This is a genomic window from Roseivirga sp., assembly GCF_965216855.1.
Classification (GTDB): Bacteria; Bacteroidota; Bacteroidia; order Cytophagales; family Cyclobacteriaceae; genus Roseivirga.
In genome coordinates this window covers 4,081,888-4,139,558 of the sequence record NZ_OZ244204.1, presented here as the reverse complement: position 1 = coordinate 4,139,558, position 57,671 = coordinate 4,081,888, and the positions used below count along the sequence as shown (strand labels likewise).

General features: G+C 41.7%; 44 protein-coding genes, 3 tRNA genes and 1 other RNA gene (2 of these 48 only partly in view). 27 read left to right on the top strand and 21 right to left on the bottom strand.

Going from position 1 to position 57,671, the window contains the following annotated elements:
* From ACOOEY_RS18210 to ACOOEY_RS18195, 4 genes are all read left to right on the top strand, one after another.
* Nucleotides 1-586, top strand: partial view of an S-adenosylmethionine:tRNA ribosyltransferase-isomerase gene (locus ACOOEY_RS18210; protein WP_420386155.1) — the 3' end only. The gene continues 620 nt to the left of window position 1, outside the view; 586 of the gene's 1,206 nt are visible here — the last part of the coding sequence; the start codon falls outside the window, past its left edge; it ends in the stop codon at nt 584-586.
* A 26-nt stretch (nt 587-612) separates the two neighbouring features.
* The gene (locus tag ACOOEY_RS18205) at nt 613-1,782 is read left to right on the top strand and encodes a mechanosensitive ion channel family protein (RefSeq protein ID WP_420386154.1); all 1,170 of its coding nucleotides are present in this window, start codon (nt 613-615) and stop codon (nt 1,780-1,782) included.
* An 81-nt stretch (nt 1,783-1,863) separates the two neighbouring features.
* Nucleotides 1,864-3,204, top strand: coding sequence for a Trk system potassium transporter TrkA (trkA, locus tag ACOOEY_RS18200; RefSeq protein WP_420386153.1), 1,341 nt, complete (start codon nt 1,864-1,866; stop codon nt 3,202-3,204).
* Nucleotides 3,205-3,219: 15 nt separating this feature from the next.
* Complete coding sequence (locus ACOOEY_RS18195; RefSeq protein ID WP_420386152.1) at nt 3,220-4,671, top strand: TrkH family potassium uptake protein; 1,452 nt, start codon at nt 3,220-3,222, stop codon at nt 4,669-4,671.
* Between the two features lie 6 nt (nt 4,672-4,677).
* Here ACOOEY_RS18195 and ACOOEY_RS18190 read toward each other — a convergent pair whose 3' ends face one another.
* Nucleotides 4,678-4,905 (bottom strand): heavy-metal-associated domain-containing protein, encoded by a 228-nt coding sequence (locus ACOOEY_RS18190; RefSeq protein WP_420386151.1) that lies wholly within the window; start codon nt 4,903-4,905, stop codon nt 4,678-4,680.
* A gap of 34 nt (nt 4,906-4,939) precedes the next feature.
* On the opposite strand from ACOOEY_RS18190, the gene ACOOEY_RS18185 reads away from it, so the two are divergent.
* Complete coding sequence (locus ACOOEY_RS18185) at nt 4,940-6,211, top strand: DEAD/DEAH box helicase (RefSeq protein WP_420386150.1); 1,272 nt, start codon at nt 4,940-4,942, stop codon at nt 6,209-6,211.
* A gap of 63 nt (nt 6,212-6,274) precedes the next feature.
* Here ACOOEY_RS18185 and ACOOEY_RS18180 read toward each other — a convergent pair whose 3' ends face one another.
* Nucleotides 6,275-8,734: an ABC transporter permease gene (locus ACOOEY_RS18180; RefSeq protein WP_420386149.1), complete on the bottom strand. Its 2,460-nt coding sequence runs from the start codon at nt 8,732-8,734 to the stop codon at nt 6,275-6,277.
* A 194-nt stretch (nt 8,735-8,928) separates the two neighbouring features.
* Here ACOOEY_RS18180 and ACOOEY_RS18175 point away from each other — a divergent pair, with 194 nt between their 5' ends.
* Together ACOOEY_RS18175 and ACOOEY_RS18170 are read left to right on the top strand one after the other, a co-directional pair.
* Entirely contained in the window at nt 8,929-11,394 is a 2,466-nt protein-coding gene (locus tag ACOOEY_RS18175; RefSeq protein WP_420386148.1) for an ABC transporter permease, read from the top strand.
* A gap of 99 nt (nt 11,395-11,493) precedes the next feature.
* Nucleotides 11,494-13,974 (top strand): ABC transporter permease, encoded by a 2,481-nt coding sequence (locus ACOOEY_RS18170; protein WP_420386147.1) that lies wholly within the window; start codon nt 11,494-11,496, stop codon nt 13,972-13,974.
* A gap of 132 nt (nt 13,975-14,106) precedes the next feature.
* Here the strand turns inward: ACOOEY_RS18170 and ACOOEY_RS18165 are convergent.
* Nucleotides 14,107-14,195 (bottom strand) — tRNA-Ser (locus ACOOEY_RS18165).
* 410 nt (nt 14,196-14,605) lie between these two features.
* Here ACOOEY_RS18165 and ACOOEY_RS18160 point away from each other — a divergent pair.
* Nucleotides 14,606-16,087, top strand: a complete 1,482-nt coding sequence (locus ACOOEY_RS18160; protein WP_420386146.1) for a DNA/RNA helicase domain-containing protein — start codon at nt 14,606-14,608, stop codon at nt 16,085-16,087.
* Nucleotides 16,088-16,328: 241 nt separating this feature from the next.
* On the opposite strand, the gene ACOOEY_RS18155 is transcribed toward ACOOEY_RS18160, so the two are convergent.
* The 6 genes from ACOOEY_RS18155 to ACOOEY_RS18130 form a co-directional block, all read right to left on the bottom strand.
* Nucleotides 16,329-16,403, bottom strand: a tRNA-Pro gene (locus tag ACOOEY_RS18155).
* A 127-nt stretch (nt 16,404-16,530) separates the two neighbouring features.
* On the bottom strand, nt 16,531-16,944 hold the full coding sequence (locus tag ACOOEY_RS18150; RefSeq protein WP_420386145.1) for a DUF1573 domain-containing protein: 414 nt from the start codon (nt 16,942-16,944) through the stop codon (nt 16,531-16,533).
* Nucleotides 16,945-16,996: 52 nt separating this feature from the next.
* Entirely contained in the window at nt 16,997-17,650 is a 654-nt protein-coding gene (locus ACOOEY_RS18145) for a DUF2461 domain-containing protein (RefSeq protein WP_420386144.1), read from the bottom strand.
* A 32-nt stretch (nt 17,651-17,682) separates the two neighbouring features.
* The gene (locus ACOOEY_RS18140; protein WP_420386143.1) at nt 17,683-18,375 is read right to left on the bottom strand and encodes a DUF2461 domain-containing protein; all 693 of its coding nucleotides are present in this window, start codon (nt 18,373-18,375) and stop codon (nt 17,683-17,685) included.
* Between the two features lie 220 nt (nt 18,376-18,595).
* On the bottom strand, nt 18,596-19,492 hold the full coding sequence (locus ACOOEY_RS18135) for an aldo/keto reductase (protein ID WP_420386142.1): 897 nt from the start codon (nt 19,490-19,492) through the stop codon (nt 18,596-18,598).
* A complete protein-coding gene (locus ACOOEY_RS18130; protein ID WP_420386141.1) occupies nt 19,470-20,561 on the bottom strand; it encodes an AI-2E family transporter in 1,092 nt (363 codons plus the stop codon). The genes ACOOEY_RS18135 and ACOOEY_RS18130 overlap by 23 nt, the downstream gene beginning before the upstream one ends.
* Before the next feature lie 187 nt (nt 20,562-20,748).
* Here ACOOEY_RS18130 and ACOOEY_RS18125 point away from each other — a divergent pair.
* A tRNA-Arg gene (locus ACOOEY_RS18125) sits at nt 20,749-20,822 on the top strand.
* 164 nt (nt 20,823-20,986) lie between these two features.
* On the opposite strand, the gene ACOOEY_RS18120 is transcribed toward ACOOEY_RS18125, so the two are convergent.
* The 3 genes from ACOOEY_RS18120 to ACOOEY_RS18110 all read right to left on the bottom strand — a co-directional run bounded on the left by ACOOEY_RS18120 (nt 20,987) and on the right by ACOOEY_RS18110 (nt 24,333).
* On the bottom strand, nt 20,987-21,229 hold the full coding sequence (locus tag ACOOEY_RS18120) for a hypothetical protein (protein WP_420386140.1): 243 nt from the start codon (nt 21,227-21,229) through the stop codon (nt 20,987-20,989).
* 94 nt (nt 21,230-21,323) lie between these two features.
* Nucleotides 21,324-21,980, bottom strand: coding sequence for a response regulator (locus ACOOEY_RS18115; RefSeq protein ID WP_420386139.1), 657 nt, complete (start codon nt 21,978-21,980; stop codon nt 21,324-21,326).
* Nucleotides 21,973-24,333: a PAS domain-containing protein gene (locus ACOOEY_RS18110; protein ID WP_420386138.1), complete on the bottom strand. Its 2,361-nt coding sequence runs from the start codon at nt 24,331-24,333 to the stop codon at nt 21,973-21,975. The genes ACOOEY_RS18115 and ACOOEY_RS18110 overlap by 8 nt, the downstream gene beginning before the upstream one ends.
* 367 nt (nt 24,334-24,700) lie before the next feature.
* Here ACOOEY_RS18110 and ACOOEY_RS18105 point away from each other — a divergent pair, with 367 nt between their 5' ends.
* Both ACOOEY_RS18105 and ACOOEY_RS18100 read left to right on the top strand, forming a co-directional pair.
* The gene (locus ACOOEY_RS18105; RefSeq protein ID WP_420386137.1) at nt 24,701-26,581 is read left to right on the top strand and encodes a PAS domain S-box protein; all 1,881 of its coding nucleotides are present in this window, start codon (nt 24,701-24,703) and stop codon (nt 26,579-26,581) included.
* Entirely contained in the window at nt 26,550-26,978 is a 429-nt protein-coding gene (locus tag ACOOEY_RS18100; protein ID WP_420386136.1) for a response regulator, read from the top strand. The genes ACOOEY_RS18105 and ACOOEY_RS18100 overlap by 32 nt, the downstream gene beginning before the upstream one ends.
* A gap of 23 nt (nt 26,979-27,001) precedes the next feature.
* Here ACOOEY_RS18100 and ACOOEY_RS18095 read toward each other — a convergent pair whose 3' ends face one another.
* The 4 genes from ACOOEY_RS18095 to ACOOEY_RS18080 all read right to left on the bottom strand — a co-directional run bounded on the left by ACOOEY_RS18095 (nt 27,002) and on the right by ACOOEY_RS18080 (nt 36,328).
* On the bottom strand, nt 27,002-27,658 hold the full coding sequence (locus ACOOEY_RS18095) for a response regulator (RefSeq protein WP_420386135.1): 657 nt from the start codon (nt 27,656-27,658) through the stop codon (nt 27,002-27,004).
* Between the two features lie 11 nt (nt 27,659-27,669).
* Entirely contained in the window at nt 27,670-34,179 is a 6,510-nt protein-coding gene (locus ACOOEY_RS18090; protein ID WP_420386134.1) for a PAS domain S-box protein, read from the bottom strand.
* Between the two features lie 52 nt (nt 34,180-34,231).
* The gene (locus tag ACOOEY_RS18085; RefSeq protein WP_420386133.1) at nt 34,232-35,680 is read right to left on the bottom strand and encodes a sensor histidine kinase; all 1,449 of its coding nucleotides are present in this window, start codon (nt 35,678-35,680) and stop codon (nt 34,232-34,234) included.
* A 138-nt stretch (nt 35,681-35,818) separates the two neighbouring features.
* On the bottom strand, nt 35,819-36,328 hold the full coding sequence (locus ACOOEY_RS18080) for a hypothetical protein (RefSeq protein WP_420386132.1): 510 nt from the start codon (nt 36,326-36,328) through the stop codon (nt 35,819-35,821).
* 198 nt (nt 36,329-36,526) lie between these two features.
* Here ACOOEY_RS18080 and ACOOEY_RS18075 point away from each other — a divergent pair, with 198 nt between their 5' ends.
* The 8 genes from ACOOEY_RS18075 to ACOOEY_RS18040 all read left to right on the top strand — a co-directional run bounded on the left by ACOOEY_RS18075 (nt 36,527) and on the right by ACOOEY_RS18040 (nt 44,208).
* Nucleotides 36,527-37,495 (top strand): vWA domain-containing protein, encoded by a 969-nt coding sequence (locus ACOOEY_RS18075; protein WP_420386131.1) that lies wholly within the window; start codon nt 36,527-36,529, stop codon nt 37,493-37,495.
* The gene (locus tag ACOOEY_RS18070) at nt 37,492-38,445 is read left to right on the top strand and encodes a hypothetical protein (RefSeq protein ID WP_420386130.1); all 954 of its coding nucleotides are present in this window, start codon (nt 37,492-37,494) and stop codon (nt 38,443-38,445) included. Before ACOOEY_RS18075 ends, ACOOEY_RS18070 begins: the two co-directional genes overlap by 4 nt.
* 140 nt (nt 38,446-38,585) lie before the next feature.
* Nucleotides 38,586-39,764 (top strand): acetyl-CoA C-acyltransferase, encoded by a 1,179-nt coding sequence (locus ACOOEY_RS18065; RefSeq protein WP_420386129.1) that lies wholly within the window; start codon nt 38,586-38,588, stop codon nt 39,762-39,764.
* 53 nt (nt 39,765-39,817) lie between these two features.
* Entirely contained in the window at nt 39,818-41,137 is a 1,320-nt protein-coding gene (locus ACOOEY_RS18060; RefSeq protein WP_420386128.1) for a toxin-antitoxin system YwqK family antitoxin, read from the top strand.
* A 42-nt stretch (nt 41,138-41,179) separates the two neighbouring features.
* Nucleotides 41,180-42,124, top strand: coding sequence for a phosphoribosylaminoimidazolesuccinocarboxamide synthase (locus tag ACOOEY_RS18055; protein ID WP_420386127.1), 945 nt, complete (start codon nt 41,180-41,182; stop codon nt 42,122-42,124).
* 2 nt (nt 42,125-42,126) lie between these two features.
* Complete coding sequence (locus ACOOEY_RS18050; RefSeq protein WP_420386126.1) at nt 42,127-42,492, top strand: STAS domain-containing protein; 366 nt, start codon at nt 42,127-42,129, stop codon at nt 42,490-42,492.
* Nucleotides 42,493-42,497: 5 nt separating this feature from the next.
* Complete coding sequence (locus ACOOEY_RS18045; RefSeq protein ID WP_420386125.1) at nt 42,498-43,415, top strand: ribonuclease Z; 918 nt, start codon at nt 42,498-42,500, stop codon at nt 43,413-43,415.
* A 4-nt stretch (nt 43,416-43,419) separates the two neighbouring features.
* A complete protein-coding gene (locus ACOOEY_RS18040) occupies nt 43,420-44,208 on the top strand; it encodes a queuosine precursor transporter (protein ID WP_420386124.1) in 789 nt (262 codons plus the stop codon).
* Here ACOOEY_RS18040 and ACOOEY_RS18035 read toward each other — a convergent pair.
* Nucleotides 44,205-44,942, bottom strand: coding sequence for an RNA methyltransferase (locus ACOOEY_RS18035; RefSeq protein ID WP_420386123.1), 738 nt, complete (start codon nt 44,940-44,942; stop codon nt 44,205-44,207). The two genes, ACOOEY_RS18040 and ACOOEY_RS18035, sit on opposite strands and share 4 nt — an antisense overlap.
* A 14-nt stretch (nt 44,943-44,956) precedes the next feature.
* Between ACOOEY_RS18035 and ACOOEY_RS18030 the strand changes: the two genes are divergently transcribed.
* Nucleotides 44,957-47,410, top strand: coding sequence for a POTRA domain-containing protein (locus ACOOEY_RS18030; RefSeq protein ID WP_420386122.1), 2,454 nt, complete (start codon nt 44,957-44,959; stop codon nt 47,408-47,410).
* Here the strand turns inward: ACOOEY_RS18030 and ACOOEY_RS18025 are convergent.
* The gene (locus ACOOEY_RS18025) at nt 47,407-49,509 is read right to left on the bottom strand and encodes an alpha-ketoacid dehydrogenase subunit alpha/beta (RefSeq protein ID WP_420386121.1); all 2,103 of its coding nucleotides are present in this window, start codon (nt 49,507-49,509) and stop codon (nt 47,407-47,409) included. The genes ACOOEY_RS18030 and ACOOEY_RS18025 overlap by 4 nt on opposite strands.
* Before the next feature lie 164 nt (nt 49,510-49,673).
* Here ACOOEY_RS18025 and hemF point away from each other — a divergent pair, with 164 nt between their 5' ends.
* From hemF to ACOOEY_RS18005, 4 genes are all read left to right on the top strand, one after another.
* Entirely contained in the window at nt 49,674-50,576 is a 903-nt protein-coding gene (gene hemF / locus ACOOEY_RS18020) for an oxygen-dependent coproporphyrinogen oxidase (RefSeq protein WP_420386120.1), read from the top strand.
* Nucleotides 50,573-51,130: a phosphatase PAP2 family protein gene (locus tag ACOOEY_RS18015; RefSeq protein ID WP_420386119.1), complete on the top strand. Its 558-nt coding sequence runs from the start codon at nt 50,573-50,575 to the stop codon at nt 51,128-51,130. Before hemF ends, ACOOEY_RS18015 begins: the two co-directional genes overlap by 4 nt.
* Nucleotides 51,130-51,387 (top strand): hypothetical protein, encoded by a 258-nt coding sequence (locus ACOOEY_RS18010; protein ID WP_420386118.1) that lies wholly within the window; start codon nt 51,130-51,132, stop codon nt 51,385-51,387. The genes ACOOEY_RS18015 and ACOOEY_RS18010 overlap by 1 nt, the downstream gene beginning before the upstream one ends.
* Nucleotides 51,388-52,059: 672 nt before the next feature.
* Nucleotides 52,060-52,467, top strand: a complete 408-nt coding sequence (locus tag ACOOEY_RS18005; RefSeq protein WP_420386117.1) for a GIY-YIG nuclease family protein — start codon at nt 52,060-52,062, stop codon at nt 52,465-52,467.
* 1,131 nt (nt 52,468-53,598) lie between these two features.
* Here the strand turns inward: ACOOEY_RS18005 and ACOOEY_RS18000 are convergent.
* From ACOOEY_RS18000 to ACOOEY_RS17990, 3 genes are all read right to left on the bottom strand, one after another.
* The gene (locus ACOOEY_RS18000) at nt 53,599-54,228 is read right to left on the bottom strand and encodes a response regulator (protein ID WP_420386116.1); all 630 of its coding nucleotides are present in this window, start codon (nt 54,226-54,228) and stop codon (nt 53,599-53,601) included.
* On the bottom strand, nt 54,221-55,801 hold the full coding sequence (locus ACOOEY_RS17995; RefSeq protein WP_420386115.1) for an ATP-binding protein: 1,581 nt from the start codon (nt 55,799-55,801) through the stop codon (nt 54,221-54,223). The genes ACOOEY_RS18000 and ACOOEY_RS17995 overlap by 8 nt, the downstream gene beginning before the upstream one ends.
* Nucleotides 55,802-55,977: 176 nt before the next feature.
* Nucleotides 55,978-56,166, bottom strand: a complete 189-nt coding sequence (locus ACOOEY_RS17990) for a hypothetical protein (protein WP_420386114.1) — start codon at nt 56,164-56,166, stop codon at nt 55,978-55,980.
* Between the two features lie 205 nt (nt 56,167-56,371).
* Between ACOOEY_RS17990 and ffs the strand changes: the two genes are divergently transcribed.
* From ffs to ACOOEY_RS17975, 3 genes are all read left to right on the top strand, one after another.
* An RNA gene (gene ffs / locus ACOOEY_RS17985) (signal recognition particle sRNA small type) lies at nt 56,372-56,469 on the top strand.
* 42 nt (nt 56,470-56,511) lie between these two features.
* On the top strand, nt 56,512-57,303 hold the full coding sequence (locus ACOOEY_RS17980; protein ID WP_420386113.1) for an MIP/aquaporin family protein: 792 nt from the start codon (nt 56,512-56,514) through the stop codon (nt 57,301-57,303).
* Between the two features lie 6 nt (nt 57,304-57,309).
* A protein-coding gene (locus tag ACOOEY_RS17975; protein WP_420386112.1) for a mandelate racemase/muconate lactonizing enzyme family protein crosses the window boundary here: on the top strand, nt 57,310-57,671 show its 5' portion. It continues 745 nt past the right edge of the window; the window shows 362 of its 1,107 coding nt (coding positions 1-362); its start codon is at nt 57,310-57,312; its stop codon lies beyond the right edge, outside the window.

The following is a 57,671-nucleotide window of genomic DNA, read 5'->3' as shown; positions in this document are numbered from 1 at the left end:
CTTTACCGATGAGGTGTTGTCAGAACTAAGTCAAAAAGGGGTTAACCTGAATTACCTGACATTGCACGTCAGTGCCGGCACTTTTCAGCCCATAAAAGCCACTGACGCCCGCGAGCACAATATGCACTCCGAACAGGTTGAAATTAACAGAGCAACAATTGAAGCCCTGGCTCAAACCGAAAGAGTAGTAGCAGTGGGCACTACTTCTATGAGGACACTTGAAAGTCTATACTGGTATGGCATCAGACTCATGAAGGATAATGAGGACTTCTCAATACAAAAGCTGGAACCTTATGAAAGCGATGAAATACTACCTTCAAGACAAGAAGTCTTTCAGTTTATGCAAGAGTGGATGGCAAAGAAAGGCGTAGAGATTCTGACCGGTAAAACAGAAATTTTCATCATGCCTGGCTACCAGTTCAGGGTATGTGAGGGACTAATCACCAACTTTCATCAACCCGGAAGTACATTAATGTTATTGGTTTGGGCATTCATTGGCGAAGACTGGAAAAAAGTGTATGAACATGCGCTTAATAACAGCTACCGCTTTTTAAGTTATGGTGACTCTTCAATATTGTTGCCCTAACCAATGAAAAGTACCTATATTAAAGCATGATTCAGGATACTTCTATTGAGGAGCCGATTTCCGGACTGGAGAGGCTCATCAATTTTATCAACGAACATATACCAGTGATTAATGATCAGTTCACCCTGCTGGGAGAAGAGATCACCGCAACGCACTTAATCATTCCGATTGTCTTTCTCATTTTGCTGAATTTATTCGGCAATCTGGTTCGATCCATTCTTATTAATAAGATTCTAAACCATAGAATTGAAGATAGAAAAACGGTTTTATCTATAGGTAACACGGCCAAGTACACCATCCTGATCATTGGGGTGACTGTTCTATTAGCCAGTATTGGGGTAGACAGTAATTCAAACCTCAATCAGCCACTCTTTGGGGAGGAAGGTAAAAAAGTGAAGGTCTTTGATTTACTAAGGCTCTCTTTCCTCTTCTTTCTGCTCGTTTACTTCACCCGAAAGCTAAAGCCTGTTTTTGTTAATCAGGTGCTCTCCAAATACAGTACAGATATTGGTGTAAGCCAGTCCATTGGTACCATAGTTCAGTACCTGGTGATTATTATCGGTGGCTTCTTCATTATACAAACCAGTGGTATCTCTCTGGGATCGCTGAATGTGCTAGCCGGTGCCCTGGGTGTGGGTATTGGTTTTGGCTTACAAAACATTGCGAACAACTTCATTTCCGGACTTATCATTCTCTTCGAGCGACCGATTAAAGTGGGTGACCGAATTGAGGTAGGCAATATTCAAGGCGATGTAACAAAGGTTTCGGCCAGAGCAACTACAGTCAACACCAATGATAATATTAGCATTATTGTACCTAACTCCGAGTTCATTAGCCAAAGGGTAATTAACTGGAGCCATAATGACAGAAGTATTCGTTTCCATGTTCCGGTAGGCGTTTCTTATAATGAAGACCCGGCAACCATCAAGAAAATTTTGTTGGATATTGCGAATAAACATCCTGATGTTTTGAAACGACCTGCACCAGATGTTCTCTTTGTAGAATATGGTGACAGCTCCCTGAATTTCGACTTATTGATCTGGACGAGTACCTATATTAATCGCCCTATCATACTGAAAAGTCAGCTTTACTACGAGATTTTCGAGAAATTCAAGGAACATAATATAGAAATCCCTTTTCCTCAGCGAGATTTGCATCTCAGGTCAGGCTGGCCAGCTGAAAGTAAAGGAAAGTAATCGTTTTCTGTGCAAACAACTTTTAATTGTATACGTCATTCATGATTTTGTTTAAATTGGCAGCCTCCAAAGTGTGAAAAGATGCGGGTAATTATAGCGGGAGTTGGTAATGTGGGTTTTCATTTGGCGAAATTGCTGAGTCAGGAAGGTCAGGACATTGTGCTGATCGATCAGGCTGCCGACAAACTTAAAATGGCTGCTAATCAGGTAGATGCAGCGACAATCAAAGGAACAGCAACCTCCTACTCTGTTTTGGAAGAAGCAGGGGTTAGCGAATCGGACCTCCTCATTGCTGTTACCTCCTCTGAAGAAATTAATATTACCACGGCTATCATTGCCAAGCATCTTGGTGCCAAAAGAACCATCGCCAGAATTTCTAATACCGAGTTCCTCTATAAGAAGGATAAGCTCAACCTGAAGCACCTGGGTATAGATGATATCATCTCACCAGAATCACTGGCAGCACGAGAAATCAAAAGGCTGCTGAAAGAGGTGGCTATTACCGATAGCTTCGATTTTGAGAAGGGTCTTCTTCAACTCATAGGCGTGAATATTGAGGCCAAAAGCCCCCTTATTGGTAAGTCCATGATTGAGGTAGCCAAAATCAACCCTGATCAGGCTTTTATGACCGTAGCCATACTCAGGGAGAATGAAACCATTATTCCTTATGGTGACACTAAGTTCCAGGAGGGTGATCACGTTTACTTCGTGACACAGCCTGAGTGCGTAGAAAAACTGCTTTTCCTTTCTGGAAAGAAGAAAGAAGGTGTAAAGAGCCTGATGATACTGGGTGGTTCCCGAGTTGGATTCCATGCAGCTAAAATTCTCAGCAGCAAATACAACGTCAAGCTCATTGAGAAAGACTCTCAGAAATGCTTTGAACTGGCAGATCAGTTGCCTGATGCCATGGTCATTAATGGTGATGGCCGAAATGTGGAGTTACTGGAAGAAGAGAGTATCAATGAAATGGATGCTTTCATTGCTGTGACCGGAGACTCTGAGACCAATATCATTTCCTGTCTGGTGGCCAAGAAGATGGGAGTGAAGAAAACCATCGCCATGGTAGAAAACATGGATTACATACACCTTTCGCAAAGTATCGGTGTTGACACCATGATCAATAAGAAACTCATTGCAGCTAACTTTATCTTCCGTCATGTAAGACAGGGAGAAATTGTATCTATTACCAGTATACATGGTGTAGATGCTGAAATCCTGGAATTCGAAGTGCAGGAAAACTCCAAGATTACGGAGCATCAGTTAAGAAATCTTCAATTCCCCAAATCTGCTATCATTGGTGGTGTTATCCGCGATGGCAGAGGACTTACCACACCTGGTAATTTCAGGTTCCAGGCCAAAGACCGTGTTGTAGTACTTTCAAAACCGGAATGTATCAAGAAGGTAGAATCATACTTCAGTTGATAACTTGTAGCATCAATGTTTAACTACAAGGTCATCGGTAATATACTCGGCATTTTGCTCCTCATCAATGGAGGATTTATGCTACTCTGCCTGCCTGTCTCTCTGTACTACTGGGAAACAGACTGGGTGTCTATCGCTATTTCCAGTGGAATAACTATTTCAGCAGGTTTTGGTCTGCGCATGCTTACCCGTAAAAACCGAAGTAAAGACCTTAAAAAGAAGGATGGTTACCTTATTGTAACTTCCGGCTGGATAGTAATGTCGTTTTTCGGAGCACTCCCCTATCTCATCAGTGGCGCGATTCCTTCGCTTACCGATGCTTTCTTCGAAACGGTCTCCGGCTACACGACTACCGGAGCATCCATATTGACCGATATAGAATCTGTTTCGAAAGGAATACTCTTTTGGCGAAGTCTTACTCAATGGATTGGTGGTATGGGAATCATTGTATTGGCCCTGGCCATTCTTCCTTTCCTGGGTATTGGAGGTATGCAGCTCTTTGTTGCAGAAGCTCCAGGCATTACCCCTGACAAGCTTCAGCCAAGAATTCAGGAAACAGCCAAACGACTTTGGTTCATTTACTTCGGACTCACCGTTACGGAAGCCATTCTCCTGTACCTGGCGGGTATGGGGCCCTACGATGCTATCAATCATAGTTTAACCACCATGGCCACGGGTGGATTTTCCACCATGAATGCCAGTTTAGCCGGACAATCTCCGGCCATTCAGTACATCGTTATTGTGTTCATGTTCCTGGCAGGTACTAGCTTTACGCTCACCTACTTTGCCCTGAAAAGGAACTTCACGAAAATCGTTAGAAATGAAGAGTTTGTTGTCTATACGCTGTTCACCATAGCCATTACGCTCATTGTAACGGTAACCTTACTGGTGGTCAATGACAATAGCTTCGAACGCTCCTTCCGCGATGGCCTGTTCCAGGTAGTATCCATTATTACCACTACGGGTTTTGTTTCTGCTGACTATACAAGCTGGGCACCATTCCTATCGGTTCTCTTCTTTATCCTGCTTTTTGTGGGAGGTTCAGCAGGTTCCACAGCGGGTGGTGTAAAGGTGATTCGCCATGTGGTGCTGTTTAAAAACTCCTTTCTTGAGCTGAAAAGACAGCTACACCCTTCTGCGGTAATCCCGGTAAGAATTAGTGGTAAGGCCATTGAACAGAACATTGTATTCAATGTACTGGCCTTTATTATGATCTATATATTGGTCTTTCTGGTGGGTGTGACTTTACTAGCTTCTATGAATGTGAGCTTCGACACAGCCTTTGGGGCTGTAGCTACCTCTCTGGGTAATGTGGGTCCCGGAATTGGTGAAGTAGGCCCGGTAGATAATTTTTCCGGAATGCCCATGGCTGGTAAATGGCTCTTAGGGATTCTAATGCTTTTAGGCAGACTGGAACTGTTTACAGTATTGATGTTGCTTTCCCCTCACTTCTGGAAAAAGCGCTAATGCTAATCAGAAACCGAAAAGTCCTTTCTTTTCCTGAATTTCAAAACCTGCATCTTTTACCAATTTGATCACCTCTTCTTTATCCAGCTGGTCGCCTTTAACCGTGAGCTTCTTGTCTTTGGAGTTCGTGTCTACCTCCCAGTCTGAAATGGTATTGGCCTTTTCCAAGAAAGGAGTCACCGTAGCGATACATCCTCCACAGTTGATATTGGTTTTAAAAACAGCCTTCTTCATTTTTATATGGTTCTATTGATTAGCTTTGTGTACTTTGTATATTACGCTTAACACTAAGCAATACAAGACTTCCACGAATATAGTTCATGCTTTGACCTTTTCAGAACTCAATTTACATCCAGACGTATTAGCCGGCTTAGAGGCCATAGGCTTTGAGAATCCAACCCCCATTCAGGAACAGGCTATCCCTCCTATTATTGAGGGAAAAGACATGATTGGCTGTGCCCAGACAGGCACAGGAAAAACAGCAGCCTTCTTATTGCCATTGATGCATAAAATCTGTTCAGAAGGCATTGAAGATGATCATGTTAACTCCCTGATCATTTGTCCTACACGAGAGCTGGCCATACAGATTGATCAGCAGCTTCAGGGACTTAGTTATTTCACCGGGGTGACTTCAATTCCTATTTACGGAGGTGGTGATGGTGATGCCTTTACCCAGGAAAAGAAAGCGCTTACCCATGGAACCCATATTGTAGTTGGTACTCCCGGTAAGTTGATTTCTCACCTCAATCTTGGCTATGTCAATGTAAAGCAACTCAAGAACCTGGTGCTGGATGAAGCGGACAGAATGCTGGACATGGGCTTTATGGACGATATCAAGAGAATTATCTCCTTCCTGCCGAAAGAAAGACAGAATCTCCTCTTTTCAGCGACAATGCCTCCGAAAATCAGGACGTTGGCTAAAGAGATTCTGAAAGATCCGGTAGAAGTCAACATTTCCATTTCCAAACCTGCAGAGAGAGTAACCCAGGTAGCCGTATTAGCTCATGACCATCAGAAGATTGAGACAATCAAGCACCTCTTGCGCTACAATGACGTTCCAAGCCTGATCATCTTCGCCTCTACGAAGTTGAAGGTGAGAGAAATCACCAGAGCACTTCAGAAAGAAGGAATGAACGCCAAGGAAATTTCCAGTGATCTGGAACAGAAAGAGCGTGAAGCGATTCTTAGAGAGTTCAAAAACAGAAAACTGCAGATGCTGGTAGCCACCGATGTAATCTCAAGAGGTATCGACATCGATAACATCGACATGGTCATTAATTACGATGCGCCAAACGATCCTGAAGACTACATTCATCGCATTGGTCGTACTGCCAGGGCATCATCCGAAGGCGAGGCTGTTACATTTATCAATGAAGATGACATGTACAAGTTCTCTCGTATCGAGCAGATGATGGAGCAGGAAGTAAGGAAAATTCAACCTCCCGGAGATTTAGGCCCCGGACCGGAATACAATCCTAAATCAAGAGGAAGCAACCCACGAGGTGGCCGCAAGCCTTTCAGAAAAGGGAAAAGAAGGTAGTCTTAAACCTTCTTTTCACATAGTTCTTTCTGTTGAACAGTATCCCGCAATTCTTGCCTCTGCTTATTCGTACCTCAACGAATCTACAGGATTAAGCTTTGACGATTTGATCATTTGAAAGCTTACGGTAATCATAGCAATGACTAATACCATTACCGTAGCCAGCGCATAGACTAAAAAGTTAGTCTCTATTCTATACTCAAAGCCTTGCAGCCATTGATTCATCACCAGATAGATAATGGGCCAGGCAATAAGATTAGAGATCAGTATAAGCACCACAAACTCTTTGCTGAGTATATAGAATAAACCGGGCATAGTGGCACCCAGCACCTTTCTGATACCAATCTCTTTGGTTCGCTTCATGGCGGTGAAAGCCGAAAGACCGAACAATCCCAAACAGCCAATGACAATGGCCAGCACTGAGAATACCGTAAACAGCGACTGAAATTGTTCTTCTGACCTATACTGCCTGTCAAAGAATTCATCGAGGAAGAAGTAGTCGAAGGGGTTACCGGGGAAGCTTACTCCCCACTGATTTTCTACTGCTGCCAATGCCTGCGATACATTCTTTTGCTGCACTTTGATGAGGAAATACTCTGCCCAGTAAGGCTGTAAAATAAATACAGACGGAATAGTCTTGATATGCAGTGACTCATGGTTATAGTCTTCCACCACACCAATCACTAAGACGGTGGCACCGAAATTCTCTGCTGTGATGGGTTGATTGATAATATCTTCAGGACTTTCGAAACCCAATTGCCTGACTGCAGAACGGGTAACCAAAGCCGCAGTATCAGGATCGCTTGGATAGTCTCTGGAAAAATCACGACCTGCTATGATTTCCATACCGAGCGTTTCCAGCAGCTCATAATCACCTCCTACAAAATTCAGTGGGTAAGTCTCTCCTACCGGAGCTGAATAAGACCGAACGTCTGCCTTAAACCTGATCTTCTTACCCGGAACCACTCCACTACTGGCAACAGAGAGTATGTTCGAGTTCTTCTTCAGTTCTTCAGTAAAGGTGGTGATCTGATTATTTCTGTTTTGCCTGTCTGTAATAGCTGCTCTTTCCACTACAATCACCTGCTCGGTATCGAAACCCAGGTCAGCAGTTTTCAGATAGTTCATTTGCTGATAAACCGTAAAGGTGCCAATGATTAAAGCCGCTGAAGCTGCAAATTGAAAAACGACTAAAAGCTTCCTCAATACGACTCCTTTGCCTGAGGTTCTGAATTGTCCCTTTAATGTCTGAGAAGGTTTGAATGAAGACAGAACGAGTGCGGGGTAGAAACCGGAAAGCAATGAGCCCACAAAAAAGACTCCCGCAAGTGTGAACCAGATGATCTCATTCTGCCAGATCTTAACTGTTTCAGGTACTCCACTCACTGCGTGAAAGGATGGCAAAACAGCCATTATGATCACTGACATCAAGATAATGGCCAGAAAATTCACAGCAAATGACTCCATCAGGAACTGACCAATCAGCTGGCCCTTCAGAGAGCCAAGTACTTTTCTGATACCAACTTCTCTTGCCCTGTCCAGTGACCTTGAAGTCGCCAGGTTCACATAGTTCACCCAGGCAATCACCACGATAAATACGGCAATAATGGACAGATACAATAGTGCGTCCCCATTTCCATTCAGTTCGGCCTCATCGTTCAAAGCCGACTCGAGGTGTATTTTTCTTAAAGGTTGAAGGTGCATCACATTCTCTCCACCATTCTGCTTTAGCCCTGGCATATACTGATCGACCATGGCCGGCAACTTTGCTTCCAGCGCTTTAATGTCTGTTCCCTTGGCTACTTTGATATAGCTGTAGAAGTCCTTTCTTAACCAACCCGTATTGTAGCGCTCATTAGCCCCATCAAAGCGGTTGTATAGTGTTGGGGTGGAAATGAGCACATCATATTTCAGATGAGTATTTTCAGGCACGTCTTCAAATACTCCCGTTACCAGACAGTTTTCATCGTTGAAGTCATCGTCCTTTAATCTTAACCTCTTTCCAATAGGATTCTCGTTACCAAAATAATTCCGGGCCATGGATTCAGAGATGGCTATGGTGAAAGGCTCAGCCAAAGCAGTTTCAGCATCTCCATCAATCATCCGAGCACCGAACATCTTCAGAAAGGTGGGGCTGGCATATAGAAATCTCTTCTGTTTAATCTTAATGGGCTCTCCGGGAGCTGCCTCATTAGTAATGACCACATTGTTTTTGGAGCCCATATTATATAGGTGCGACCAACCAATGACTTCCGGGAAGTCTTTGACCATGGTGGGCCCAACCGGAGGATAATTTTCGGCACTATGGAATACAAATTCACCATTCTGAAAGATCTCCAGACTCACCCGGTAGACATCATCAGCATCAGGCTGAAAGTTATCATAGCTTGATTCGAATGATACATAGTGCAAGATGAGCATGGCACCAGCCAGACCAATGGCGAGACCAAAGACGTTGATAAAAGAATAGACTTTGTTTTTGAGTAAAGTCCTGAGCGTGATTTTGAGCAGGTTCTTGAACATAGTTGTGATTGAGTTTCCTTACGGACTGATAAAAACGTAATTGGTTACAGTTATATTTCGGGGATTCTTGCTAAATACCTAACGTTCAGCATAATCGATATACCGATCAGGTACACGATATTTCGCTCTTCATTATTCAGGCTAGAGTGTGGTTTTAAGTTGTGACTTTTGATTGTCAATAACTCTCAACTATTATGAACAATTTCGTCATTGCCACACGAGTTCTGCTTAAGAATAAATTTTACTCTCTGCTGAACATTATGGGGTTGGCTGTAGGTCTGACAGTCGCTATCATCATCTTTCTTTACGTTCAAAACGATCTTAGCTATGATAAGCAGCATGGAGATTATAAGAACATCTATAGAATAGAGTCTAATTTTGTTATCTCAGGTGAAGATGACAGCTACGCATTGGCTTCGCAGTTCTTACCCTTTGCCCTACAAAACGAATATCCGGAGGTCAAAAATTACGTCCGCTTTCGAGGGGCGGGAAAGGTCCTTTTCAGATTAGGAGATAACCAGTTCTATGAGAATGACATTTACTATGCTGACTCATCGACCTTTACTGTTTTCGACTATGAAATGATTCAGGGAGATCCCAAAACTGCACTGGATGCTCCCAATAGCATAGTACTGACCGAATCTCTTGCCAAAAAGCATTTTGGCAATGAAGACGCCATGGGACAGGTACTGAAAACACCAACCAACCAGTTTCAGGTCACCGGTATAATGAAGGATTTGCCATCTAATGTTCACATGCGTTTTGACGGACTTATGTCTTATGAGACGCTTGAGACAGATAAGACATTATTAGAGCAGCAAAAACAACAAGGTGGTCTCTGGGCTCCATCAGACTTCTCTTATTTGCAGTTTGCGGATGGCTATGATACCAAAGCACTCCTTTCCAAATTCCCGGAGTTCTACGATAAATACATGGCACCCTTTGCCCGTCTGGCAGGCTTCGATGGCTCATTCTCTATGAACCTGACCAATATTGCTGATACACACTTCAATTCTAATCCTCCACAATTCGACTTTGCCACAGGAAACCGAAATTATATATATGCATTCTCAGCGATAGGTATCTTCATCCTGATACTGGCTTCGATCAATTACATGAACCTTGCTTCAGCCAGATCGGTCAGCAGGTCAAAAGAGGTTGGAATCAGAAAAGTGATGGGCTCAACAAAAGGAGCCCTTGTAACTCAATTTCTGAGTGAATCAGTCATTATCTCTTTCATTTCCTTACTACTGGCCTATGGTTTTGTCGCACTGTTGATTAATGGGGTGAACATGGGCAATCTGCTTGGTAAGCAATTGGAATTCAATTTATTAGCAAACCCTATCCTCCTGGTCAGTTCAGTATTGATAACCCTTTTCATAGGAATTGTATCAGGATTATATCCTGCCTTTTACCTCTCTTCTATTTCAACAATCAGAGCACTTAAGGGTGCTGCCAAAAGCGGGAAAGGCAGTTTGAATATGAGAAGAACCCTGGTTTCATTTCAGTTCTTCATTTCAATCGGTATTATCATTTCAACCTTATTGATGAAGGATCAGATTGACTTCCTGAATGACAAGGATCTTGGATTCAATAAAGACAATGTGGTGATAGTAAATATGCAGGATACTACCATCAGCAATCGTGTTGAGTTTATCAAGTCAGAGCTCATGCAAAGCCCCGATGTGGTTAGTGTTTCAGATGCTATTATGGTTGGTGGTGATACCAACCTGGGTAACAACCTCCTTGGAGCTTCCAAGTCTTTAATCAGAGCGGAAGGAAGTGACTCAGTGAATGTGGATAAAACATATCCTGTATTGTTTGTAGGAGATGATTATGTGAAGACCATGCAACTGGAGTTGGTTGCTGGCCGCGATTTCGATAAAAATCAACCTTCGGACCGCACCACGGGTGTACTGGTAAATGAGGCCATGGTAAAAGCCATGGGCTGGGATGAAGCCATTGGTAAAAGGGTCGGACTCCCCTTCCCTGGTGAGTTACCTAAAGTGATTGGTGTGGTAAAAGACTTCAATGCTTTTTCATTGCACAATGAAGTCGAACCGACTGTCATCTTCCATTATCGTTTCAACCCCTTCCTGCTGGCTCAGGGAGCATTTCCATCATTCCTTATCCATGTGAATGGCAATAACCTCAGAAGCACGATGGATTTCCTGGAGACCAAATTTGTAGACCTAGACCCAAGCCATCCATTTGAATACCGATTCCTGGATACCAGAGCGGAAGAGTTGTACAGGGAAGATCAACGCCAAAGCGAGCTAACAGGTCTCTTGTCATACATTTGTATCTTTATTTCCTGCCTGGGTCTACTGGGATTGGCTTCCTTTACTACATCTCAGCGCATTAAAGAAATTGGGGTAAGAAAGGTACTAGGTGCTTCAATTCCTCAGCTTGTCTTTATGATTTTTAAGGACGTTCTGATGCTTATTCTTATAGGATTCGCAGTATCAATCCCTGTATCATATTACCTGATTCAGAACTGGCTACAAGAGTTTGCCTATCAGATGCCATTGGCTCAAACCCTGGCCTTTGCCACCATTATTTCTGGGCTTCTGGCCATACTTGTGGCCTTCCTGACCGTTAGCTATCATTCGTTGAGAGCAGCCTCTCAGAATCCGGTAAAAGCACTTAGGTATGAATAAAGCAATATCCAACAGTGCTCCCCCATATGGATTAAATCGTAAAAATGTAACATACTCTGTATTTAAACCGACTAATTAGTAAGCTATATATCCGCAGCCATGAAAAACCTCATTTACGCCTTCCGCGTCCTCCTCAAAAACAAATTTTATGCTTTCCTGAACATCTTCGGATTAGCATTAGGTTTAGCAGTCAGTATTATCATCCTGCTTTATGTGCAGAGTGATCTGACTTTCGACAAGCACCACGAAAAGTGGGATCAGGTCTATAGAGTGGAATCTAAGTTTTACATTCCACCGAAAAATGATGAATTCGCTCTGACCTCACCGGCTTTACCGGAAACCATGCAAATGGAATATCCGGAAATTCAGGCATTCACCAGAGTTCAAAATGCAGGTCAGATTCTCTTTAGAATTGACGATAACAACTTCTATGTGGATGACATGTATTTTGCAGATTCTGCCATGTTCAGAATCTTTACCCATGAATTTATTCAGGGAGACCCGGAAACAGCCCTTGTAGAGCCACGTAGTCTCGTTTTAACTGAAAGCACAGCTAAGAGGCTCTTCGGTAACAAGAACCCACTGAATGAACTGGTCAAGACCGATCAGAATACATTCACGGTCAAAGGGGTCATTAAGGACCTACCAGACAACGTTCACCTGACTTTCAATGGTCTTATCTCATATACCACTATCACATCAGGACAGCCCCCTCTCAATGCTCAGGCCAGAATGAGCCAGCTATGGAATATTGGAACCTATTCTTATGTATTGCTGCCAAAGAACTACGATGTCAACAACATCTACAACAGGTTCCACGAAGTCTTCGACCAGTATATGGCTCCTATCAGACAGTTTGCTCCTTCTTTGAGGGAGGCCAACTTTGAGCCCAGACTCGTACCATTGAATGAAGTCCACTTTAATTCTAAAGTACAATACGATCTTGCCACAGGTAACAAAGCCTATACTCAGGCATTTATGGCTATCGGTATTTTTGTATTGGTACTGGCCAGCATCAACTACATGAACCTGGCAACGGCCAGGGCCACCAAAAGATCGAAAGAGGTGGGGATCAAAAAGGTCCTTGGTTCTACCAAAGGCAAATTGATTTCTCAATTCCTGAGCGAGTCTATCCTGATCACCTTCTGTTCATTAATCTTAGCGGTTGGTCTGGTTTATCTATTGCTCTATGGATTAAACATTAATGACATTCTGGGTAAAGAGCTTTCACTCGACTGGGCGAATAACCCTCTTCTCCTTTTTGGTTCAATTGGCATTACTACCCTGTTGGGTGTCCTCTCCGGATTATACCCAGCCTTCTACCTGTCTGCCATTTCGGTAATCAGTGCTATGAAGGGTTCTGTTAAAACCGGACCGGGTAGCACTTTCATGAGAAAAGGTCTGGTGGCTTTCCAGTTCTTTATTTCCATTGGTGTTGTGATCGCTACGTTGCTCATGAGTAATCAGATCAACTATATGCGCAATAAAGACCTTGGTTTCAATAAGGATAATGTCATCATCATTCCTACCAGAGATACGCTGGTAAGCCGCAGACTGGAAGTCATTCAGAATGAATTAAGAGAGAACCCGAACATCATTGATGTGACGACAACGACCGGTTTGAGCGCCAGTAACTCCAGTGCTGTTGGAAACAGACTGATTGGTGGCGGACGTCAGGTCATGATGGTGGAAGAGGCCGACACCATGATGAAGACAGACACCTATAACGTCATGTTCATTGGTGAAAACTTTATCAATGCCATGGAAATGGAATTAATTGCAGGAAGAGATTTCGATGAGTCCATTCCAACAGACCTAACTCAGGGAGTAATAGTCAACGAAAGCATGATTGAATATCAAGGATGGCCTGATGCCGAGAGTGCTATTGGCAAACGCGTTCAAAATGCCGGACAGCAGGGTAATCCAAGTCGCGTGATTGGTGTAGTGAAAGACTTCAATGCCTTCTCCCTACATGTGAAGGTAGAACCTACCATTATCCTTCGATATGAAAGATTCAATGGTATTACTCCGGTAAACCCCTCGGTTGTCGTTCATGCCAAGGCTGGTACACTTTCTCAAACGCTGAGCTATCTTGAGGCGAAATACGATGAGTTGGATCCCAGCCATCCATTTGAGTATGGTTTACTGGACACACAGGCCGATAACCTATATCGCTCCGACAAACGCCAAAGTCAGCTGACAGCTGCTCTCTCCTACATTTGTATACTCATTAGCTGCCTTGGGCTATTAGGCCTGTCAAGCTATACCACAGCTACACGAATCAAAGAAATCGGGGTAAGGAAAGTATTGGGTGCCACAGTACCTCAGTTGGTATTTCTGATCTTCAGAGACATTATGATTCTGGTGATTGTGGGCTTTGTCATCGCCACTCCGGCAGCCTATTTACTCATAGAAGATTGGTTGGAAGTATTCCAGTACACCATGGATTTGCCAACTATGATGATTAGTGCAGCGGCCATTGCGGGCATATTGGCTCTATTGATCGCCTTCCTGACCGTCAGCTTCCACTCACTGAAAGCTGCACAGCAAAACCCTGTGAAAGCTTTGAGGTATGAATAAGATCAGATATTAGACACCAGATGTCAGATATAAGAAAGGCTTCCTTACGGAGGCCTTTTTTTATTCTACCGATTCCAGCCTATAAAGAGCTACAACAAAAAAAGCCCTGCAGTCAGACTACAAGGCTTTCAGCGGAGGGAGGGGGATTCGAACCCCCGGTACCAGTTTCCCAGTACGACAGTTTAGCAAACTGCTGGTTTCAGCCACTCACCCACCCCTCCAGGTGTTTGATTTGCTAAAGGTTTGCAAATATAAACGATCAACTGATAATTCAATAGATTGCAAACAATAATTAAGCTGTGTTTTTACACAAAAAAACCAACCTCATTTGGTTGGCTTTTGTCGGGGTGGCAGGATTCGAACCTAATATTCTATTTTTGATACACTGATAGTCAAATACTTACAAAAAAACATGTGTCGGAAAATGCTCAAAAACGGCAAAATCGACACATATCTTCGACACATGGATTTTATAATCCTACGAGACCCAACCCTTATACTGATTTTGATTACATCATTCAAGCTGAAACATACTAATAAAGTATAGAAATGAGTATTTCAATTCCTAAACATTGGCATTTAAATTAAGACAGTATAATTTGTAGATAACAACACACATTCTCTTAATTACATGCAACCCGTAAATCTAAATTCTTTCGCAAATCTACATGACGGTCTTCAAAAGAATGATTTCGAACTCTATTTAAAGGCAAAGTCAATTTCAATAAAACAAGAGGAAATTCTTGATCTGAAGTCTTTCATATATCTGTTAAAGTCGGCTTCTCAAGAATCTGTAGTATTTGAAAACTTTCACATTTGCTTCCAAATACCTCAAATCGGAAAAGAGTTTGATTTGTTGAGAATTGACGAATCTCTAATAATTAATATTGAGCTTAAAAGTGAATTTGATGAAGAGAGAATAATTACTCAACACAAAAGAAATGAATATTATCTGAGATTTTTAAAGAGAAAAATCTTTTCATATACATTCATTTCCAACAAAAAAGAAATACTTGGAATAAACCCTGATGGCCAACTTTACAAAACTGGTATATCTGAAATTATTGACTTGTTAAAACAACAAGATCATAAATACAAAGTAGACACCCAGAACATATTTAACCCATCAGATTATTTAGTCTCTCCATTTAATTCAACACTCCGCTTTCTCAGAAATGAATATTTTCTTACTAACCATCAAGAGGATATTAAGAAAATTGTTCTTAACAGCCTTCAGCAAAATAAAACCTTTTATATAGGTATCGAGGGAAAAGCGGGAACTGGAAAATCACTCTTGGTTTATTCAATAGCTCAGGAAACTCAATCCCGATTCAAGACATTAATTGCTCACGTAGGCATGCTCAATGAAGGACATAACACACTGATATGGGACTATGGATGGGAAATAGTTTACCCTAAACAGCTAAATGAAAGGATATTAAGAGACTATGAATTCATCATTATTGATGAAGCTCAAAGATTAAAACCCTCACAGCTAGAATTACTAATAAACTCAGGCAGGTCATGTCTCTTTGCTTTCGATGGGGTACAGACATTAAGCAAAAAAGAAATTGCTAATAGCATACCATCAAAAATCGAGGAAGTTCTTACAACCCCATTATTTAAGCTAAAAACAAAAATCAGAACTAACCCCGAAATATCAGATTTTATAAATGCTCTATTTCAAAAAAACAGAGCTCCTAAAAAACAGTTTTACCCTAATGTACAGGTGCTGTATTTTATTAAAAGGCATGAAGGCAAAGAGTATATCAAGTTTCTCCTAGACGAGGACTGTAAAGTCATAAATTACACACCACAACTATATGGCAAGTCAAAGTATGAATACTTGAATACAGAAGATATAACTGAAAATGCTCATAGTGTAATTGGTCAAGAATTTGAATGCGTAGTTGGTGTTCTAGACGGTCATTTTTACTACAAGCCGAATGGCACTTTATCTACCCAAGGATACCCAGAAACCCCAATTTATCACCCGACAAAAATGCTCTACCAAATATTATCTAGAACAAAATCCAAACTCAAGCTAATAATTATCGATAATCCTGAAGTTATGAGCAGATGTCTAGAAATATTAACCGCAAACCAGGTTTGATAATTTTTATCATAAAAGATGTAGTCAAGATCTTATCTTCGACACATACTTCCGACACAAGTATTTTGATTGTTGATTCTTATTAATATTCAAATGAAGTCAGATATACAAACCGCTAGAGTAATTAGACTACCGAAATAATATGACTAATACGCAAAATAAAATGCAGCAAAAAGGACTTTTCGACACATGAAAACGACACAAAAAAAGCCTAACTAATTGATAGTCAGGCTTTTAATTGTCGGGGTGGCAGGATTCGAACCTGCGACCTCCTGCTCCCAAAGCAGGCGCGATGACCGGGCTACGCTACACCCCGTTTCCCTTATGGGAGTGCAAATATAGAGGGAAATTTCTTTTTGCAATAAAACACCAGCTTAAAATTTAAGGTGATTTGCATAAAAAAAGCCGCAGTTCATGCGGCTCTTGGTTTAACTTTTTGATTATCAATCTTCTCCGTCTTCAGTCCGTGCCACCACAACTCCTCTGATTGTCAGAATAATTGGCTTTTTATCTATAGAGTTAGTCATCAGCGTAACCGTTTTGTTCTGGTTATTCATTTTGCCTGCGCTATTGAATTTCACGACTACCTCTCCTTTCTCTCCTGGCTGAATCTCATCCTTCGAATACTTCGGCACCGTACAGCCACATGATCCTCTGGCGGATAATATCCTTAATGGCTCGGTTCCTACATTCTTAAAGACAAAAGTATGTAACACTGTGTCGCCTTGAGTAATTGTACCAAAGTTGTACAGCTTCTCCTCGAACTCCATTATCGGCCCGGTCTTCACAGTCTCTTCCTGTGCCTTGGCTACCTGCCAACTGAAAAACGCAAATAATATGATGGCTACCTTTTTCATAAGCTTCATTTTATCTAATAAAACTAAGGGATTTCAATAAGAAACAAAGGCTTTAAGCTTCCTGAATGGCCGTATTGGCAAAATCGAGCAAAGGAACAACGGCCTTGTAAGACTCAACTACCATATCGCTGAAAGCCTCTGAGTAGAAATCTTCTCTGGTAATGGGACGATAAGCCGCCAGACTCTTCATCCGAAGTAAGTAGATATGGTCGTGATCGGAAGAATAGCCCTTAGGCGTTCCTTTCAGCATATCTTCTTCGTAAATGATGAAATGGTCAGCAAACTCAGGTCGTTTGAGAAGAGTATCCAATCGCTCTCCTTCATAGTCTATCTCCTGCCTTAGCAATTTGAGTTTTTCTGAAGACGGATGCCATAGACCGCCCGCAATCAACTGCTCAGACACACCCAGATGGACATAAAAGTCTGCCAAACCCTTTCCATAGCCAAAGGCCAGGCCCATATGATCTTTGTAAGTTGGTCGGTCCGGATGGAACATCAGGTTGTTATTGATTCGACTGAGGCATTTTCTGGCTGTGGGCTGAACAATTCTGGGATCGAACTCCTTTAGCCTTTCCAGGATGGGGTCAAATTCTTCAACCAATATCGACTTAACCTCCTCATACCTGGAGCGGTTCTTATCCATCCACTCCTTTGAGTTATTCCGACTCAGATCTTCTAAAAACTGAAATACTTTCCGCTTAGACATGGTAAAACAACATAGACCAGAATGAATAGTTCTTAGTCGATTAAAGAAAGTCCGTTAAGATCAGTGGTCAGGTATTCCGTCATGACATCGAAAAACGGTCGGATAGCCAAAAAGACATTCATCACCTCTTCTAAGAATTGCTTACTATGTACTTCATCATCAGTAAAGGATTTGAAGGTGTACATGGATTTATATCGAAGCAGATCAATAGAAGGATGGTCTTTCTCAAAGCCCTTGGGAGCTGTCTTCAACTGCTCTCCCATCAGCTCTCCAAAGACCGATTTGAACCGTTGATTTTCCAGCACATCACGGAGCGGCTGATCGTCCTGAGCAATGTGTTCGCGGATCAGTTTCAGGTCATCTGCATTGGGTTGATAAAAGCCTCCGCCAACGACAGTATCTCCCGGTTTAAAACGGAAGAAATAGCCTCCTCTTAACTGTGGTTTTATCCGCGCAAAACTACCGGCAAATCGTGGATCGTACGGACGCTTGTCTTTAGAAAATCTGACGTCTCTGTAAATTCTCATGAGACTCTTTTTACCGGATACTGTAGTGATCTGATCTACCTCTTTCATGCGGTTCAAAAGCTCATCGGCAAAGGCAATGACATGCTCATGTTCGCGCTGATAATTCTTCTTATTTTCATTGAACCAGTCACGATTATTGTTCTCTTCTAACTGGCGTAAAAAATCAAAAACAGATTGAGGAATAGAGGTAGTTTTCATAGTGATTCAATTTAAAAAGGCCTGCTGACATTAAGACGGTTTGATTCAAAAATATGGGACAAAAATGTCAAGCCACCTACCTCCCCAATCAAAACATCAACAATTACATTATTGAACTATTTAAAGCAGATAAGCCATATCTACGATTAGCCATTTCGCCCGACTGAAGAGCGGAGATAAAACAACTGTTCAAATGTTCAGACTTAATGCTCCTCTGCAATTATCGATGAGAGGTGTAGAAATTAGGAGGAAGGACCGCAGCCAATTCATCTACCATTGACTGGTCCAATTCAGGACTCTTATAGATTCCGAGAACATCTCTTAATTGCTCCCTGGTTCTTATGCCAACAGCCACAGTGGTGATCGCATGATTGGCTAAAACCCACTTAATGGACAGTTGTGAATTCGTTATTTTCTCAATTGAGAATGACTCTAACTTATCTCTCAGTAATTCAAGCTCTTTTATACTATAATTTAAGTAATCACTTAAATCTTTTTCGGCCAATAAACCCTTAGCCAAAGCTCCTCTCACCACAACTCCAACTTCATTATCGTCAAGGAGTGGCAATAGTTCTTTCTCCGGCCTTCTGTCGAGCAAACTGTATTGCAGCATATCCGAAACGATGTTATGCTTCACCATTTCACGAACCACATTGGGCCTGATTGAGGAGATGCCATAGTGCAAAATCTTACCTTCCTGCTTAAGGATTTCAAAAGCTTCTATTACCTCTTCCCTATTATCATCGATTGTTCCACCGTGTAGTTGGTACAGGTCAATGTAGTCAGTTTGCAGTCTTGATAAACTTCTGTCAACTGCTTTAAGAATATAACTTTTCGAAGGATTCCAGGACCAGCCGGTTCCATCGGCCTTAGGCTCATTACCTACTTTTGTAGCCAGGTAAATTTGTTTCCTAAAGGGACGAATCGCTCTGCCTACTGTCTCTTCATTAAAACCATTCTGGTAAATATCAGCCGTATCGAAGTAGTTGATTCCTCCCTCGAAAGCAGACCGAATCAGTTGTTCATTAGAGGTATGATCCTGCCCCAAAGACATGCATCCAAAACTGATTTCTGAAAGCCGGATATTGGCTCTTTTAAGTAATCGGTATTTCATCATTGATATGATCTAAATCGCTAAGGTTACCGTTCTCACTGAGCAAAACTGCCAGGCCTCTGGTCGAGGGAAATTGTGCTGAAATAATCACCAGAATTGAGATGAGTGGGACAGACAAAATCATTCCTAAAATGCCCCAGATACTACCCCAGAAAGAAAGGGCAATGAGCACTACCAGAGGGCTTAGGTTTAGCGTCCTTCCCATGAGTTTTGGCTCCACATAATTTCCAATGAATATCTGCACCACCTCGATGGTTAACAGGACGTAGATAAAGGGCCAGAAAGAAGCGAATTGAAAAATGGAAAAGATAGCTGGCAAAAGCGTTGCCACCAATGATCCCACATACGGAATATAGTTAAGCACAAAAATAATGAAGGCCCAAAGCACAGGGAAGTCGACCCCCAGTATTAGTAATAGCACATAGCTGATAACTCCTGTGATCAAACTGACTTCTGTCTTTACAGTAAAGTATTTATTGATGGAGCGACTGATTCTGTCAAAAATATCGGCCACATTCCTTCTACTTCCCTCCTTCTGAAACATATTCCTGAGCTTCTTGTCCAGGTAGTTCTCTTCAATGAGAAAGAAGATGACGTAAACGATCACCAGGGTGAAATTGCCCAAGGCCACACTGAGGGAACTGAATGTGGTACTCAGTATAGACTGATAGTCTATCTTTTCAATCGCCTCCTCTACATTGGGCAGAAAATCATACTTCTGTGTAAACTCATGCATTTGCTGCAGGAACATCTGCAGGTTTTGGTCATAACTCTCGGAATTGGAGGCTATCAAAGAAATATTGACTGATATAATCTGATAGATGCCATAGATACATGACAGTGTGAGTATAAATGCTATAATGCGTTGCAACCAGTGGGGCAAGGCCTTCCCCCGAATGGAAATCTTAGCAATATACTTTCTGGTAGTTCTGATGAGGTACCAGACAAGAAGAGCTAATACAATGGGTTCAAGAAAAGACCTGAAGTAAATCAGTCCAAAGACAGAGCCGACCAAAATGATCATCCAATAGGCCGCTTTCTTTAAGTTTTCGCTGGTTAAATCTGTATTCATGAATAATGTTGGAACCATGAATATAGCTTATTAAGCGTTACTTTATTGCCTGAAGAGAGGAATAGCTCAGTCATTAATTGCAGCAGTTAATTCTGACCGCAGAACTTTTTTGACATTTTTTCTGATTCCGGTTGACAAACAAAAATCGATTTCCATATATTTGCACTCGCTTTTGCAAAAGCACGTTGGTCTGCTAGCTCAACTGGATAGAGCAACTGCCTTCTAAGCAGTAGGTTTCAGGTTCGAGTCCTGAGCGGATCACAGATCAAAAAAAGCCTCAGCATATTGCTGAGGCTTTTTTATTTTGGTTCATTCAAACCAATGCATAAAAAAAGACCACCCTTTCGGGTGGCCTTCAGGCACTCTTAAAAACTCTACTTCAAAAACCAACTTCACAATACATCACACTATCTATCAACCAAACCCTAGAGTGCCTTGATAGCTCTTTTCATTACAGTTAAATAATCTGCCATTCGATACGCATCATCAACCATGACATCTAACAAGTTCTGGCGTCTTCTGATATTCAATGATGCATGAACAGATTCATTTGACTGCTCTTCCAAGTGCCCCCAGGTGAAAAGGAGTTGCTCTGTCAAACGTGTAATTTCAGGGAGCACAGCTGCGGATTTAGTCTGATCATTAGTCTGATTTAGTTGTGCCTCCATGCCCCCTTCAATTACTGGACAAAACTAGATCAGCCTACAGACCTGTATATTGGAGAAAAACGTATTGAAAAAAATTAAGTGTTTCGCCTAGGTATTAATCGAAATCGGGGAAGATTTCATTGTCTATGGCAAAGATGACCAAACCTGCTACATTCTTGCTATCGGTCTTAGACAACATGTTTCGTTTATGAGCCTCAACCGTCCTGGGACTTATAAAAAGCTCATCTGCAATCTCTTGATTGGTACGTTGCTTTAGAATGAGAAATAATATTTCCTTTTCACGCTCAGTCAGGTCGGTTGCATAATCGAAAGTTTTCTGCGTTACCCCTCGTAACTTATTCATCATCACCTTGGTCACCTCAGGTGAATAATACTGACCACCCTCATATACAGCCGAAATAGCCGTTCCTAATTCATGTTTACCGATATCCTTGAGTACATAGCCTTCTACTCCAAGATGCAGCATCCTTTTGATGTAAGCTGCATCTCCGAACATAGTAAGGACAATGATCTTTAGTTCCGACCTGTTTTCTCTCAGCTTCTCGGTCAATTCAATACCGTTCATTCTCGGCATTTGAATATCGACCAGAATAACATCAACCTCCAGATTTTTAAGCTTCTCCAAAGCATCGAGGCCATTAATGGCCGTACCCACCACTTTGAAAGCATCTAAGTCTTTAAGAAAGGAAATTAAACCATCCATTATCATTGGATGATCATCTACAATAAAGATTTTGATTGGATTACTCATGGCTCTTTTTTCTTTTGGGCAACCAAACCACAATACATGTCCCTCTGCCTGGTCTGGTATCAATTGAAAGCTGACCTGAAAGGCCGGCAATTCTACTTTTCATTCCGGTTAGTCCAAAGCCTTGTTTATAAAGATCAATTTTATTCTTATCAAAGCCAACCCCATCGTCTTCAATGAGCATCTGAATTTCATCGTCCGAAGCCATTAGCTGCACACTGATCTTCTGAGCTTTGGCATACTTTCTAATGTTGTTTAAAGACTCCTGAACTACACGATACAGCCCTAATTCTATTTCGGGAGCCGGCCTTTCAGTGAGGTTGTAATAGTATTTTATTTCCACTCCCATACTGTTCTCAAACTCCACCAACAGATTTTCAATGGCCTTACACAATCCCATTTGATCGATTTCTCCCGGCATCAGGCGATGAGCTATATTTCTGCTTTCTTTTATACCCTTATCCAGAAACTCCAGGCTTTTTAAATAGCGGCCCTGGGCATCACTACTCATTTGACTTACTTCCTTTTCAAGGCTCTTTAGATTGATGGAACTTACACCCAACACCTGCTGCACACCATCGTGTAAGTCGGCAGCAATTCTTCTTCGCTCCTTATTCTCAGTAACATAAATGGCATGATTGATTCTCTCCTGATTTCTAATGATCGGGGTAATGTCAAAAATACACCCTTCAAGTCCTATCACATCTCCCTCCTTATCAAAGACTCCCACACCTTGCTCCCATATCCATTTGCGCTTTCCCGCCCTGTCTCGAATCCTGTAGGTTGTGCGGAAGGCTGTTTTCCTTGAGATAGACTCCTGAACATGTTCCCATACTTCATCCCTATCTTCAGGCATAATAAGGTCAGCATAGTTAATATCACTCGGAACTCCATAGAATTCTTCCGGTTTGTAACCTGTAATTTCCTCACAGGCAGGACTGATGAAGTCCATAGTCCATCGCTTATCATTTCTACAGTGATAAACGATGCCCGGCATATTGTTGATTAAATTATTGATTTGCCTGTAGCTTTCCTCTAAACGGGCTTCAGCCCTTCTCTTCTCACTCACATCATTGACAATAGCCATGACCTGTGTTTCCCCATTAAAGCTAACCGGGCTTAACTGAACTTCGACAGAGAACATAGCCCCGTTTTTCTTTCTCGCTTTGATCTCAATGCCTTGTCCCATTTTATATACATGGGGATTTTGGAAAAAGAAGCTTAACTCTTTAAAGTGGTCCTCCCGCTTATCCTGAGGAAGCAGGGCAGTAACTTTCATACTCTTAAATTCCTCAGCTGAGTAGCCAAAGACCTCTTCAGCCTTTACACTCTGTAGCACTATTCTACCACTCTGATTAACCAGAAATAAAGGATTAGGGTCGTTTAGGATAACCATCTTGAAACGCTCTTCCTGTTGTGCCAAAAGCTCATTATAAACCTTTCTGGCATGAATATCTTCATGACAGCCAACAACCCGTATAGCCTGCCCTTCTTTATTCCAAACCGCCTTACAGGTAGATTTAAACCAATGATAGCTACCATTCTTCCTCCTCAACCTGAATTCCATCTTATATGGTACCTGATGCTCCAGATAATTATCCATACGCCTTCTGGCCTCTTCCTTATCGTCTGGGTGAACCAGGTCATAAAATCCTTCGATCAGGTCTGTCAGGTCCTCTCTCTGGTAGCCAAGGTTCTTATACATATTGTCTGACCAGAAAATTTTATGTTCAAGCGGTTCCCAATCCCAAATACCATTTTGAGTACCTTCAATGGCTAATTGAAACCTGAGTTTATTGTCCTTTAACTCCTCCGTTCTGGCCTCAACCAACTCTTCGAGGTTATTTTCAAGTTGCTCTCTTTCAATAGCCGCTCCGATAGAATTAGCCAGCGACATAAGCAACGAATTCTCAGAGACAGACCAGGGCCTCTCCTTTTCCATATCAGACAGTCCCAGAATACCCCATAGTTCTCCCTGAACTTGAATAGGGAAGAGTGTTACCGACTTGGTACCATCTATTTTCATATGGTCGTGCAAAGAGCCCTCGCTTTGAGAATAGACAACTTGAAATGATTCACCTCCACTCAGAACTTCGATCAGATCACCAAACCTTGAAAGATCAAGGTTCTGATTATGTTCAAAACGTTCAGGATTGTTTTCCCTGGAAGAAAGGTATTTCAGAGATCCATAGATTTTGCCATTTTCGATACGGTTTACATAAACCATGGCGGAAGTCACGCTGAGATTTTTGCATAAGGTCTCCAGCGCCAAATGAATTCCATCTTCCAGACTTCTGGAAATAAGCGCATTGGTTGCCTCGGCAATACCGAGCAAGAAATCATCAATTGCTTTCACACCTACAAAACGACAGCGTTGAGAGAATTAATTTAAGAAATTTATGGACAAAACCATTTGTATAAGCGAAAGAAGTGCAATAAAAAGGCCTCTCCGTTCGAGAGGCTCTCTTTAACCTAAACACACACGAGATAGTGTGAACTACTTATATCTTGAGATTGAGATTTCTACTACCTCAATTGAATTACGCTGTAATTGATGCCTTAAAAGTAAGAGAACACCAAAGCTTTTTTCTAGGTAAAACCTTGATATTCAGTAAATAGGTGAATCACCTAGAATACAATCTCAAATCAAAAAAGCTTTTTAAAGCTCAAGAAGTGTATTAAAAAATTAACATTTATGTGTAACTTCCTTTTGACTTAACCTCATGGACCAAAGCATATTTAGACAACTCTTTCTGGAGGCTGCTACCGGAATCGCTATCGTTTCATTCGATGGTAAGCCTGTTGAAGTAAACCATCGCTTTGCCTCACTCATTGGGTATACCCCAGAGGAGTTTAAGGCTATGGTCTTTACTCAATTCACTCATCCAGAAGATGTTACAAAAGATTGGGATTTATTCGAAGAACTAAGAAAGGGAGAGCGAAACCACTACTCCATTGAGAAAAGGTACATCAGAAAGAATGGAGAAATATTTTGGGTTGAACTAACGGTAGAGCGATTACACAAAGGGGACTCGAGTAACTATGTAGTTGCCTACATCAATGATATTACCGAAAGGAAGAAACTGGCTCAGTCACTGGAACAGACCGAACTCCTCTTTGAAGACTTATTCAATAACATGTTTCAGTTCATGGGCTATATCTCAACGGAAGGTGTTTTACTGAAAGCCAATAAAAGTGCCCTGGATTATGGTGGCTTTAAACTGGAAGATGCGGTAGGACTGAAATTCTACGATGTTCCATGGTGGACCTGGAATGAGGAGGTCCGAGAACAATTGATCAGTTCAATCAAGAAGGCCTCTAAAGGGGAGTTCATTCGCTACTTTGTTGAGGTAATGGGTAAAAATGGTCTGAGAACCATAGATTTTTCGCTAAGACCAGTCTGGGATGAAAAAGAGAACAAAGTCATATACCTAATTCCAGAGGGCCGACTTGTTCCTGAAGAAGAAGAACTTGAAAAAGAGCTACTCTCTAAAAAGAGAATACTGGAAAACACTGAAAAATTAGCCAAGACAGGAGGTTGGTCCTGGTTAATTGAGAATAACTCACTGGAACTAACTTCAAATGCCCTTGTCCTGATGGGCTTCAATCAGTCATCTGGCCAACTCAATTTCGAGTCATTTACAGATCAAATTCACCCGGAAGATGTAGAACCCTTCCAAAAGGTCATTACTACAAGTATTGAAAGTAAAAGATCATTCAAACACCAGTTTCGGGTAAAAACTTCTTCCAAAGGCTGGAAAAACCTCAGATCCTTTGGGGAGCCAAGGTTTGACAGTGAAGGCAATGTGGAATTGCTTTGTGGCTCATTAATGGACGTAACAGAAGACGTTCTCATTAAGGAGTATCTGGCCGACATTAATATTGAGCTTACCAACACTGTTGAACAGCTCAAGCAGTTCGCTTATATCACTGCGCATGATTTAAAAGAGCCTCTTAGAACCATTAACAGTTTTATTCAACTACTCAGGCAAGAACTGGAGCAGGTTGATTTATCTGAAACCACTCAGAGTTATCTGAACTTCGTTGAGTCTGGTGCCAACAGATTACAAGACCTGATTCAAGGCCTTTTAGACTATACAAGGCTCGATGATGGCCAGATTTCCTACAAAGAGATTTCCGTTAACAAGCTCATTTCAGAGGTTTTGAAGGACATTTCGTTTCAGATTGATGAATCTGATGCTAAAATAGAGCTGGGCGAATACCCTAATATCATTGCCAATGAACACCGCATAAAAATCTTATTCCAAAACCTGATCAGCAATGCCATTAAGTTCAGAAAGCCCGGCTCATCAGTAAGCATCCATATCACCTACGAGTCTAAACCAGAATTCCATGAGTTCAGTGTTATGGATGACGGGATTGGTATAGCTGATGACAACCAGGAACTGATTTTCAAAATATTCAAAAGACTTCACACCAGAAGTAAATACGAGGGGACAGGTATAGGCCTTTCGATTTGTAAAAAGATCGTAAGCCAGCATGGAGGAAATATATCTGTCGACTCAGTAGAAGGCCATGGAGCCCGATTCACTTTCACCCTAAAAAAAGACTATGATAGAAAGAGTAAAGACTTTAATTGTTGAGGACAATGCAGCAGACATAGAACTCTTAAAAATCGCATTCGCCAAGAATGAAATAGATACTGAAATCATTGTGAAAACGGACGGTGAAGCAGCAATAGACTACCTATTGAAGCTTAAAAAGAGGTGCACCCCTATAGCTTTTCCCAAGCTTGTCATACTTGATCTCAACCTGCCTAAAAGATCTGGAAAAGAAGTATTGGAGGTGATCAAAAGGGATTGTGTATTAAAAAGACTTCCGGTGATTATTATGTCAACCTCAGATGTTTCGGAAGAGATTGAAAGTTGCTATGAGCTCCACAGCAATGCCTATCTGGTAAAACCTAACGATTTCAACCATTTTCTATCACTAGTTCAATCAATCAAGGATTTCTGGTATGAGAGAAACAAGCAGTTTTGAGCTGTTTCTCTCATACAAATACACTATACATCGTTGAATAGCCTTTGTTCTACCGCCCAAATGGCTAAACCTGCCATATTCTTATGTCCGGTTTTTTCAAGAAGATTTCTTTTGTGAGCTTCAACCGTTCTCACCGAAATAAAGAGTTTTTCGGCAATTTCCTTGTTGGAGTATTCCTTCACTATCAGGTGCAGCACTTCCTTTTCCCTCTTGGTTAACGGAACTTCCATCGATACCTTAGAGCTTGATCTATCGCCTCTCAGGTGGTCCATAATGGCATTAGTTACCTGTGCACTGTAGTAAGTTTCACCCAAATTTACTTTCTGAATCGCCTGAATAATTTCAGCCTGACTTGCCGTTTTCAGTACATAGCCATTCACACCATAGTTGAGCATTTTCTTGATATGCTGAATCTCACTCATCATGGTAAGCACTATTACCTTGAAGTTATAATTCTCCTGCTTCAAGCGTTTCACCAATTCAATACCATCCATCTGGGGCATGACCATATCTGTAAGAAGTACTTCAAAATCTGGATTTTCCCGAATCTTCTGCAATGCTTCCTCTCCATGATTAGCTTGATTGATCACCTCAAAATCTTCACTATCAGCCAGGTATGTTTCCAGGGCATCTCGTATCATTTTATGATCGTCTACCAGAAATAATCTAATCTTGCTCATTTTGGTCAAAGTTATATGTACAATAAATCTTTAGTATAAGGAAAATCTATAATAATAGTGGTGCCATGCCCGGGATATGAGTCAATCAATACGTCTGCATTTAATGAAGAAACCCTGTTTCTCATATTGGCTAATCCAAATCCATTCTGGGCAGCTCTGATTTCTGAAATATCAAAGCCGGTACCATCATCTTCAATACTGAGTTGAAGCTTGTCTCCTACCCTCATGTATTGAATAGTGACATTCTGCGCCTGTGCATGCTTCAAAACGTTATTGGTGGCCTCTTGAACTATCTTGTACAAGTTTGTATCAACAGGAACTTTAAATCTCACCTGATCCATATTGGTAATAAACTCAAAATGGCAATCACCGGCTTTGTTCAAGTCATTTACCATGGCCTGAACTACCGACACAAACCCGAAGTCTTCGATGGCTTTTGGCATGAGACTGTGAGCTATGGCCCTGGTGTCATTGAGTGATCGCTTCAGATAATCATAAGCCATATCGAAACGCTCCTGGACTTTGTGGCTTAACTTATCACGCTCCTGCTCAATAAACTCGAGATTTAAAGAGGCAATTGTGAGGGTTTGCTGAAGACTGTCGTGTATCTCTTTGGAGATTCTAGACCTCTCTTTATCTGAGGCTTCCATGAAAGCGTTTCTTACCCTTTCTTCTGACTTAACTCTGTCAGTTACATCATGAATGTATCCTTCAATTGTGAATTCCTGTTTTTCCTTATTCTTTTCTACAATGGTCCCGGTATTACTGAACCATTTTACACCATTGTGTTTGGTTTTCATTCTAAACAAGAGCGATAAGCTCTTCCTCTGACGTAGCGAAACTCCAATCTCATCAATGACGGACTCTAAATCATCAGGGTGAACTAATAATTCACCAAAGTTGCCGGGGTAATTGACCAGGTCTTCCCGTGTATAACCAATTACTTTTTCCGTAAAGCTGGACAAGAATTCGATTTCCATCTTAGGAAACTTAATCCTGTAAACGATACCCGGCAGTGATGAAACAATGTTTTCGAACTGCTTCGACTTTTCTTCCACCATTTTATGAGCCAATCTCAAATCAGTTACATCCTGAACAATACCGACTTCTACCTGAGGAACACCATCAGCATCATACCTTACTTCACTTTTGGCATAGAGATGTCTTATACGGCCATCTGACAGCACAATCCTATACTCATGGTCCATTCCACCCGTTTTGATTCCTAGCTCATATGCCCTCCTATGAGCATTTCTATCCTCAGGATGAGTAAATTCAAGCCAGCCTTCTTGGGGTACCTGTGCTTTTTTAGGGTCCAGTTCATAGTGATTATAGAGCTCATCGGACCACCAGGCTTCATTGGTTTTCAGGTCTACCTTCCAGGAGCCAATACGGCCTACTTCCTGCGATTTGGCCAGGGTTTCAAGTGTATTCAAATGCTCCAACTCCAACTCCTTCCTTTGAAGCAATGAATGAAAGAGGTGTGCATAGTTACCTAGTAGCTCAACATCAAGGTCATTATAGGTATGCTCCTTATTCGAAACCCCTACCAAAGCCACAACTTTGGTATTTTGTAGTATTGGTATTTGTAATTCTTGTTTTATGGGTAACGCACATTCTTTATTGATGCAATGAAAGCGTTGACCGTTTTTGTAGTTCCTGATCACATGGCCTCTGGAGCTGATACATTTTTTCCAATGTTTAATATCTTGTACCAACTTGTTATCTGAACAGCCCTTGTTTTGATTTGAAGCCTGACAAACATTCTTAAAAACACCTGTCTCCAACAAACTCAGGCTTTTGCCGTCTTCATTTACAGTTAAGTAGTATGAGCATTTGGAATCAGATATGGCCTGGAAGCTTTCCATGGCTACTTTAATGAGTGCCGATTTGCCTTTATTGTAAGCCTCATACAATTGAACCGAATAATTAAGAAAGCTTGTAAAACGATATTGCTCAGACACATCGCTAAAGGTTGCTTCAATCAATGTTGAACTCCCTTCGCGTTTTACTTTTTGAGCGTTGATATTCAGCCTTAACTTCTTGCCCAATGAGTTCTTAACAGAAATCTCCTTTCTCAGATTATGACCATTCAACTTCTCAAAATAGGACATCAACTCCTCACCAAAGAGCACCTCTTTTAGATTAGTCCCTAAAGCACTCGACTGATTAATACCTAAAATTTTCGCTCCGGACGGGTTAAGATTGTGTATTCTTCCATCAATATCAACCAGAACATAACCCTCATTGATGTTTTCGAAGATAGCTCTGTACTTCTGCTCGCTCTCAATAAGGGCGCGCTGAGCCTTATTCTCTTCAGTCATATCGCGTACAAAGGCTACTATGGCATTACCATCTCTGAAATCCATTGTGGTCAACTGAATATCACAGATCACCAATTGACCATTCTTATGCAGGTGGTGCCAGGTGAAATTCACCTGATCTTCATACTCAAGCCTCTCTATGAGCTCCATACCAAAGGCCTTCGAAGTCTGCCCATTGGGTTGCTTTTTAGGAGAAATATCCCAAGGGTTACGACCAATAACTTCCTCTTCAGTGTAGCCCAACATCTTAAGGAACCTGTTATTAACTCCGGAGAAGTGGCTCTTGGTTAAGATAATTACTCCTATTGTGGCATCTTCTAAAAGCTTCCTGAATCGGTCTTCACTTTCCTCTATTAACCTAACTTGCTCACTCTGCCCAAGAATAAGCCCCAAATTGTCGGCAACAGAGTTCAATAGATTGTACTCCTGATCAGAAATGGTAATGGGCTCTCCAGACTCTGTCTTTTTAGCAACACAAACTGCTATTTCCCCCCTTGTCTGTCCATGATATTTTATTTGTTGAAAGAGCCTGTTGGCATATTTGAGACGGTCTGTTTGCTCTTTATGATCATCCCATGTAATCCTCACCTCTGTTAGCCCCGGCTTCCAGAAAGCCTTTTGAACTACCCTTACAGACTCTTTGAGTATATCTGGTATAGAATCGAGATGCTGTTCTGACAAATGAGAGATTCTATACAAACAATTGACTTCCTTAACTCTTTGCTTCAGGTGTTTAACCAACCTATCATTGAGTTTTTTAGCCTCAAATTCGGAATTTACATTAGTACTCACACCGATCCACGAAACAATATTACCCTGAGCGTCCAGTAAAGGATTCGCCTTAACGTTCAACCAGTAATATTTACCGTCATCGCATAAATGTCTTTCCAGGCATGTATAAGATGATTTATTAGCCAGACTCTCCTCCCATTTGGCAACAGACTCATGTCTGTCTTCCGGGTGAATCAGGTTCCAGCTTCCCTTTTTCAAATCTTCTACACCATCACCATAGAAACTTCTTCCTACCTCATTCAGATAGTTAACAACACCTTCTGCATCGGTAGTCCAAACAATATGAGGCAGAAACTCTGATTGATATCTAAACCTTTCTTCACTTTCAGCCAGTGCGATTTCATTCTGTTTCTGAAGGCTGATATCTCTTATTAAGAGCGTATATCCCGTGATAACTTTGTTTTCGTACAAGGGAGAGACTCTGGTATCGTACCAACTATCTCCTTTTTTATCCTCAGTTTTATGAATGAATGTTTGGGTCTTACCACTTTTATCAACCTTACTGAATGATTTTGCCAGCAAATCGGCTAACTCCGGGCTTACCACCTCCTGATACTTCTTACCCAATATCTGTTCTGCTCCTGACAATGTTGTTTCACCCGATCGACTGGCGAAAAACTCCCTGTAATAACCTTCCTTATCCACCACAATAACATGGTCATCCAGTGAAGTGATAATACTCGTCAGTTTCTGCGTAGCCCTCTCCTGCTCCAATAAGGCTATCTTTCGCAGAGTAACATTTCGGATGACAACGGTTGTACCTATCACCTGCTGTTGACTATCATGAAGAGACGAGAGTTTGGCACTAAACCATCTTTGCTGATCATCTATTACCAGTCCATACTCCATTTCCTGAGTACTATTGGTCTGATTGAGATTAGATATGCACTGATGCAGCTGCTTGTTTACGTGGTTTGGAAGGAACCTTGTTATCCTTTTACCCTGTAAGTACTCAGGTGGTAGTAAAAGATCCGAGGCATCTCCTCCAGGGAAGAATTCCATTACCTTCAGGTCATTGTCAATAATGACCACAATATCATCGAATGATTCCAGAATGGAAGCCAATTTCTCCTTAGTCTCATAGAGCCTAAGTTCGGCCTTTTTTCGATTAGTAATATCGTGATATACACCCAGTACGGTAGTAGGTTTACCATCAGGACCAAAATTGGTCTCCCATGAATCTTCAAGATATTTTATCTCACCCGATGCCAGCTTAACCTTAAACTCCAGATGCGTTTTATCGAAAGTCCTTCTGGCTTCAGAAATAATTTCCAGAACCCTGCTTCGATCATCAGGATGCACCATTTGCATAAAAAGTTCTCTGCTCGGTACTTTGCCTTTTTTTAGCTCAAAAATCTCATAAGCAGCATCTGACCACTGATACTCGTCTGTTCTATAGTCATAGGTCCAGTGTCCAAAGCTGGCAATCTTCTGGGCTGCTCTCAATTGCGCCTCATTAGTTCTGATCTTCTGCTCCTTCTCAAGAATCTCAGTGATATCACTGAAAATTGTGCATGTGGTAAGGCTACCAGATTGAGAACTGACAATAGGCAGGGAGTCAATCTTTAACCATCGGTAAGCTTTCAAGGTAGGATTGTAGATCCCTACAATATCTTCATGAACCGGCCTCTTTGTTTTTAGCACTTTATTGGAAGGCATGTCTTCAGGGCCTAATGGGTTGCCATCTAAATCTATAAACTTCCAATCATCATCGTCAACTGTTTTTTGTTCCAGCTCTGGATGATCAACTCCAAGAATCTGAGCAGCCATTAAATTGACATCAAGAATTTTGCCCTCATCATCCTGATAGACAATACCAACAGTCGCGTTTTCAAAAATGGTCTTGAACTTCGTTTCGCTGGCCTCTACTAATTCTCTTGCTTTCTGGTCTTCTGTGACATCCTGAATCAAAGCTAAAACCCCAATGAATTTGCCTTTTAAAGACTTCTTGGGACTAGATTTTAGTTTGATCCATTTCAATTCGTTCTTTACCCAAATCCTAATAACATGTGAAACAGATTTCCCCTTAATCATCTGATCCATGTGTTGCGAGAGTATTCTCCGATCATCGTCATGCACCATGGACAGGATTAATTCCCTGGTTATTACCTGATCTTTCGACCAGCCCATAATGGCTAAACTCTCGGGAGAGATATAGGTGAAAGCGCGACTGGATTTATCAAAATACCAACTCCCAATTTTACCAATGGCCTGAGTGGCTTCTAATTGCTTGGTTTCAAATTCTAATTGGATTTCCTGCTCTTTGAGTTTGGATACATCTACTACGACACCGCTCCATTTAATTGCCTCATGGTTTTCATCTCTTTCAACTATGATTCCCGAATCATACACCCACAGATATGAGCCATCCTTTTTTCTCAGGCGATAGAAAGCCTCATATGAGTCCTTTTCGCCATTTAAATGCTCATTAATACACTGCTGCACCAACTCAGAATCATCTGGATGAATTAGCTTTCTGTTGCCAGAAAAGGTATCATCCAACTCGTCAAAAGTGTAACCCAGAAGCTGAGCGTAGATATCGTTTAAAAGAATTTTATCTGCTTTTACTTCCCACTCCCAGGTACCTAATCTGGCTGCTTCTACTGTAAAGTTCAGTCTATCCTTTACAGCCTTCGCCTCTGTAATATCTTCCTTAATGGCTACAAAGTTGGTCAGCTCTCCCTTGTCGTTGTAGACCGGTGAAATGGTAGCATCTTCCCAATAGAGAGTACCATCCTTTTTTTTGTTCTTGAAAGTTCCCTTCCAGGTTTTTCCACTCCTGATTGTAGCCCAAAGATCCTGGTAGAATGACGGTCCGTGATAATCAGATTTTAGGGTAGAAGCTTTTAATCCAATAATCTCTTCTTTGGAGTAACCTGTTACTTCTTCAAATCTTTTGTTAACATACTGTATTCTGCCATTCAAGTCCGTAATATCAATCATATTGGCAGACTGTTCTACAGCGATTTCAAGTCTGGTTAGTTTGAGTGACTGGGCTGATAGTTTCTTTTTAAGCCTTAACCGCTCCAAGGAAAAGAAGATAGATTTTTCAAGAAGACCTGGGTTCAGGTCATTTTTAAGAATAAAATCCTGAGCTCCGAGTGCAATGGACTCCTTAGCCAGTTCAAGACTTCGGTTTCCACTGAGAACTATCATACAGCATTTTGGGTGAACATTGAGTATTTCCTTCACCCCATCTAGTCCTTCAGTGCCAGGCAAACCCAGGTCGAGCAACACCACATCAAAATTGGAAACACTCAGGCTGTTTAAGCCATCGGCTAAAGTCTCAACGTGAGTAACATCTATTTCCGCATCGCTGTCAAAACGAGACACGTGGATTTTGAGCAATGCCGCATCGGCATCGTTATCCTCGATGTATAAAAGCTGAATAGACTGGTGGCTCATGTCGTTGTAATTCTAACAACACTAGTTTTGGTCTTTCAAAATAGGCCAATTGCTAATCTACATTTTTAGGTGTTTCACCTACTTTGGGTATTGTAAAGTAAAAAATGGTTCCTCCATCTTCATTGGGTACTATCCATATTTTACCATTAAAGCGTTCTACTATCCTCTTTGAAATGGCCAAACCAATGCCGGAACCAGGTTTACTTTGATCTAATCTTTTGAAGATACTAAATACCAGTTCATAGTACTCTGGACTTATTCCCGGACCATTATCTTTTACAAAGAATTGAAATTCCTGTGTCAATTCCTCACAGCCTACCTCAATAATGGGCGAAGACTTGTCATTGTACTTGATTGCATTCTCAATCAGGTTATTGAAAATGCTTTCGAGTAAACTGGAGTTGTAATGAACAACAGGCAGGTCATGGATATGAAAGCTGGCATTGGCGAGGTCGCTCTTTTCTTTTAATTGAGATAATACATTTTCAAGCGTTTCCGCAGAATTTACATCATGAAGAGAAAATGACTTGGTGTTGACGCGGGAAAACCTGAGCAAATCCGAAATCATCTTTTGAATCCGGTTAGCGGAGCTTTTGATGTAATTAAAATATTCTTGATTCTTCGCCTCGAGTTTTCCCTCCAAATTCTTAGTAAGAATCTCAGTAAAGGAAGCTATATGCCTTACCGGTTCCTGTAAATCATGAGAAGCGACATAGGCAAAACTTACCAGGTCCTGATTCGACCTGTTTAGATCTTCATTGAGTCTGGTAAGCTCCTCTCTGTGGTTTACATATGTGGTTATATCGATCAAAGCACCCGCTACTTTGGTAACTTTTCCGTTAACCAAAACCGGCTCTCCATAGGTTCTTACTTTCTTTAAATTGCCCTTTGCGGTAATAATATCCAGTTCAAGGTCATATGGTATTGCATCTTCTATACAAGCTGTGAAATGCCGTTCAATTCTTTTTTTACTTTCTGGGGTATAGAACTTAATAGCCTCGGTTACATTGATGGTGTCGGACTCATGTTCATGAATCTTAAAAAGCTCTTCTGACCAGAATAATTGCTGTGTATCGAGTTCTAATTCAAACCCACCAACCTGAACCAACGAACCCGCACGCTCCATAATGATTAGTTTTTGTTCATCCATTCTCTCCTTCTGCTTTCGAGGAGTAATGTCATTCATTAACAAATGGATTTCCTCATCCTCGAGAACACTGGTATGAACTATCAACCATTTATGTAAAGAAGGTTCAAAAACCTCAAACCGGTTGGTCTTACTGAGCTCCTGTTTCGAAAAGGACAATATTTTCTTGAAAACCTCTGACTGAGTAAGCCTTTCAATCATTAGTTCCTCATCTTCTATCTCGAATAGAGAACAACAACTATCGTTACATGATACCTTTTGTATTTCCTGAGGAAACCCACGAAGATGTAAATATGGGTAATCAAAAAGATTGAAACGGTTCTTAGGGCTTTCAGATGACAGGCTATTGGCCATAAATAATCACATTAACATCATTTTTCTAATAAGTTAATGTTTAGGTGCTCTGAAAAATGTGATAAAAATCACATAAATAAAAAAAGCTCTCGAAAAAAGAGAGCTCATGTGAACCACATTTCTGTATATGTGTAGTTATCAATTCAGAATAAATCGAGCGGCAAGTCTGGATTTTTTTGATGTATGACCTGCTGTAAATTCGAGGCTTCCCTTTTCAACCTTAATATAATTATACTCAGTGTCCTTTATCCAAATGAGCATTTTCTCACCTTCTCCTACTCTGCCAAGAATAGGATCTATATATCCTTTATATTCCCAATTTACGGTATAGTATTTATTCGGTACTACACCTACCTGGCTTGAAGAAAAACCAGCATCCTGAAGCATTTGGACAGCTTCTTTGTAAGTTGGTATTTTTCTGGACTCATTTTCCAAAGCCATCACCTCCTGATAAGTAAAGAACTCTCGCCCGGAGTCAATCAGATTGTTGTTGGAAAAATTGATTCCCGCCAATTGGGCAGTTGACTCATACATTTCCTTTTGAGAGGCATTAATCTCTACCATTTTTGAGTTGGCAAACCAGGACACGGGAAGCATTAGCAGTGGCAAAGAAGCCAAAATGAGATAAAGTAATTTTATTGGTTTCATAGTAATGACGTTAACCAAAAGTAATTGCTTCAATTCCGGAGATTATCCGCGATCTGCTGAATATCATAGATTAGGTAAATCACCTATCAGCGTCATTCTTGCTGATTAACAATCTTTAACAGCCCCCATTGAGTACACTTGATGAATGGCATGTTAAACTTTGGATACTTAATTATATTTGACCCTTTATAGAGAAAAATGACTTGGTTCAAAAGCATAGGGATAACAGAGTGGGTAATTATAGGGGTGTTTATTGTAGCCTATGGAGTCTATATTGGCAGGCTATTCATAGTTTCAAAAAGACTTAATACAACCTTCCGCCCCCTCTTCTTCAAAATACTACTCAGAACTTTGGCCTTGACTTTTTTGATCATTGCTTTGTTAGGCCCTTCATTCGGAGAAACAACCAAAGAAGTCAAGTCAGAAGGAAAAGACATCTACATCGCAGTAGATCTTTCTCAATCAATGAATGCCTTCGACATTCAACCTACCCGACTGGAAAAAATAAAGTTCGAACTGAAAAATATTGTAGAAGCTTTTAGTTCTGACCGAATTGGACTGATCATTTTCAGTTCAGAAGCCTTTGTTCAATGCCCTCTGACCTACGATCAAAGTGCTCTGAATTTATTCATTAGCACCCTTAACACAGGTCTTGTTCCCAATGCCGGAACAGACTTTGGAGCACCACTGAGAATGGCATACGATAAACTCGATGAGGCTGAAAGCCCAATCACTCAACAAAAAGCCAAAATCATATTAATGATTAGCGATGGTGAAGACTTTGGTGACGATACCGAAGATGCCGCCAGCCAGGTAGTTAAAAGCGGTGTTCAGCTCTTTGCTTTGGGAGTAGGAACTGAAACAGGTTCCAAGATCAGACAGTCCACCGGATTCAAAAGAGACAGAGAGGGTCAGGAAGTAGTAACAAAGCTTAACTCTAAATCGTTAAGAAAACTGGCCGTAGATACTGGTGGCAAGTATTTTGAAATCAATGAAAATCAGAATGATGTTGAAAGACTTATTCGCGCCATCAATGAAGTTGAGGGAGAAATCCGCGATGCGAGAACGATAGATGCATCGGCCAATAAATTCTATTTCTTTTTGCTGGGAGCTATTGTGCTACTGGCTTTAGACGCTTTAATAAGAAGAAAGACATTGAGAATATGAAGTACCTGATAGGCTTACTGATCATACTAACCAGCGTTACAGACCCTGTAACCAGAATTGCTAAATCGAATAAGCTAAAAAGAACCGCAGAGTCAGCTTACGAAGAAGAAAACTACAAGGAAGCTGTTGAAGCTTACAGAACCTTGTTGGATTCAATGAATGTGGAAGATGACAGAGCTCGTCTAAATCTGGCCAACGCTGCCTATATCTTATCCTATGGAGGAGATAATATGGGCTTGCTGAGCGATATCAGTAGTGGTAAAACGCAGGTTCAGGACAGCAGTCAGCTCACTGCCATCAGCGGAGACCTGCAATATTTCGATGTAGCTGAAAGAAACTATAAGGGTGTTACTTCATCAGCTGATGCCTCACTTGCCTCATCGGCTCATAATCAGTTAGGTATTATCTCCTATAAAATGAGTGAGCAATCGCCTGATGAAAAGGAATCCTTTATGCAGTCTGCTTTGGGCAACTTTAAGAAGGCATTGCTTAAGAATCCGGCCAATGAACAAGCTCGCTACAACTATGAATTGCTGAAAAAGCTAATTCGTCAGCAACAAGAACAGCAAGAGCAGGAGCAGGAACAAGATCAACAACAGCAACAGCAGGAGCAGCAGAAAGATCAGGAAAACCAGGATCAGAAAGATCAAAAGCAAGATCAGAAAAACGAGGATCAGAAAGACGAACAGCAACAAGAGCAAGAACAGCAACAGCAGGAACAGGAGCAGAAAAACGAGCAGGAGCAACAACAAGAACAGCAGGAGCAACAGGAAGGTGAGCAAAAAGACGATCCCATGGAGAAACTCATGGAGAAGTTAAAAGAGATGAACATTCCTTTGGAAAAAGCTCAGATGATTCTTGAAGCCATGAAGAACAATGAAGTACAGTATGTACAACAAAAGAAACGCAAGGCTTCTCAGAAAAAGGACTCCAGTAAACCTGACTGGTGATAAAGGCCATTTTATCTAGTCTTGAATATTTATAGCCCTAGCCGACATTTGACACCCGAAATCTAAAGTGTCACACTTTCTTTCTTCAAGGCATTTCTTATCTTTGCTAACGATCGTTAGGAAAATTAAGAAATAGAAATATGAAGGAAGTTTATATAGTATCAGCAGGCAGAACCCCTATCGGAAGTTTCGGTGGGAAACTGGCCGGATTTACCGCTACACAACTCGGAACATTAGCCATTAAAGGTGCTTTGGAAAAAGCCGGAGTCGATGCTTCAGAAGTTCAGGAAGTATTTATGGGTAACGTTGTTTCTGCCGGTCTTGGTCAGGCACCAGCCCGTCAGGCCGCTTTAGGTGCAGGTATCAGCAATGAAGTACCTTGTACAACCATCAACAAAGTTTGTGCATCAGGCATGAAGTCAGTAATGCTGGCAGCTCAGTCTATTATGTTAGGGCTGCAGGATGTTATCGTGGCCGGAGGAATGGAAAGCATGTCCAATATTCCTTATTATATCCCTAAAGCTCGTTATGGCTATAAATATGGCAATGGTGAGTTGATTGACGGACTTTTGAACGATGGACTTTGGGAAGTTTATAATCAATTCCCAATGGGCAATTGTGCCGACAATACGGCCAAAGAGATGAATATCTCAAGAGAAGCTCAGGACGAGTACGCCATCAACTCTTACAAAAGAGCAGCAGCAGCAACTGAAGCTGGTAAATTCAAGAGTGAAATCATCCCGGTAGAAATTCCTCAGCGAAAAGGCGACCCTGTTATTATGGATGAGGATGAAGAATTCAGAAACGTTTTCTTCGATAAGATTCCTGCCCTAAGACCTGTTTTCAGCAAGGATGGAACAGTAACCGCGGCCAATGCCTCTACTATTAATGACGGTGCCTCTGCTATGGTACTGATGAGCAAAGAGAAAGCAGAAGCCCTGGGAGTTAAGCCTATCGCTAAAATCTTAGGCTTTGCCGATGCAGCACAAGATCCACTTTGGTTTACAACTGCTCCGGCCAAGGCTATTCCAAAAGCCATGAGCAATGCAGGAGTAAGCAAAGAAGATGTAGACTTCTATGAGATCAATGAAGCCTTCTCTGTAGTAGCACTGGCCAACAATCAGGAATTAGGTCTCGATGCAGATAAAGTGAATGTAAACGGAGGTGCTGTGGCCCTGGGTCACCCACTTGGTGCATCAGGTAACAGAATTGTTACTACACTTTGCAGTGTGTTGGAGCAGAACAATGGAAAGATCGGTGTTGCAGGTATCTGTAATGGCGGTGGTGGTGCTTCGGCCATTGTCATTGAGAAAATGTAAGATTAGTATACTAATATTGAGAGCCTTACGTAATTTTACGTAAGGCTTTTTTTATGAGAATCACAATCTTCAACTTCCTACTTCTCCTGGCCCTTCCCCTATCCTCTTGGGCACAGGACACCATCACCAAGTACTATCCACCCGAATTTAAAACGGTAAAAGAGGTTTATACCATCATGGATGGTGATACCACCAAAATCCATGGGCAGTACACCAAATACTTCGAAGAGGGTGAAGTCTCTATGAAAGGACAGTTCAGGGAAGGCAAACCCGATGGACTCTTCACTGAGTACTACGAAGATGGTAGTATCTTATCTAAAACAACCTATAAAGACGGTAAAAAGACAGGTCCTTTCGAGGTTTATACCAAAAATGGAGACCCCATTCAAAAAGGAAGTTATGAAGATGGCGTACTCAACGGACTGGTTAAGACCTTCTATGCTGATGGCCAACTGAAAAGCGATATCTATTTTGAAAACGGTATTCCTAATGGTGAAGCCCTGGAATACTATCCTAATGGCAACAAGAAGCAAGAATTTACCTACCTGAATGGCAAACAGCATGGGCAAGCCAAAACCTATTATGATAATGGTAAACTATCGTCTGTTTTCACTTACAACAATGGTGTTATCAACGGCCAGTACGAAACCTTCTATAGCAATGGAAATAAAGAGTGGGTTTACAACTATGTTAATGGCTACAAAAACGGTCCTTACCAAAAGTACAATTCCAACGAACAGCTAATCGATGAAGGGAAGTATGTGGATGGTATCTTCGATGGTACCAGAAAAACCTGGTATGATGACGGCTCCCCTAAAGAAGTCCAAAACTTTCAAAAAGGCGCTAAAATTGGTGAAAATCTTACCTTCTATAATACTGGAGAAAAGATGTGGATTGAAAATTACACCAAAGTCACCAAGGATGGTACCCTTAAAGAATATTATAAGTCAGGTCAGCTCAAGACAGAACAGATTTATGTTGACGGCCTAAAATCGAAAGTCTGGAAAACCTATTATGAGAACGGTAAGGTCGAGACGAAGACACCTCATGACCGAGGAGCCATTAATGGCCTGGTGGAGTATTACAATGAGCAAGGACAGTTGACCAAAACGGTTCCTTATAAATTCGGAAGAAATACAGGAACTGAAACCTCCTACTTTCCCAACGGAAAGAAGCATACAGAAACAACTTATCTCAATGGGTCCAAATCAGGACTCTACTATGAATACTTTGAAACAGGTGAGGTGAAAATTAAGGGAAATCATCTGTATGATGTAAAACAAGGCACCTGGAACTACTATACCAGGGAACAAAAGTTAGTGAAATCGGAGGTTTATTCGCGGGGACAATTGATCAGCTCGACAGAAAATTAAAGAGCCGTATTCCTCGAACCGATTTTTGACTATTTTTACCCGATGATCGAAGGTATCAAGGAAACCCATTTTCAATTTCCGAATCAAACAGGTTTTTACAGCGGAAAAGTAAGAGACATTTACTTCTTTGAAAACGAGCTGGCCATGGTGGCCACCGACCGCATTTCAGCATTTGATGTAGTATTGCCCAGAGCTATCCCTTTTAAAGGACAGGTACTTAACCAAATTGCTCAGAAGTTCCTCGAAGCTACCAGTGACATAGTCCCTAACTGGATAAGTGCCTCTCCTGACCCTAACGTAAGTATTGGTCTGAAGTGCGAGACCTATGCAGTGGAGATGGTGATCAGAGGTTATCTGGCAGGTCATGCCTGGAGAGAATACAGAGATGGCAAGCGAATGCTCTGCGGAGTTCCGTTACCGGAAGGCCTCAAGGAAAACGACAGACTTCCAGAACCTATCATTACCCCTACCACCAAAGCCAAGGAAGGTCATGATGAAGATATTTCGAGAGAAGAAATTCTGGCTCAGGGCATCGTATCTGAAGGAGAATACATTCAGCTTGAAAAGTACACACGTGCTCTGTTTCAACGAGGAACCGAAATAGCTGCTGAACAAGGTCTGATTCTGGTAGACACTAAATACGAATTCGGAAAATTCAATAATGAGATTTACCTTATAGATGAGATTCACACGCCCGACTCCTCAAGATACTTCTACATGGAAGGTTATGAAGAGAGACAGGCCACGGGAGAAAAGCAAAAGCAACTCTCCAAAGAATTTGTAAGACAATGGCTTATTGAAAACGGATTTCAAGGCAAAGATGGTCAGCAAATTCCAGACATGACAGACGAGGTAGTTCAGTCAATATCTGACAGATACATTGAATTGTATGAAAAAGTGACAGGTGAATCATTTGAAAAGCAATCTGGAACGAACGTTGTAGAACGCATCGAAAAAAATATCAATCAATATTTAGCAAAGCATTAAGCATGAAGTTTTCAATAGAAAAAGAACAACTATACACTGTATTCAAACTTGAGGAAGAAAAACTCGATTCAACTCTTTCTCCAGAGCTTAAGTCTGAATTGGTGTCACTACAGGCCCAGGGTGTAAAGAACCTGATCCTCAATTTATCATCTACCAGATATGCTGATTCATCAGGATTAAGTGCCCTATTAACCGGAAACAGAGCTTACACTGAAAATGAAGGTGCCTTTATTCTAAGTGAAGTAACTGACTTCGTAGACAAGCTTTTGACTATTTCTCAGCTAAACAACGTATTGACCGTCTTAGCATCAGATGAAGCGGCAAAGGACCTTATTCTGGCCAACAGTCCTGAAGACGAAGAAGAGTAGTAAGCTTGAGCATCCGGGTTAAAATATTAGGTTCCAACTCTGCAACACCTGCACATAGAAGGCACCACACCTCTCAGTTGGTGAATGTAGAAGGGAAGTACTACCTGATAGACTGCGGTGAAGCCACCCAGCTTCAGATGAAGCGATATAAACTGCGGGCTCAACGAATCAATAACATATTTATATCTCACCTACACGGTGACCATTACTTAGGTCTTATGGGGCTTTTGTCTTCCATGCATCTCATGGGCAGGCACAAGCCCCTTAACCTTTATGGCCCCAAAGGGCTGGCCGAGATCATTACCCTTCAACTGAAGTATTCGGAAACTGTATTCAATTACGAGGTGAACTTCGTTGAAGTCGATACTGAGAAGCACCAACTTATCCATGAAGATGAGCTGGTGTGTATCTACTCTATTCCCCTGAATCATAGAATTCCTTGCAGTGGCTTTCTGATAGAGGAAAAGCCAAAGAACAGAAGAATCAGGCGTGAAGCAATACCGGAGGATTTCTCTGTCAGGAATATTATCAGACTCAAAAAAGGCGAAGACATTTATTCTGAGGACGGGAAACTGCTTCATAAAAACGAAGACATGACACTTCCGCCCCGTCAGTCCTTTAAGTATGCTTATTGTTCTGATACCAAATACGATGAATCTATCATCCCGATCATTGAAGGGTCTGACATGCTCTATCATGAGTCTACCTTTCTGGAAGAACACATGGATCGTGCTTCAGTGACCTACCATAGCACCGCAAAAGAAGCAGCTACTATCGCCAAAAAAGCCGGGGTTGGTAAACTTCTTCTCGGACACTTTTCGGCACGCTACAAAGAACTGGAACCCATACAAGAAGAAGCAAGAGAAGTATTTGAAGAATCTCATTTGGCCATTGAAGGGGAAGAGTTTATCTTAGATAGCTAAGACCATGGTTCAATCCATCCTCAAAGACAAAAAGACCAATCTCTTTATTATCCTTAGTGGCATTTTCATAACCAATGCCCTCATCGCTGAATTAATTGGCGGTAAAATATTCTCAGCCGAAAAGACACTTGGTTTTCAACCTTTGGACATTCCCCTGTTCGGTGAATTTGCCATGCAGTTTAACCTCACCGCTGGTGTTGTCCTATGGCCGGTAGTGTTTATTACCACCGATATCATCAATGAATACTTTGGTAAAAAAGGCGTCAGGAGAATTACCTACATCACGGTTGGTCTGATTGCTTATGCCTTTCTGGTCATTTATTTAGCGATGAAACTGGCACCTGCAGATTTCTGGCTTTCTGTTAACGCCACGAATGAACAAGGAGAAGCATTTGACATCAACTACGCTTTCGAAAAAGTACTCTCTCAGGGGCTGAACATTATTTTTGCTTCACTTGTAGCCTTTGTAATCGGGCAATTGGTCGATGTTTCTGTATTCCATCGCCTGAGGAAAATCACTGGACCTAAAAAGATATGGCTTCGAGCCACAGGCTCAACCCTCATTTCGCAGTTGATTGACAGCTTTGTGGTCTTATTCGTGGCATTCTATATCCTGGGCCCCTGGAGTATATCACAGGTATTGGCAGTAGGTATTACTAACTATGTCTACAAATTTCTGATAGCTATACTGCTCACCCCCATTCTCTACGTGGCCCATTACTTCATAGATAATTACCTAGGCAAAGAAACTGCTGAAGCCATGATGGAAGAGGCTAGCGCACAGGATGCCTAACCCCTGAAAAAGTTATCCAAAACCACTGCTGTAGCTACTGCTACATTCAGTGATTCAGCCCCTCCTCTACCGGGTATTTTGACAGGGTCAGTTACGAATGGTCTCAATTCTTCTGAAATTCCATGAGACTCACTCCCCATTAAGACGATCCCATCCGTCAGGTCCGTCTTGTAAATGGATTCTCCTTCCAGCAAAGCTCCATAGACCTTCTTGTCTGATTTACTGAGGTAATCCTTCAGATCGGCATACATTACATTCACCCTGGTAAATGAGCCCATGGTAGAATTAATGACTTTGGGGTTGTACACATCGGCCGTATCCATACTGCAGACCAGTGTCTTGATGCCATACCAATCAGCTATTCTGATGATTGTTCCCAGGTTGCCGGGATCATTGACAGCATCCAGGGCGAGAATAAGGCCCTTCTCTTCAACTACATTTCGGTCCTGACCCGGTATTTTAACAACAGCAATCCCTGTATTATTAGACTTGAAAGTACCTACCTGAAGAAGGTCAGTTTCCTTCGCTTCAATAGTCTCCTTGGCTTTACTTTTGAGATTTTCGGCCAGAGAGCTTAAATATGCCGAAGTACCTATGAGAGCCTCTACTTCGAAGTCCGATTGAAGCACTTCTTCCACACCTTTGGCTCCTTCAACCAAAAACTTACCTTCTGTCTGTCTATATTTTTTTAATTGCAGAGATTTAAAGTACTTTGATTGGCGTTTAGATAGCATATCGTTAGTCGTTAGTGAAGCTCGGAAATCAACTATTCTTACTTTTTTTCTTTTCCCTTTTACTGGCCTCATGTACAGGAGTCAAATACCTTGAAACCGGTGAGAAGCTGTTGTATAAGCAACGCATTGAGGGTGTAAAAAAAGCAAATAAAAATGAGATCAGCGACCAGATCTTGCTGGAACCTAATACAAGATTTCCTATTCTCGGCCCTGTCGGAGCTCATATCTACGAAACTGGTGAAAGGGCATTCGATTCAGCAAAAGTCGCCAATAAAAAAGCAGAGTTCATTGAAAAAATAGATGCCCGAATAGCAGAGCGTGAAGCTAATGGCAGGAAGACCAAGAAACTGGTCTCCAAAAAAGAAAGGAAAGTAGACCGCTATGACAAAAAGTTAAGGCTGGGTAATGGACGCATGAGAACAGGCTCACCTCTGGCAGTCTATGACAGCACACTGATTGCTCAATCTGCTGTACGCATAAGAAACTATTTGCTTAGCAAAGGATTTCGCAAAGCTGAAGTCCAAGTGGAAACCAAAGAAAGCCGCAGAAGAGTAACTCAGACCTTTGTGGTAACCGAGGGTAAAAGAAGCTTTATCGATAGCCTGAATCTTAGAACTGGAGATTCAACCATCACCAGGATCATTACAGAATCGAGTAACGAATCCTACCTTAAAGTAGGTGAATTTTATGACCGGGAAGACCTGGAAAATGAACAGGCCAGACTGGACTTGCTCCTCAGAAACAACGGCTACTTTGAATTCAGCAGAAGGTTTGTCGAATTCGAAATAGAGTACGCGCCCAATGCCGAAGACCTGTGGGTTACCACACTGATCAATAAACCGGCAGACAGGAATTTTCACAAGCAGTACACTCTTGATTCCATTGTGGTGAACACTAACGGAGCGGAAGAAATCAGGGAGTCGAAGTCTTATCTGGATGTGAAGTACAACTATGGTACTTTCGATTATTCGCCTAAGGTTCTCGATACCCGTTTAAAGTTCGACCCTCACCAACCCTATCGATACTCTGATGTTGTGAACACACAACGGCAGTTGCTCAATATGGATATGTTCCGGTTCGTGAACATTAACTTCGATACAACTCTGGTACGTGATAAATTCCTGGCAAATATCTATACTGCTCCTCTTCAGCGCTTCCAGCTGACTCAGGAACTGGGAATTAATTTTACTGAAGGAAGACCGGGGCCTTTCTATAGCCTTTCCTTGAGGAACAGGAACACCTTCTCAGGAGCCGAAATTATGCAGTTTAGTGGCTTCATCGGTTCTGACGGTATATCGGCAGCTACCAACCAGGGATCTGCCCTGAATATCTCCAACCTGCAATATGGCGCCAATATAAGCCTCACCTTCCCTCGCTTTGTGACACCTTTTAACTCCCGAAACCTGAGCCGGAGGTCCTTTAATGCGCGAAGTACGCTAACACTGGGTTACTCCTTCACTACCAGACCCGAGTACTCCCGAGGTAACCTTAATGGTGCCTATGGTTATTCATGGCAAAACGAAGAATCGACCAACAGCTATAGACTGAATATCTCAGAGATCAACCTGATCAGGACCACGTTTATCAGTGATGCCTTCCAGAAACAGTTAGATGACCTGGAACTACAAGGAAACACCCTTGCCAATGCATTTGATACGGCCTTTGTTTCCAGTTCATCTTTGAATGCTATTTTTAACAGTAATTATGGCAACAAAACTTCCCCCTCAAACTATCTAAGGCTTTATGTTGAGGCAGGAGGAACCATCTATAACCTGATTGGAACCGGAGTCCTGGACAGAGATTCGCTTACCTATTATCAGTATGGAAAAGTTCAGATAGACTTTAGAAAGCATATACCCCTTTCGCAGGAGTCGTCTTTGAACTGGCGGGCAAATCTTGGCTATGCACTCCCCTACGGTGATAACAAGGCACTTCCCTATGAGCGATATTTCTTCACCGGAGGCAGCAGTAGCAACCGTGCCTGGAGCCCAAGACGTTTAGGGCCGGGTTCTGCATTCCCTTATAAGCTTGATGAGAATGGCAATAACGTGGATGAAAATGGTGAGTTGGTACCGGATAGAACAGGAAGGGACAGCTATCGCTTTGAACAACCGGGCGAGATTCTACTCGAACTCAGTATGGAGTACCGAGGCAATATCACCGGCTTTATTGACTGGGCCTTTTTTGTTGATGCTGGAAATATATGGCGTTTCAAAGATTTTGAAACAGCAGCCGGACAAACCTTAAGAATCTCATCGGGTGGAAAGTTTGAACTGAACGACTTCTATAATGAAATAGCCGTTGGGGCTGGTATTGGTTTACGCTTCGACTTTAGCTTCCTGGTATTCCGTTTTGATGCCGGGCACAAAATTAAAGACCCTCGTTTTCCTGAGGGTCTGCGTTGGCAAAAACCATTTACCCGAAGCGGACAAACGGCTTGGAATATAGCCGTTGGATTTCCTTTCTAGTAATTTAAGAGCTGCGCCAATTGAGCCTCCACCTTTTCAGGAGTTGGCAGCATAGCTTTCTCTAAATCTACATTCAAGGCAATAGCAGGCAGATTCTCTGCACCATAAGCCATTACCGGAGCATCGAGGATTTGGAAGCAGTGTTGCGATATTCTACCAGCCAGTGACTCTGCGAACGAGTTAAGCAATGGCTCTTCAGTCAATACTAAAGCCTTGTTATGACGTCCGACAGATTCCTTCACAGCATCCCAATCCAGTGGATTAAGCGTTCTCAAGTCAAGAATTTCCACTCTTCCTTCAAAGTTCTTACTGGCCGCTTTGGCCCAGTAAACACCCATTCCGTAGGTAATGATTACGCAAGATTCTCCATTCTCTATGGCTTCTTCGCTTGCTTCCTGCTCAATTCTGGCTTTGCCTAGCGGCACAATATATTCTGAATCAGGCTCAAAGGTTTTAGCCCCCTCAGTCCCCGGTACTTTAGACCAGTAGAGACCTTTATGTTCTAGCATTACAACCGGGTTAGGATCGTGGAATGCGGCTTTGATCAGGCCTTTCATATCTGCTGCATTGGAAGGGTACACTACTTTGATACCTCTGATATTCAACAGGGTAGACTCTACGCTACCTGAGTGGTATGGGCCTCCACCTCCATAGGCACCAATTGGCACTCTAATGAGGGATTGTACAGGAAATTTACCCATACTCAGGTAGCAACTTTTAGATAGTTCCTCTACCAATTGGTTGATACCTGGCCAGATATAATCAGCGAACTGTATTTCAACGATCGGTTTAGCCCCTACAGCAGACATACCTGCAGTAGACCCGACAATATAAGCTTCCTGAATAGGTGTATTGAAGACTCTCGAGTCGCCATACTTTTGAGCTAAAGTAGCAGCCTCTCTGAACACACCACCCAGTGTACCCCCTACATCCTGCCCATAAAATAATGCCTCAGGATTATTTTTAAGGATATCATCAACCGCATGCAATGCAGCATCAACCATCACTACCTTCTCGGCTCCTCTAGGCTTACGTTCGCCTCTTTCTTCCGTGATAGGCGTTGGAGCGAACTCATGGTCCATCACTGTTGATGGGTCCGGATCATCTGCATTCAACGCTCTGGCATATTCTGACTGAACAAAGGCCTTAGCCTCATCTTCCAACTTTACCAGATCGGTTTCTTTAAAACCAACCTGCTTCAGTGCTTTTCTTAGTTGAGGAATGGGATCACTTTTCTGATGTTCATCCAGATCATGATCTCCTCTATACCATTCCTTTCTTACACCGGAAGTATGGTGGCCCAATAATGGAGTCTTGGCATGTACAAGGATTGGCTTTCTATTTTTTCTTACATAGTCGAAAGCAGTTTGCATACCCTGGTAAGCATCAGTGAAGTCTGCTCCATCTACACGCATGCGTTTCATACCTTTGAATCCGGCAGCGAATTCATAAGCATCCATGGCGCGCATTTCCTTACCTGTTGCGCTGATACCCCAGTCATTATCCTGGATGAGATACACAATGGGTAATTGGTGAAGAACGGCCATCTGCATGGCTTCAGATACTTCTCCTTCGGTGACAGAGCCATCACCCAAAGAACATAGAACAACCGACTTATTATTACCTCCTAAAAGGCCTTGATTCTCTAAATAGTGTAACCCATGTGCCATGCCCGTAGCCGGGATAGCCTGCATACCCGTAGCTGAACTTTGGTGTGGAATTACAGGAAAGCCTTCTCTTCTCAATGATGGGTGTCCGTAATACGTTCTACCTCCTGAGAATGGATCATCTTTTTTACCAAGTAATTGAAGCATCAATTCATAGGGCTGCATACCTATTCCCAGAAGAATAGACTCATCACGGTAATAAGGAGCTGCAAAATCATATTCCTTGAGTTGAAAGCCGGCCGCCAATTGAATCGCCTCATGTCCTCTTGAAGTACTGTGGACATATTTGCTACACACCGCCTTGTTTTCATCATAGAGTACAGCCATATGATAGGCTGTTTGCATCAGGCGATAAGCCTTCTCAAGTATAGTTTTAGGAATTTGAATTTCTTTCGTCTGCTTTTCTTTCTTGATCTCTTTAGTCAAATCCATGGGTGTTGCTTTCGAGCCTAAAGTTAGGCAATAATTCAAACCAATACTGAAAAACCTACCGATCGTTAGGTTTCTTTTATCAAACTCCTCTGAGTAAGAAAGTGTTACGAGAAGCGAACATAGTTTTGGTTCATATTCTTAGACATTAACGCTATTTTTACGGCATGTCTCAAGTCACCAAAGAAGATATAGCAGCAGTTTTCAGAAATATCCAGGATCATATCTGCAAAGAACTGGAACGTACTGACGAACTGGGGAAGTTTATTGAGGATAAATGGGAAAGACCAGGAGGAGGCGGTGGCCGAAGCCGTGTGATCCGCAGTGGCAATATCATTGAAAAGGGCGGTGTTAACTTCTCTGAAGTCTATGGGAAGACTCCTGAAAAGATCCTCAACTCTTTTGGACTGACTGAAGGCGACTTCTTTGCTACAGGCGTTTCCATTGTTTTACATCCTGAGAATCCATGGGTGCCAATTATCCATATGAACATCAGATACTTCGAAATGTCTACGGGTACCTATTGGTTTGGTGGCGGAATCGACCTGACTCCTCATTATATAGATAAAGATGATGCACGACATTTTCATCAGCGATTGAAAGCAGTCTGTGACAAACATGATCCTGACTACTATCGAGAGTATAAACAATGGGCTGATAACTACTTCTTCATTAAGCACAGAAATGAGACCCGTGGTATTGGTGGTATCTTCTTCGATCATCTTTCAGCAGATGACTCCAAAAGTAAAGAAGATATTTTTGCTTTTGTTAAAGATGTAGGGTTGAGCTTCGCCCCAATCTATACTCACTTTATGAGTAAAAACTCAGTTAAGCCCTATGGCAAAAGAGAGAAAGACTGGCAGATGTCGCGAAGAGGTCGCTATGTTGAATTCAACCTGGTACTCGACAGAGGAACCAAATTTGGCCTGGAAACTGATGGCAGAACAGAATCTATTCTGATGAGCTTACCTCCTATGGCCGGATGGGAGTATAATCATCAACCCATCCCCAATTCTCCTGAGGCCAACACGCTGGCTACACTGAAAAAAGGAATCGATTGGCTGGCATGATCAAGACACTGGAGACATGGGATAAGGCACTGTTTCAAATACTAAATGGTGCACATAACAGCTTCTTTGATGCTTTAATGCCCTGGATTAGTAACAAGTATGTCTGGATTCCGCTCTATGCCCTCCTGCTCTTCTACATGATCAGAAAGTCGGGTTATCCGGCATGGCAGATTATTATTGGCATCATAGCACTCATCTTTATAAGCGACCAGTTAGCCTCGGGAGTGCTCAAACCCTGGGTGGAGCGACTCAGGCCTTGCTATGACCCTGATTTAGAAGGAAATGTGCACTTGCTCAAAGGTTGTGGCGGACAATATGGTTTCGCTTCTAGTCATTCCAGTAACTCATTTGCCATAGCCATGTTCTGCTGGTTGCTACTAAGAGATAGCATCAAGCATATATGGCTGCTGTTTATATGGGCAACAGTAGTCGCTTATTCAAGAGTGTACCTAGGGGTCCATTTTCCGGGAGATATTATTGTTGGAGCCTTGATTGGTTTGTTGAGCGGAATTGTGGTTAACTTCGCGCTGAAAAAATTAAAGAGGGCTAACTAATGGGAAAGAAAGACGCCATTGTTTATCAATACTTCAAAAGGGTTTTCGATGATTATCAGGTATTGGTATCAGTAAATCCCATAGACTTTTCAGGTACCGAGCTTATCATTCATCCAGATGGCAAAATCGAAAAGACAGAAATGCAGTTCGATGAGGACATCTTCGAAGATCTGGAAGTTGATGAATTCAAGGAAAGCAGTCCGCTTGAATTCCAGCTTTATATGAAGCAGGATTTCTTTACCCGGGAGGAAGATTGAAGAACTCCTCCTTTGTCTATCCGGTGGCAAAAGGGATTTTATAAAAGCAGGTATTAGTATTTTTGATCCCGAGGTACGAGGGATCGGCCTATTCTATTAATCCTGACTGATCTTATTGTTAGGCAGATACTTCGGCTGCGCCTCAGCATAAAGAGATCAGATACACTTGATGTTGGTTCTAAATATTCCAAAGCAAAGACTTATAATATTCTGCTTTTTCATCCTGAAGGATGAGAAATTCTATTAAAGCCAATGTTGACATTTCTTTTTATCCCGAGGTAACGAGGGATCGGCCTGATCTATCAATCTTGACTGATCTTATAGTTAGGTAGATACTTCGGCTCCGCCTCAGCATAAAAAGATCAGATACACTTGATGTTGGTTCTAAATATTCCAAAGCAAAGACTTATAATATTCTGCTTTTTCATCCTGAAGGATGAGAAATCCTATTAAAGCCAATGTTGACATTTCTTTTTATCCCGAGGTAACGAGGGATCGGCCTGATCTATCAATCTTGACTGATCTTATAGTTAGGTAGATACTTCGGCTGCGCCTCAGTATAAAAAGATCAGGTACACTTGATGTTGATTTTAAGTATTCCAAAACAGTTACTTCACTTTCATTGAGTTTAGTCACTCTTTCTTGCACCCTAGCATAGGAAATCTATAAATCATGACCCTAAAAACAAGTATTCATTTTACTCTTTTTATTAAATTAAAAATTATTTTTTTAAAATTATTGAACAAAGTATTTTACATATACATTACAACAAATCCGAACAGGTCAGTTCTATACATAGGACGCACGGATAACCTGCTTCAAAGGATGACTGAACATTGGATTAACCGAGGTCAACCAGAAACCTTTGCAGGCAAATACTATTGCTACAATCTAATCTACTATGAAGAAACTCCTTATGTACTTAATGCAATTCATAGAGAGAAACAATTAAAAGGTTGGAGAAGGTCTAAGAAGGAAGAATTGATCAAACACTCAAATCCTGAACTAAAATTTCTGAATAATGAAATCATGGAATGGCCTCCCGTTAATCCTTTTCATAGAGGGGAGTTTTATAATTGAGATAGTACATATGTTCTACCATCTTTCAATTATGGGCAGATACTTCGGCTACGCCTCAGCATGAAAAGATCAGGTACACTTGATGTTGATTTTAAGTATTCCAAAAAAGCTAAATCACTTACCTAAATACTTACTCCTCTCTTTCTACTCTGTCCACAAATGATCCTGTTACAGCAAAACTTAGTGTCTCTTTCCATCCAGAGGTAACGAGGGATCAGCCTTACCTTAACCTTTACTGACCAGATAACTAGGCAGATACTTCGGCTGCGCCTCAGCATAAAAAGACCAGGTATGCTTGATATTGGTTTTTAGTATTCCAAAAAAGCTAAATCACTTACCTAAATACTTACTCCTCTATTTCTACTCTGTCCACAAATGATCCTGTTACAGCAAAACTTAGTGTCTCTTTCCATCCCGAGGTACGAGGGGTCGGCCTTACCTTAACCTTTACTAACCAGATAACTAGGCAGATACTTCGGCTGCGCCTCAGCATAAAAAGATCAGGCACACTTGATGTTGGTTCTAAATATTCCGAAGCAACGACTTGTAATATTCTGCTTTTTCACTCTGAGAGATGAGGAATTCTATGAAAGCTGATATTGACATTTCTTTTTATCCCGAGGTAACGAGGGATCGGCCTTACCTTAACCTTTACTGATCAGATAATTAGGCAGATACTTCGGCTGCGCCTCAGCATAAAAAGATCAGGCACACTTGATGTTGGTTCTAAATATTCCGAAGCAACGACTTGTAATATTCTGCTTTTTCATACTGAGGGATGAGGAATTCTATGAAAGCTAATATTGACTTTTCTTTTTATCCCGAGGTAACGAGGGATCGGCCTTACCTTAACCTTTACTGATCAGATAATTAGGCAGATACTTCGGCTGCGCCTCAGCATAAAAAGATCAGGCACACTTGATGTTGGTTCTAAATATTCCGAAGCAACGACTTGTAATATTCTGCTTTTTCATACTGAGGGATGAGGAATTCTATGAAAGCTAATATTGACTTTTCTTTTTATCCCGAGGTAACGAGGGATCAGCCTAATTTATCAACCTTGATTTATTCCCTCAATTTGTAGATACTTCGGCTCCGTCTCAGCACTAAAAAGTCAGAGACACCCGTTAGCTAAAGCAAATTCTTCTCAAAGGCGAATCTCACCAAACCAGCCAGGTTTTTAACCCCAAGCTTATTAATGATATTCTTTCTGTGAGTATCCACTGTATAAGAACTGATAGACAGCTTATCGGCAATCTCATTGGTGGTGTGTTCCAGTGCAATCAGTTTCACTATTTCCACTTCCCTTTTAGTAAGCTGCACTTCATTGATGGCTTCCTGAGTTTTTTCCAGACTCTCCATCAAGGTCTTGGTCACCGCATCGGTATAATAAGTACCTCCATCATAAATCTCTGTAATAGCATGCATCAAATCCTTCTTTCCGGCATTCTTCAATACGCAGCCTTGTACCCCTTCCGCAATTAACTGCTTAGTAAACTGAGGGTTGTTATGCATAGTCAGAATTAAGGTCTTGATTTCCTGTCCTCTTTGTTTCAAAGCACGGACTAGTTCTATCCCATCCATTTCAGGCATATTGATATCCAGCAGCAGTACATCTGGCGACTCTGTTTCCAGCTTACGCAGTGCCTCCACCCCATTGAGGGCGTATCCTACAATCTTCACTTCCTCCACTTCCGAAAAAATGGAAGAAATCCCATCAATCACCACCTGGTGATCATCCACTACAAATATCCTAATCATCTTCTATGGGTATATCAATTGAAACTGAAGTACCGGCACCTTTACCGGAGTCTATATGAAAGCTACCATTAAGTTTATTAACTCGTGCTTTCAGATTGCTTAAACCAATCCCTCCTGATAAAGAAGGAGCCTTCGGGTCAAAACCTTTACCGTCATCTTCCACGATCAGGTTGACTTTCTTCTCTTCATCATTTCTGATCAGCTGAATATTGGCCTCTTTAGCATCAGCATGCTTTAAGATATTACTGATCAGCTCCTGTACAATACGATAAGATTGAAGTTCCTGCTCACTATTGAGTGCCCCTTCGACATTGTGTGCGATAAGGTTGAGTTTGATCTCACCGGATTCATTGATACGATCTGTCAAATCTTTCAAAGCTGGCATAAGGCCGAATTTGGCCAACACTCCCGAGAGGAGGTTATGTGAGATATTCCTTACCTCTCCGGCCGCAAGGTCAAGCAGTTCACTGGCCGTAAGGAATTTCTTTTTGCCGGGATTGTCTTCAGGCAGTTTCTCCTCTACTGCACTAAAATGCAATTTGACCATAGACAGGATTCCACCGAGTCTATCGTGCAGGTCGATGGCAACACGTTTTCGTTCCTGCTCCTGACCTTCAAGCACTCCCTGAAGGGAAGCAATCTCCTGCTGTTGGAGCAGTTCATCAATGCGCTGCCTGTTAAGTTCTTCGTTTTTAGCCGCAATGGCCTTAATGTTTTTGCGTCTTTGGTCAATGATATAGAGCCAGATGGAGAAAATGATCAATAATCCCCCGGCAACAAACATGGTAATGTTCTTACCTCGCTCCTGTTCCAGTGCTCGCACTCTTTGTTGCTGTGCTTCTAGCTCGAGGTTGGTGGTATTGTATTTCTCTCTTAAGTCAAGTAGCTTATTTTCAATATCATCAGAGTAAAGTCTTTGAGTGATATTGTTTGACAAATACATATAGTTCAATGCCCTTTCATATTGTCCTTTTCTCTGGTAAGTAACTGCTAATCCACGAAGAGCTCTAAAACCAGGGTCAGAATAATCAAGTGAATCACTCAACACCCTAGATTGTTGAAAATAGTGCTCAGCACTATCGAGCAATGAATTGTAATGGTCCAAACTATCCAATGACTCCAGAAACAAATAATAGTCACCAACCATAAAAAGTCTTCTGGCCAGGTAATTCATATTTCCAGCGAGACGATACAGGTTAGCTGATTCTTTGCTTAATTCAATTGCAGACTCATAATCGTTTAGGTTAGCATAAGCTGATGACATTCCAGATAAAGTAGTACCCAAAGCAAAAGTGTCACCTCGTTCTCTTTGATATGACTCTACTGATCGATAATAATATAATGCCGAATCAATTTGGTTATTGCGCTCCTTTATTATTCCAATATTATAGGTAGCCACCATTTCCAAAGAAAGGTTTTCAGCTAACCTGGCATATTTGATTGCCTCCAAAGCTTCATCTAATGCAAACCCATTTCTCTGTGTTGAAAGATAAGTAGTGGAAATTTCAATGGAAGCTCTAGATAAATATTCAAAGTTATCTTCATTAGAAGCTAACTTCTTGAGTTTCAACATTACATATAGAGCTGAATCATATTTTGATTCAGCTCTATATTGGCTACTGAGTTCAACAAGTTTATGAAAAGATTCATCCTGTTTTGGGAGAAAACCTATCACACAAACTAATAAGACACAAACTAGCTTAGTCGAATTCATTAATTTAATTATGATCAATAATATGAGGCATAGAATCAAGTACCTCCACCACCTTCACCACCAGTTCCTGCTCCGGACCCTGATCCACCAGATCCAGAACCAGTACTGTTAGAACCATCCGGATCATCCGGATCTGGATCGTCAGGATCTGGCAATCTATTTAAAAATGTTGAGTTGAGGTGTCTGAATAGCACCTCTTCTGATCTGTTGAGTTGTTTTAACATTGAAATATTGCTTTAGTTAAAGAAAAAAAGAAGAGGAAGCCAATCCAAAAGTATTGTCTGAGTTCTTTGGTTGAGTATCGTGGGTGGTTATATACAAATCAAGTTCTTCCTTGTTGATTTGAAAATACCTAAATCTAGGTATTTCGATCATTTTTTCACCGGACATTTCGCCATTAATAATTTCTTAATACCTTTGCCACCCAATGGCAGAGGGATGCGACCAGCTCCTGCTGAACTCCCCCAGGCTGGGAACAGAGCAAGGGTAGGCGGTTGTAGCGGTGCGACATCCTGATGCCTTTTTTTATTCCCCTGTTTATCGTAATATCACGATAAACTTTTCCAACTATGTCAGTATACCTGGCCGAGTTCATCGGCACCGCAATTCTACTCTACTTCGGCAACAGTATTAATGCTGCTACCACCCTGAATTTTTCTTATGCCAAAAGCTCAGGCTGGGTCATCACCACCATTGGCTGGGGCTTGTCGGTTACCTTCGGAATTTATGCCGTAGGCAATATCAGCGGAGCCCATATCAATCCTGCCGTGACCACCTCACTGGCACTTGCCGGAGAGCTGGAATGGCACCTGGTACCGGGCTATATCATAGCACAAGTGTTAGGTGGTGTCTTTGGTGCCACACTGACCTGGCTTCAGTACCTTCCACATTGGAGAAAGACCGAAGATCAGGCTGCCAAACTGGGCGTATTTAGCACAGCAGGCGCAATTGATCAGAAAAGTGCCAATCTCGTCAGTGAGATGATGGGCACCATGATACTGATTATAGGCCTGATGATGATAGGTGCCAATGAATTTACAGAAGGACTTAATCCATTGGTTGTTGGTGGGCTCATCACATTAATTGGTATGGCCCAGGGAGGCTCAACAGGTTACGCCATTAACCCTGCGAGGGATTTCGGTCCGCGATTGGCTCACTTTATTCTTCCTATTAAAGGTAAAGGAAGTTCCAACTGGGGATACTCCTGGATTCCCATTGTCGGACCGATTATAGGAGGCGGAGCTGGTGCCGGACTTTATTACCTCGTATTTAAAGATGGAACCAATTTACTGGGCTGGGCGGCTATTGGCTTAATGCTCATTGCCATTATTTATGCGGTTATTGATGAATCGAGGAAATAAGCCACTATGAAGATCCGTAAGATTGAGTTCTTTAAAGCCAGGATTAAACTCAAAAAGACTTTCATTACTTCTTTAGGAAGACGAGACTATACCACCAGCATTTTTGTAAAAATAACCACTGTCAAAGGACTTACAGGTTGGGGTGAGTGTAGTCCTTTCCCTCCTATTGTCGGTGAAACCCCGGAAACCTGTTTCATTGTCGGTAAAATGCTGGCTGAGCAACTAATTGGTGAAGACCCATCTGATATCAATCGGGTAGTTACCATCATGGACAAAATGATCTATGCCCATACGGGGATAAAGTCTGCCATTGAAATCGCCTGCCAGGACCTTTCTGCTCAGAAAGCCAGCCTGCCGCTCTACAGCCA

What these genes read in the sequence shown, in the direction of transcription:
- ACOOEY_RS18100 (WP_420386136.1), top strand. Translation starts at nt 26,550, where the DNA reads ATGATAGAAAGAGTAAAGACTTTAATTGTTGAGGACAATGCAGCAGAC.
- ACOOEY_RS17980 (WP_420386113.1), top strand. Translation starts at nt 56,512, where the DNA reads ATGTCAGTATACCTGGCCGAGTTCATCGGCACCGCAATTCTACTCTAC.
- ACOOEY_RS18000 (WP_420386116.1), bottom strand. Translation starts at nt 54,228, where the DNA reads ATGATTAGGATATTTGTAGTGGATGATCACCAGGTGGTGATTGATGGG.
- ACOOEY_RS17990 (WP_420386114.1), bottom strand. Translation starts at nt 56,166, where the DNA reads ATGTTAAAACAACTCAACAGATCAGAAGAGGTGCTATTCAGACACCTC.
- ACOOEY_RS18080 (WP_420386132.1), bottom strand. Translation starts at nt 36,328, where the DNA reads ATGAAACCAATAAAATTACTTTATCTCATTTTGGCTTCTTTGCCACTG.
- ACOOEY_RS18105 (WP_420386137.1), top strand. Translation starts at nt 24,701, where the DNA reads ATGGACCAAAGCATATTTAGACAACTCTTTCTGGAGGCTGCTACCGGA.
- ACOOEY_RS18070 (WP_420386130.1), top strand. Translation starts at nt 37,492, where the DNA reads ATGAAGTACCTGATAGGCTTACTGATCATACTAACCAGCGTTACAGAC.
- ACOOEY_RS18050 (WP_420386126.1), top strand. Translation starts at nt 42,127, where the DNA reads ATGAAGTTTTCAATAGAAAAAGAACAACTATACACTGTATTCAAACTT.
- ACOOEY_RS18150 (WP_420386145.1), bottom strand. Translation starts at nt 16,944, where the DNA reads ATGAAAAAGGTAGCCATCATATTATTTGCGTTTTTCAGTTGGCAGGTA.
- ACOOEY_RS18035 (WP_420386123.1), bottom strand. Translation starts at nt 44,942, where the DNA reads ATGCTATCTAAACGCCAATCAAAGTACTTTAAATCTCTGCAATTAAAA.
- ACOOEY_RS18160 (WP_420386146.1), top strand. Translation starts at nt 14,606, where the DNA reads ATGCAACCCGTAAATCTAAATTCTTTCGCAAATCTACATGACGGTCTT.
- ACOOEY_RS18170 (WP_420386147.1), top strand. Translation starts at nt 11,494, where the DNA reads ATGAAAAACCTCATTTACGCCTTCCGCGTCCTCCTCAAAAACAAATTT.
- ACOOEY_RS18025 (WP_420386121.1), bottom strand. Translation starts at nt 49,509, where the DNA reads ATGGATTTGACTAAAGAGATCAAGAAAGAAAAGCAGACGAAAGAAATT.
- ACOOEY_RS18145 (WP_420386144.1), bottom strand. Translation starts at nt 17,650, where the DNA reads ATGTCTAAGCGGAAAGTATTTCAGTTTTTAGAAGATCTGAGTCGGAAT.
- ACOOEY_RS18015 (WP_420386119.1), top strand. Translation starts at nt 50,573, where the DNA reads ATGATCAAGACACTGGAGACATGGGATAAGGCACTGTTTCAAATACTA.
- ACOOEY_RS18005 (WP_420386117.1), top strand. Translation starts at nt 52,060, where the DNA reads ATGACCCTAAAAACAAGTATTCATTTTACTCTTTTTATTAAATTAAAA.
- ACOOEY_RS18075 (WP_420386131.1), top strand. Translation starts at nt 36,527, where the DNA reads ATGACTTGGTTCAAAAGCATAGGGATAACAGAGTGGGTAATTATAGGG.
- ACOOEY_RS18040 (WP_420386124.1), top strand. Translation starts at nt 43,420, where the DNA reads ATGGTTCAATCCATCCTCAAAGACAAAAAGACCAATCTCTTTATTATC.
- ACOOEY_RS18140 (WP_420386143.1), bottom strand. Translation starts at nt 18,375, where the DNA reads ATGAAAACTACCTCTATTCCTCAATCTGTTTTTGATTTTTTACGCCAG.
- ACOOEY_RS18085 (WP_420386133.1), bottom strand. Translation starts at nt 35,680, where the DNA reads ATGGCCAATAGCCTGTCATCTGAAAGCCCTAAGAACCGTTTCAATCTT.
- ACOOEY_RS18180 (WP_420386149.1), bottom strand. Translation starts at nt 8,734, where the DNA reads ATGTTCAAGAACCTGCTCAAAATCACGCTCAGGACTTTACTCAAAAAC.
- ACOOEY_RS18205 (WP_420386154.1), top strand. Translation starts at nt 613, where the DNA reads ATGATTCAGGATACTTCTATTGAGGAGCCGATTTCCGGACTGGAGAGG.
- ACOOEY_RS18060 (WP_420386128.1), top strand. Translation starts at nt 39,818, where the DNA reads ATGAGAATCACAATCTTCAACTTCCTACTTCTCCTGGCCCTTCCCCTA.
- ACOOEY_RS17995 (WP_420386115.1), bottom strand. Translation starts at nt 55,801, where the DNA reads ATGTTGAAACTCAAGAAGTTAGCTTCTAATGAAGATAACTTTGAATAT.
- ACOOEY_RS18115 (WP_420386139.1), bottom strand. Translation starts at nt 21,980, where the DNA reads ATGAGTAATCCAATCAAAATCTTTATTGTAGATGATCATCCAATGATA.
- ACOOEY_RS18190 (WP_420386151.1), bottom strand. Translation starts at nt 4,905, where the DNA reads ATGAAGAAGGCTGTTTTTAAAACCAATATCAACTGTGGAGGATGTATC.
- ACOOEY_RS18010 (WP_420386118.1), top strand. Translation starts at nt 51,130, where the DNA reads ATGGGAAAGAAAGACGCCATTGTTTATCAATACTTCAAAAGGGTTTTC.
- ACOOEY_RS18065 (WP_420386129.1), top strand. Translation starts at nt 38,586, where the DNA reads ATGAAGGAAGTTTATATAGTATCAGCAGGCAGAACCCCTATCGGAAGT.
- ACOOEY_RS18090 (WP_420386134.1), bottom strand. Translation starts at nt 34,179, where the DNA reads ATGAGCCACCAGTCTATTCAGCTTTTATACATCGAGGATAACGATGCC.
- ACOOEY_RS18055 (WP_420386127.1), top strand. Translation starts at nt 41,180, where the DNA reads ATGATCGAAGGTATCAAGGAAACCCATTTTCAATTTCCGAATCAAACA.
- hemF (WP_420386120.1), top strand. Translation starts at nt 49,674, where the DNA reads ATGTCTCAAGTCACCAAAGAAGATATAGCAGCAGTTTTCAGAAATATC.
- ACOOEY_RS18120 (WP_420386140.1), bottom strand. Translation starts at nt 21,229, where the DNA reads ATGGAGGCACAACTAAATCAGACTAATGATCAGACTAAATCCGCAGCT.
- ACOOEY_RS18095 (WP_420386135.1), bottom strand. Translation starts at nt 27,658, where the DNA reads ATGAGCAAGATTAGATTATTTCTGGTAGACGATCATAAAATGATACGA.
- ACOOEY_RS18135 (WP_420386142.1), bottom strand. Translation starts at nt 19,492, where the DNA reads ATGATGAAATACCGATTACTTAAAAGAGCCAATATCCGGCTTTCAGAA.
- ACOOEY_RS18175 (WP_420386148.1), top strand. Translation starts at nt 8,929, where the DNA reads ATGAACAATTTCGTCATTGCCACACGAGTTCTGCTTAAGAATAAATTT.
- ACOOEY_RS18195 (WP_420386152.1), top strand. Translation starts at nt 3,220, where the DNA reads ATGTTTAACTACAAGGTCATCGGTAATATACTCGGCATTTTGCTCCTC.
- trkA (WP_420386153.1), top strand. Translation starts at nt 1,864, where the DNA reads ATGCGGGTAATTATAGCGGGAGTTGGTAATGTGGGTTTTCATTTGGCG.
- ACOOEY_RS18130 (WP_420386141.1), bottom strand. Translation starts at nt 20,561, where the DNA reads ATGAATACAGATTTAACCAGCGAAAACTTAAAGAAAGCGGCCTATTGG.